The sequence below is a fragment of the Mesorhizobium sp. ES1-1 genome (assembly GCF_020164785.1).
In the GTDB taxonomy this organism is placed as follows: domain Bacteria; phylum Pseudomonadota; class Alphaproteobacteria; order Rhizobiales; family Rhizobiaceae; genus Mesorhizobium.
This window is the reverse complement of sequence record NZ_JAIUGX010000002.1, coordinates 396,976-453,129: the sequence shown is the minus strand read 5'-3', so window position 1 is coordinate 453,129 and position 56,154 is coordinate 396,976. Positions and strand designations below refer to the sequence as shown.

Genomic DNA, 56,154 nt, shown 5'->3' with positions numbered 1-56,154 from the left:
TGCAACCTGTTCGACGGCATGGTCGCCGTCGAAGGCGGCAAGGCATCCGCCGAAGGGCCCTTCTGGAACGAATTCCCCGACAGGATCGCCGATATCGCCATCATGGTCGGCATCGGCTATGGCATCGCCATGCCTGCCCTTGGCTGGGCGGCGGCCTGCTTTTCGGTTCTTACCGCCTATGTTCGCGAACTCGGGCGGGCGAACGGAGCGCCGAGCGATTTCTCCGGTCCGATGGCCAAACCACATCGCATGGCGGTTGCGACCGGCGCGGCGCTGCTGTCGTCGGTGGAGTTTCTCTGGAACGGTCGTAACGAGATCTTGATCCTCGGGCTGGCCCTTATCGCGATCGGCGCCGCCGCAACCACGCTTCGCCGCGGCTGGCAGCAGGTGCGATGGCTGAAAGCCAAGCGGTCCTGACCAAGCTCCGATGGCTTACCAATCCATCACCACCTTGCCGGAACTGCCGTTCCTCATCGCGTCGAAGCCCGTCTGGAAATCGTCGATGCCTATGCGGTGGGTGATCAGGCCGGAGACATCGAGCGGGCCTTGGACCAGCGCGATCATCTTGTACCAGGTCTCGAACATCTCGCGCCCGTAGATGCCCTTGAGATGCAGCATCTTGAAGATGACCTTGTTCCAGTCGATCTCGAAGCCGGTCGGCGCAATGCCCAGAATGGCGATCTTGCCGCCATTGTTCATGGTGTCGATCATGTCGCGGAAGGCAGGTGCGGCGCCCGACATTTCGAGGCCGACATCGAAGCCCTCGGTCATGCCGAGCGCCGGCATGACTTCGCGCAGCTTTTCCTTCGAGGCGTCGACGACATGCTGGACCCCAAGCTTGCGCGCCAGTTCCAGCCTGACCGGGTTGATGTCGGTAATGACGACTTTTCTTGCGCCCACGCATTGCGCCACCAATGCGCCCATGATGCCGATCGGACCAGCGCCGGTGACCAGCACATCCTCGCCGACCAGATCAAAGGACAATGCCGTGTGAACGGCATTGCCGAGAGGGTCGAAGATCGCGGCGATCTCGTCTGGAACATCGTCCGGGATCGGCACGACATTGTGCTGCGGGATCGCCAGATATTCACCGAATGCACCGGGCCGGTTGACGCCGACACCGAGCGTGTTGCGGCACAGGTGTCCCCTACCGGCGCGGCAGTTGCGGCAGTGGCCGCAAACGATGTGACCTTCGCCAGAGACGCGCTGGCCGACCTTGTATTCGGTGACCGCCGCGCCGAAATCGGCCACCGTGCCAACGAACTCATGACCGGTGACCATCGGCACCGGCACTGTCTTCTGCGCCCACTGATCCCAATTGTAGATGTGGACATCGGTGCCGCAGATGGCGGTCTTCTTCACCTTGATCAGCACGTCGTTGGGGCCGATCTCCGGCACCGGCACCTCTTCCATCCAAATGCCCGGTTCGGCCTTGGCCTTGACCAGCGCCTTCATCATGTTCGACATTCTCTTGTCCCTTGAATCTCTTGATCGGGAATCGCTTTTCGACGCCGGCCGCTCAGGAAATGACGCCCAGTTCCCTCCCGACAGTGGCGAACGCATCCACCGCGCGGTCGATGTCGGCCCTTGAATGGGCCGCCGACATCTGCGTGCGGATGCGGGCCTGGCCCTTCGGCACGACCGGGAAGGAAAAGCCGATGACGTAGATGCCGAGCTTCAGCATGCGCGCCGCCATTTCCTGCGCCAACGTCGCGTCGCCCAGCATCACCGGAATGATCGGGTGATCGGCGCCGGCCAGCGTAAAGCCGAGCTTGCCCATCTCGGACCTGAACCGCGCTGCGTTGTCATATAGGCGCTCGCGCAAGCCGTCGCCACGACGAACGAGGTCGAATACCTTGATCGAAGCACCGGCGATCGCGGGCATCAGCGTGTTGGAAAACAGGTACGGCCGCGAACGCTGGCGCAACCAGTCGACCACCTGGCTCTTGCCCGAAGTGTAGCCGCCGGATGCACCGCCCAGCGCCTTGCCAAGCGTGCCGGTGATGATATCCACCCTGCCCTCGACGCCGCAATGTTCGGCCGAGCCGCGGCCATTCTTGCCGACGAAGCCAACGGCATGGCTGTCGTCGACCATCACCATGGCATCGTATTTGTCGGCCAGGTCGCAGACGCCGCGGAGATTGGCGATGATGCCGTCCATCGAAAACACGCCATCGGTTGCGATAAGACGAAAGCGGCAGTCTCGTGCTTCCTTCAGCCGTGCTTCCAGGTCCGCCATGTCGTTGTTGGCGTAGCGGAAACGCTTGGCCTTCGACAGCCGCACGCCGTCGATGATCGACGCGTGGTTGAGCGCGTCGGAGATGATCGCATCCTCCTCGCCGAGCAGGGTTTCGAACAGGCCGCCATTGGCGTCGAAGCAGGAGCCGTAGAGGATTGTGTCCTCCAGCCCGAGGAAGGAGGAGATCGCGGCCTCAAGCTGCTTGTGTTCTTCCTGCGTGCCGCAGATGAAGCGTACCGAGGCCATGCCGTAACCATAGCGGTCGAGAGCCTGCTTTGCGGCACCGCGCAGCTCGGCGCTGTCTGCGAGGCCGAGATAGTTGTTGGCGCAGAAGTTGAGCACCTTGCGGCCGCCGACCTCGATCTCGGCCGACTGGGTCGAGGTGATCACCCGCTCCGACTTGTAGAGCCCCGCTGACTTGAGCCCCGCCAGTTCGTTGTCGATGTGAGAAAGGAATGCTGTGGTCATGTTCGGGCCCCGTTTGGTTGGGCCAACTGTCGACCCGCAGGCCCCAAAAATCCATCGTAAAAGCGACCGGATCGGTGGCTTGACGCCACCGGCGCCAACCCCATGCGGTCTGCAAGCGACGAGCGCTGGCGGTTACCGTCGACGAACGCTCAAATACAATGCCGGCGCGAAAGCTGGCGATAACCATTTGGCGGTCTTTCCCGGCATCCATCGAGAGGCCGGTTATCGGTTTCCAAACCTGTTAACAATTGCTGGCCAATGGTCGCAACAACAGGAATCCGTTGGCAAAAGGCCGCCCCCGAAAATGTCGCAACAGCCAGTGCATACCATTTCGGGCAGGCTCAAACTGGTTATCAAGGCGGGATACTGGATGGCACTGCTGATCATCGCCGTCATGGTGATGGCCTCGTTCCTCCTGCTTCAGGCCACGATGGCCGCCCAACAGAGCAACCACACTTTGCTCGATATCGTCAGCACGCAAAAGACGTTGTCACAGCGCATCGTCTTCCTCGCCAGCGCGACGGGCGCGGCCGCGCGAGACCAGCAGCCGGCGCTGGTCGGCGCATTGCGGCAAGCGACGAGCGAATTCGAGACAAATTACGATCTTCTCCTCAAGGAGACCGGGGCCGACCCCAACTCGCAAGCCAGGTTCGACACAAGGTCGGTGGAGAGCGTGCTCTTCGGCAAACCGTTCCATCTCGACTATTTCACCGTCGGGCTGATCGCCAATGGCGAACGCTTGGCGTCGGCATTTGAAGCGCAACTCACCAATGGCGGCTACAAGGGCGGCCAAGAACGTGTCTATCTCGACGCGTCCGTCGCCAACGCGACATTGTCGGGCTACGCCGCGCTTGGGAAGCGCATCAACGCCTTTGCCGATGAGCGGTCGGAAAGCCTGATGAAGCTTCACCGCAGGCTGTTTTTCGCCACCATCGGCGTCATCGTGCTGGTGGCGCTGTTCATCTTTCGGCCGATGTCCAACGCCATCCTGCGCAAGACGCATGAGCTGATCGACGCGCGCAATTCGATGGCCTTCATCGCGGTCCATGATGGATTGACCGGCCTGCACAATCGCACCTTCCTGACCGATCATTTCGATACGTTGCTGAAGGGTTCGCACCGGCGCCGCGAACGTCTGGCCGTTATCCAGCTCGACCTCGACCGGTTCAAGCAGATCAACGACACGCTCGGCCATGCCGCCGGCGACTATGTGCTGGTGATCACGGCGCAGCGCATGCGCGATTCCTGCCGCGCATCGGATCTGTGCGTGCGGCTTGGCGGCGACGAGTTCGTCATGATCCTAGGCGGCGCCGGCGGCACCGACGACATCAATACGCTGGCCCGGCGCATATTGGCGCAGATCAACGAGCCGATCACCTTCCAGGGCGCGACCATCCTCCCTGGGGCCAGCGCCGGCATCGCCGTCTATCCCATCGATGCCGACAACGCGCAGGACCTGCTCGTTCACGCCGATCTGGCGCTTTACTCCGCCAAGCGGGCGGGAGGCGGCAATTTCTCGTTCTTCTCGGAGGAGTTGCGCCGCGAGCTCGACTATCGCAAGCAGCTCGAACAAGACATCAGGATAGCCATCGCGGCGCAGACGTTCGACGTCTATTTCCAGCCGCAGGTATCGCTGACCGACGGGACAATCAGCGGCATCGAGGCGCTTGTGCGCTGGAACCACGCCGAGCGCGGCATGATCTCGCCGGGCGAATTTATTCCGGTCGCCGAGAAATGCGGCTTAATGCCTGAAGTTGGCCGCATCGTCATCCGCAAGGCGATCAAGGAGGCGGCGGAATGGCACCAAGCCGGCATCGCTTTCGGGCGGCTTGCGGTCAACGTTTCAGGCACAGAACTGCGCGAGCACGATTTCGATACGTTCCTGTTCGAGACGCTGGAGAGGGCCGGCTTGCCGACGCATAAATTGGCGCTCGAGATCGTCGAATCCGTCATCCTCGACGACGAGAAGACGGGGATCGCCGCAAAGCTGCGTCATATACGGGCGGCGGGCGTCCATCTGGAACTTGATGATTTCGGCACGGGCTATGCGTCTCTCAGCCACGTCAACCCGAACGAAATCGACCGGCTGAAGATCGATCGCCGTTTTGTCCAGAATATCAACGAGAACGGTGACAATTCCAAGATCGTGCGGGCCATCACCGAACTGGCTCGCGGTCTCGGCATATCGATCGTCGCCGAAGGGGCCGAGACGGTGGCCGAGCTCGACTCGCTGAAATTGATCGGCTGCGATCAGGTGCAGGGCTATTCAATAGCCTTTCCAATGCCACGCGAGCAGGCATTGGAATGGCTGACGCTGCGTATGCCGAGGAGACACAAGCTGACCGTGTTGCAAGGCAACGTGGCTTAGGCTGTGCAGCGTCGAGGTTGAACCGATCGAGGCGCGCTGGCTGCGCACCGAGCGTTCCCATCGAATGCGGGCTCAGATCCGCAAGCCGAACCTGATGCCGTCATAGATGGCCGCATGGATGTTGCGCGAAGCGACCGCGTCGCCGATGCGGAACAGCAAGAACCCACCTTGCGGGTTGCGTTCCGGGAAGATGTCGCCACCGCTGACCAAGCGTTCGTAGTCGACCGCGCCGCGATTGCGCGACAGCGGTTTCAGGCTGAGATATAGATCATCGAGCGGCGCCGTACCGTGTTCGACCACCACCTGGTCGACCCGCCGCTCGCCACGCCAGCCATCGGCGAAGTCCGACGCCAGTTCAGCCACCAATTGATTGCCCTCGCGCCGCACCGAGCGCAGCCGCGTGTTGATGGTGATGGTGACGCCTTTTTCCTGGAAGGCGCGCATGTAGGGCACGTGGTTCATGCCGCCCATTTCCGGGGCGAAGAAGCGTTCAGGCGAAACCAGTTCCAGCCTGGCGCCGCTATTGGCGATCAGTTCGGCCGCGCCCATGCCCTGGTGACCGCCATTGTCGTCGTAGAGCAGCACGCTCTCGGCCGGCTTGACGCTGCCGGCCATGATGTCCCAGCTCGAGGTGACGAGACTGTCGCCCGCCGTCAGCGGCGGATTTTGCGGCAGGCCGCCGGTGGCGACCACAACAACATCGGGAGACAGCGCCAACACCTCGTCCTGTTCCGCCCAGGTGTCATAGAGGATCTCGACGCCGAGCCGATCGAGCTCGGCCAGCCGCCAGTCGATGATGCCGATCAGTTCCTTGCGGCGCGGGTTCTGCGTGGCCAGACGGATCTGCCCGCCGGCCTGCCCCGATGCCTCGAGCACCGTCACCAGATGCCCGCGCTCGGCCGCGACACGCGCCGCCTCCAGTCCGCCAGCCCCGGCGCCGACGACGACGACTTTGCGCCTGGCACCTTCCGTCTTGACGATGACGTGCGGAATGGCGGCCTCGCGCCCCGTCGCGGCATTGTGGATGCACAAGGCTTCGCCGCCTTCATAGATGCGGTCGAGACAGTAGGTGGCGCCCACGCATGGACGTATCTCGTGCTCGCGGCCTTCCATAACCTTGCGGATGATGTGCGGATCGGCGATGTGGGCGCGTGTCATGCCGACCATGTCGAGCTTGCCGGTGGCGATGGCATGGCGCGCGGTGGCAACGTCGGAAATCCGCGCCGCGTGGAAGGTTGGGAACTTGGTCGCCGCCCTCACCTCCCCGGCGAAATCGAGATGTGGCGAAGAGCGCATGCCTGCCACCGGGATGACCTTGGTGAGCGCGGCGTCGCTCTCGATCGAGCCCCGAATGATGTTGAGGAAATCGACCTTGCCGGAACCAGCCAGCCGGCTGGCGATCTCGATGCCTTCCTGTTTGGACAGGCCCTTCTCGAAATCCTCGTCGGCGACCATGCGGATGCCGACGACAAACTTATCGCCAACGGCCGCGCGCACCGCATCGAGCACCATGTGTGTGAAGCGCAGGCGGTTATCGAGCGAGCCGCCATACTCATCGTCGCGGTGATTGGTTGCCGGCGACCAGAACCCGTCCATCAGATGGCCGTAGGATTCGAACTCGATGCCATCGAGGCCGGCAGCCTGGCAGCGCTGCGCCGCCGCGGCATAGTCGGCGACAATGCGCTCGATGTCCCAGTCCTCGATGATCTTGGGAAAGGCGCGATGCGCGGGCTCGCGCACCGGCGAGGCTGAAAGAACCGGCAGCCAGTCGGCCTTGTTCCATCCTGTGCGACGGCCAAGATGGGTGATCTGGATCATCACCTTGCAATCATGCTCGTGGCAGGACTCGGCGAGCTCCGCCAGCCACGGCACGATGCGATCGTCATAGAGGTGGAGATTGCCAAAGGCGGCCGGGCTGTCGCGCGACACGATCGCCGAGCCGGCGGTCATGGTCAGCGCCAGACCGCCCTTGGCTTTCTCCGCATGGTAGAGCCGGTAGCGCTGCTTCGGCATGCCGTCCTCGGAATAGGCCGGCTCGTGGCTGGTCGACATCACCCGGTTCTTCAGCGTCAGGTGTTTGAGCTGGTAGGGCTGGAGGAGCGGATCGTTGCTGGTCATCGTCTTCCTGCTGTTCAACTGTGTTGGAGCATGCGCGGCCCCATTTTTCTATGCGGCGCCGGATCTACCAAAAACCGCTGCGCAGTTTTCGGTCCGATGCTATTGAGCGGCAAATCGAAAGAGGCCCACGCCCATGACCATCACCAACGACCTTACGCAACTCGGCAGCCGGGTCGAGACGCCACAGAGCCCAGAACAGGCGGTCCTGGAAACCGTGCCGTTCCAACGTGGCGACGGGCCCCCGGCCATCGTGCGCTTCACCTGCCCGGAATTCACGTCGCTGTGCCCGGTCACCGGGCAGCCGGATTTCGCCCATATCGTCATCGACTACGCGCCCGATACGCTGCTGGTGGAATCGAAGTCGCTCAAGCTGTTCATGACCTCGTTTCGCAACCACGGCGCCTTCCACGAAGACTGTACCGTGATGATCGGTCGCCGCATCGTTGCAGAAACCAAGCCGCTCTGGTTGCGCATCGGCGGCTACTGGTACCCGCGCGGCGGCATTCCGATCGATGTCTTCTGGCAGACCGGCACGCCGCCCGAAGGCGCCTGGCTGCCGGATACTGGGGTTGCGCCCTATCGCGGACGCGGCTAGCTCACCCATCATTCGCATTGGTACTGGCTGAGCGCCCATTCGCCGGTTACCGACAGCAGATCGGATATTTTCCAGTCGCCGTCGACCTTCTTGAACTTCCATTCGAGGCGATGCGGATTGCCGGCAACCACGAAGGCAACGATGACCTTGGCCTGGTCGCCGTTGATTGACTCGAGCGTTTTCAGGCTCTTGTCGATCTCGTCCTTGTCATAGTCCGCATTGTCGAGCGCCATGTTCGGATCGAGACACTCACCCTGCCCGGTTTTGCGCAGCGCATCGCTCTTGTCGAGCACGGTTTTGGCCGGATCGACGAAGTGACCGCGCTGGGACGGATCGGTCTCCAGGCCGACTTGATTGTAGAATGGCCGGACAACTGCCGTCGGCGAACCCGGCTGGACAGGCGCGCCGGCGGGCGCGGCTTCCGCGGGCGACCAGCCGACGGGCGGCGACGTCGGTTCCGTGGCAGCCCCGGGCGTCTTGGCGGCCTGAGCGGCGCCGTGGGGCGCGTTATCAGCTGGGGCATTCGCGGGAGGCGCGCCGAACAGGCCCTGCGCGGTTGCGGTACTTAGAGTCGACGCCAGAACCCACATCGTCGCCAGTGCCACGAGCGGTCGCTTGGCCATCGCATCACTCCTGGCCGGCCACGCATCCCAGCGCGCTGAGCTTCCAGTCGCTCGTTTTGGAAGCAATGTCCGATATCTTCCACTTGCCGCCGATCTTCTTGAGCGACCAGACCATCTCGCGTTTGGAATCGTCGCCTTCGGAGAACAGGCTGAACGTCGCTGTAACCTCGGCCTTGTCACCATCGACCGTCTCGGACAGTTTCAGCGTCTTCGAAACGGACTTTTGGTCGAAGTCCTGGGCATCGAGACCGGGATCGAAATCGATGCAGGCAACCTCGTCCGGATGCTTCTTGATCGCCTGATCGTTGAGGTCGAACAGTTTCGTCACCGGATCGGTGAAACGGTCTCGATATTGCGCGTCGGCCTCGAACCTGACGGCCGGAACATAGAAGAACTTGACCGCGTCGGAAGCCGGCCCGGCAAAGGCGGCCGCGGGAAGCAGGATTGATAGAGCGGCAACCAACGCTGTCAGTCTCATGAGCAATCTCCGGGTCTCGATGGCTTGATGCTATCAATACCACACGTACTGCATATCGGCTTTTTTGCGGCTCTTGAAGTCCGGGCCCGCCAGCCACTGATGGCAAGCCGGACGGCCGGCAGGACCGCCATCGCCGCCGAGGCCGGCACAATTCAGTCGTCGTGAAGCCCATCGGTGTCTCAGCCTCCGAAAATCGCGACCGGCGCCGAGAGCCGGGAGCGCTCGGGTTTGACCCCGAGCCCTGGCATCCGGGGCACGCGTATATGCCCGTTTTCGATGATGACGGGATTCTCCGGGTCAATATGCCCTTCTATATATTCCTGCGCGATCCAAGCGCCCTCCAGGCGTCTCGGCTCGACAGTAGCGGCAAGGTGCACGCATGCCGCGGCGATGATATCCCCGCCCCAGGCATCGTCACAGCTGTGCGGAAGTGACCGTATCGCGCATAGGTCGCGGACGGTGACCATCTTGGTCAGGCCGCCGAGGCGCGTGACCTTCAAACCGAATCCGTCGGCGATACCCGTGGAGATGGCTCGCAGGACGGCGTTCAAATCCTCGGTGTTCTCGTCGAGATAGATCGGGTGGGTGACGCGCCCTTTGAGGGCCGCGACTTCCTCCATGGTGTTGCAAGGCTGTTCGAACACGAACGGAATGGCCTGACAAAGTCGATCGATGTGCAGCGCCGCCGCGGTGGTGAGCCCGCGATTGGCATCGACCGCCATCCTGGCCTTAAAGCCAACGGCCTCCCAGACCTTGTGCACGGTTGCGACGTCCCGTTCGAGATCCGTGCCGCCTAGCTTGATCTGGAGTCTCGGGTATCCGGCCTTGACCTTGTCGACGGCAATACGCGCCGTCTCGTCCGGCTCGCCGACAATGGTCGAGTAGTAGGAGGGCACACGATCGGTGAGCGCACCGCCAAGAAGTGTTGAAACCGGAACGCCCAACCGCTGGCCGGTGAGATCGAGCAACGCTATGTCCAAGGCAGCCTTGGCATAGTTGTGGCCGTTCAGCCTCTCATCCATTCTCCTCGCGAGGCGGCGCATGGACGTGGTGTCCTCACCGATCATCCCTGGCGCTATCTCCGCAATCGCCGCTCTCGCGCCCAGAGCATGTTGGGGCTGATAGACAGGACCGACCGGGCAAGTCTCACCCCAGCCCGACAGCCCGTCCTCGGTGATCACCTCGACCAGTGTGCTGTCGAGATCGCGCACGGTATCGCTGGCCATCCGATAGGCCCCGCCTTTGACAGGCAGAAGCATCCGATAGACCTTTATCGATTCGATGCGCATTCCTCAGCCCCTCGAGCCCAGGCGTTTCGGGTGCGTCTCGCGATGCCGTGCATGACGGCGCTCGCGATCACAAGCCGGATCGAACTTCTGCTCACGTCCGCATATTGTGCTTGCGCTTCATGAAGTCCTTGGCGGTTTCGACGGCCACGGCCGCATCGCGGCAATAGGCGTCGGCGCCGACGGCCTTGCCGAATTCCTCGTTGAGCGGCGCGCCGCCGACCAGCACGACATAGTCGTCGCGAATGCCCTTTTCCTTCATCGTGTCGATGACGACCTTCATGTAGGGCATCGTCGTGGTCAAAAGCGCCGACATGCCGATGATGTCGGGCTTGTGCTGCTCGATGGCGTCGAGATATTTCTCGACCGCATTGTTGATGCCGAGGTCGATGACGTCGAAGCCCGCACCTTCCATCATCATGCCGACCAGGTTCTTGCCGATGTCGTGGATGTCGCCCTTGACGGTGCCGATCACCATCTTGCCCTGCTTGGGCGCGCCGGTGGCGGCCAGCAGCGGCCGCAGGATGAACATGCCGGCCTTCATGGCATTGGCCGACAGCAGAACCTCGGGAACGAACAAGATGCCGTCGCGGAAATCCTCGCCGACGATCCGCATGCCTTCGACCAGCGCTTCGGTCAGCACCTTGTAAGGCGCCCAGCCGCGCTCGAGCAGGATGTTGGTGCCTTCCTCGATCTCTTCCTTCAGCCCGTCATAAAGATCGTCGTGCATCTGCTGCACCAACTCGTCGTCGGACAGTTCGGAAAGGATGATCTCGTCGTCGGCCATTTTGCCCGCCAATTGCTCTTCACTGATTCACGATCCGCCGGCATCCTTCGGAACGGGTGCCGGCGGCGGTTGCTTGAAAACTCGGAGTTGGATCAGGCGTCGACCCAGACGTTCTGGAAATCCATCTGGTAGGTCTGGTGCATTCCGTAGTTCTTCACCTTCTTGCTCATGTGGCAGTAGAGCTTCTGCCAGAACGGCTGGATGATGACGCCGGAATCCTGGAGGATCTGCTCGACGTCTTTCATGACCTCCTTGCGCTTGGCAGGGTCCGCCAGCGAAAGCGCCTGCTTCAGCTTGGCGTCGAACTCCGGATTGGCATAGGCCGTCTCATTCCAGGCCTCGCCGGTGCGATAGCCGAGCGCCAGCACCTGAACGCCGAGCGGCCGCATGTACCAGATCGTCATCGAGTAGGGATATTTCGTCCAGTCATTCCAGAAAGTGGATCCTGGCAGCACCGTCCGCTTCACCTTGATGCCGGCGTCGCGCAACTGGCCGGCGATCGCATCGCCGGTGTTCTTCTGCCACTCGTCCTCGACGGTGATAAGCTCGTGCTCGAAATCTGCCTGACCGGCATCCGCCATCAGCTTCTTGGCGCCGGCAGCGTCGCGTGTCTTCTTCGGCAGCGGATAGTATTCGGGATGGATCGGCGCGACGTGGTGGTTCTCACCAACCGTGCCGAGCCCGGCATAGCCGAGCTGCATCACCGCATTATTGTCCACGGCCATCTGCAGCGCATTTCGCACCCGCTTATCGTCATAGGGCTTGTGGGTGATGTTGGTGCGGGCAACCAGCGTCGTCGCCGTCGCGACCTCCGATTTAACCAGGTCCATCTTATCAAGGGCGTCGATGAAGTCGGCCGGCGTTTCGAAATCGAGGTCGATCTCACCGGATTCGAAGGCGTTCAGCGTGGCATTGAAATCGGTGCCGTAGTCGATGAACTCGACGCTATCGAGCGGCGCCTCGCCGCCCCACCATTTGCCGTTCTCGCGGCGCTTGACGACCGCCTTCTGGCCGACATCGTAAGAGACAAGCTCGAACGCTCCGGTGCCGATCGGCTTCTTGATAGGATCGGCGCCATCCTTGTCGAAGTCGCGATGCACGACCAGCGCCGGATAGTCCGTAAAGCCCGGAATGATGGCGATGTCGGGTTCCGACAGCTGCAGCTTGACCGTGAAGTCGTCGACCCTGGTTATGGCGCCATCCCTCGCCTTGCCGGTCTTTGCGTCGATCAGCCCGCCGACGCGTGCGGCCATTGAGTTGCCGGAGGCAGCCTTGTCGCACCAGCGGTTCAGATTGGCAACCACGTCATCGGCGTTGAACGGATCGCCATTGTTCCAGCTTACGTCTTTGCGCAGATGAAGGGTGTATTCGGTGGCGTCGTCGTTGACGTCCCAGCTTTCGAGCAGGACCGGCTCGAAGGTGAACTGGTGAGTGTAGCGGACAAGCGGCTCCAGCCAGCAACGGGTGACGTTTGCCATTTCCGTCCAGTCATAGGTGCGCGGATCCTTCTGCGCCTTCACCGACATTGCGACACGCAACGTACCGCCCTTTTTTGGTTCTTCGGCCAGGGCTTTTGTTGGCGCGACAAGTCCGATCATGCTGTAGGCGAAAGCCGTCGAGGCCCCGAAAGCGCTTGCCAGCGCCAGGAATTCGCGCCGGTCCATGCCGCCTGCACGCGTCTCCTTCGCCATTGCCTCGATAGCTCCAGGCACACGGTCGCCATTGCTTCTGAAGAATGCCATTTTTGTCTCCCTTTTTTGTTCCCGTTGGTAGTTCGCTTTGCGTCAACTCACGCTGTTTGGCAGCGCCTCCTCGCGCCGCGCAATGAAATCCGTCAGTCCCTCCGCGATAGCCTCATCGAGCTTCGGCTCCTCGTAATCGGCGAGCATGTTGCGGGCCTTCTCGCGGCCGCGCGTGTCATGGTCCTTCGCGCCTTCGGCCTTCCACTGTTCGTACGAATTGAAATCCATGATCGAGGGCATGAAGAAGGCCGACTCGAAATGTTCGAGCGTGTGCTGGGTGCCGAGGAAATGGCCCTGCGGCCCCACTTCGCGAATCGCCGCCATTGCTTCCTTGAAATCGTCGAACGGCAGCCCGCCGGCGTATTTGTACCAGCCGACAAGCTGCTCGCAGTCGGTGGCGAATTTCGAGTAGCCGCAGGTCAGACCGGCTTCCAGCCATCCGGCGGAGTGCCAGATATAGTTGGCTCCGGAGAGGATGGCGGCATGCATCAGCATGTTCGATTCGTAGCCAGCCTGGGCGTCGTTGAGCTTCGACCCGACATGGAAGCCGGAGGTGCGCCATGGCAGCCGGTATTTTCGCGCCAGGGCGCCCATCAGATACATCATCTGGGCCGCCTCCGGGGTGCCGCCCATCGGCGCGCCGGTCTTCATGTCGACCGTGACCATGAATTGTCCGTAGAGCTGCGGCGAACCGGGACGCAGCAGCTGCGTGAACGCGACGCCCGCCAGGGCCTCGGCATTGACCTGCGCCACCGCGCCGACGGCCGACGCCGATGTCGAGGCGCCGCACAGGGCGAAGGGCGCCAGGATCAGCGGCTGGTTGCTGCGCGCATAAACCTTCATCGCGTCGAGCATGGTCGCGTCCCAGACCAGCGGCGAGTTGCAGTTGGTGATCGACACCAGCACCGGATTGTCGCGAACATAGTCCTCGCCAAACACGATGCCCGCCATGGCCATCGTGTCTTCCGCCCTTTCCTTGGACGTCACGATGCCCATGAACGGCTTGTCGGAGTGCTTCAGGGCCGAGTGGATGATGTGAAGATGGCGCTTCGGCACCGCGATCTCCATCGGCTCGCAGATCACCGAGCTCGAGGAGTGAAGCGCCGGCGCCATATAGGCGAGCTTATGGAAATTCTCCAGGTCGGCCAGCGTGCCGTAGCGCCTGTTGTTGTCGAGGTCGCGCACATAGGGCGCGCCGTACATCGGCACGAAGATGGAGTTTTTGCCCCCTACCCGCACCGTACGCTGTGGATTCCTCGCATTGAGCGTGAACTCGGACGGGACCTTGGAGACAAGCTCCATCAGCAGCGCCCGGTCGATGCGGACACGGGTTTGCGACACATCGGCTCCCGCGGCCTTCCAGAGCGCGATAGCCTCATCGTCGCGGAACTCGCAGCCCACCTCTTCCAGGATCGACAGCGATTCCTGGTGGATCAGCTCGACCGCTTCGTCCGGAATCATGTCATAGACCGGGATGTTGCGGACCAGGGTCGGGAACGAAGCCATGGGAGCTCCGCGCAGGACCTTGCGCCCCAGACGGCCGCCGGATCGACGGTTGGCAGGCTCGGTGACTTCAGCGGCCGGTGCGTTCATGAAAACTCCATCCTCCCAAAGTCATTCAGCCTACCCAGACAAAATCCTGCTGTGACGCTGGAAAATCCTGATCTCTTGTATAAGTTGAGCTTATGCGTAACCTGCGCCAGCTCTTGCCTTCGGCCGGCAGCCTGATCGTCTTCGAGGCGGCCGGCCGCCTCTCGAGTTTCACGGCCGCGGGACGCGAGCTCGGCATGACGCAGGCAGCTGTCTCCTACGCCGTGCGCGGGCTGGAGGATCAACTCGGCGCCAAGCTGTTCCAGCGCCGCCACCGCCAGGTCGTTCTCACGGAGGCCGGCGAGCGTTTCCACGCCGACGTCTCGCTGGGGCTATCGCATATCCGCAAATCGGCGGAGGATCTGCGCCTGCAGGCGACCGGCGGCCATGTCACGCTCGCTGCCTCGACGGCCTTCGGCTCGTTCTGGATGATGCCGCGCCTGCAGCAATTCCGCGATGAACTGCCTGGCGTCGATCTGCGCATCCAGACCGCAGACCGGGACCTCGACATCATCGCCGAGGGCATTCCGCTCGGCGTGCGCGGCGGCGTGCCGCGCGACTGGCCGGATTATCATTCGCTGTCGCTCTCCGACGAGGAGATCTTCCCCGTCGCCGGTCCCAGCTATCTGGCGAAGTTCGGGCTGCCTGCAACCGTGGCTGAACTGGCAACGCACCGCCTCATCCATCTCGAGGAGCCCTACCGCGAGGCGCCGAACTGGGACGAATGGCTTGCGTCCGCGGGAACCAGCCTCCGCAATGCGGAGCGCGGCTTGCGCATCAACGACTATGCGCTGGTAATCCAGGCGGTCATGGAGGGCCAAGGCATTTCGCTCGGCTGGCGGCATCTGGTCGAGCGCCTCGTGGCGTCAGGACTGTTGGTGCCGGTGACGGATCATGTGATGCGGACCGGGATCGGATTCCACGTCATCTGGCCGAAGAACCGCGAACTCAGCGACAATGCGCGCAAGGTCAGGGATTGGCTGGTGGCGCAGGCGTAAGGAAGAGGCTGTATTCCCCAACCTTTCGGCAAATGAGATAGTATTAACCGCCTTCCTCTGCTGCTACCAAGTATTCGTGGTTTCTAGAATGCCTATATTTCGACCGCTGGAGCTGGGACCTTTTTCTTTGCGAATTTCTCGGCGAATGCTGCCGTCGGGCCAGTTCCCTTTGGATGACAGGCCGCATGCACTAATGCACCATTCTCGACAGTTGTCGGGCCTCCAGCGGAATGTTCATGGACGTGGTGAACTTCAGCGTCGCCCCAGGCCACCGAACCTTCGCAAACTGCGCACCGCTTTCCCTGTGAATAGAAAAGTATAGTGCGCTCGACCTCTCCAAAGAGCCGTGTAGGATCTTTGGGCATGAGCGGCTGGAGATATTCGAACATCTTTTCTACATAGAATCGGTGTCGCCTGGAAATGTGTTCGCCACGATCGGAACTTACGCGAGTCCACTGTCCATACTGTGTCCAGAACTCATCAGAAATGCCGGCATCGTTGGCTGCTTTGCCTCTTGCCAAACCCTCCAGGAATTTATCGAGCGCGTCAGGAAAACGATCTTCCCAAATCGGAGGGTAGTCATCAAGCAATGCGTCGACGAGCAGAACCGCGTGAATAGCATCGTGACCACGTAACTTTGGATGCTTGCCAGGAACCAGCATTCTGTCCAACCGTGTTAGAATGCTGTGAAGACGTTGTGCGTTTGGCGAAGCGCTGTCGAAATCAAGGTGATCATAGTAGAACGCGTTTGTTGCCTCAGCGTTTATGTCGCAAAAGCTATCAGCGCCGTTCTCTCGCCTTGTCAAAAAGAGCATCGTCAATTGTGCGGCCAACTGGCGAGTTTTTCCTCGGTCAGATATTGGTTTCATACCTAGAACGTTTGTAAAAAAAGGATGGCCTGGGTATCGAGGGAGTTCCGGCTTGCCGCCAAGCTTCAGAACAAATTCTGTGAAATTTCCCGGCCAAGCATCCCGTGTTTCCTGATGATTCAACGGCAATCCGCTCTGAAGTCGCACAAACAAATCCCGCACTTCATTATGCTGGTTAGTCTCGATCATTGCGATCGGGATTTCGGTTCTTAGAAAGAGCTGTTTGAGGTCATTTGAAAGGGCATCGAATGTTTGGCCACCCCAAGGACACGGCTGCGTTTTGACGAAGGCAGGAAATCGAGCCACACTCTCGTCAGCTACGGGATGAAATAAAGAAAACGCACCCTCACAAAATTCGTAGATCGCATTTATTCGTTGCTGTCCATCAATGATTTCGAAGTCATCGCGAGCATAATTTCCGACTCCCTTCTTAATGTGGTGAAGGTAGATCACCGGCAATGGATAGCCCCGCATTATTGAATCGATCAATTTCTTCTGATGAATTCGATTCCAAACCGCACCTCTTTGGTATTCTGGATTTGCCGCAAGCATGCTGTTTTTACGAAGATCGATTAGCTCTTCAATGGTGTGTTTTACCTGTGTCGCCTGCATTCTCACCCCCTGTTTTTCCCCAAAGCGTCTTATCTCGACAATGAACCCTTGGCAATTGCGACACCTAACCCTGCCTCCAGTAAGCGCTCAGTCCGTGATTAAGTCATCCTTTGAGCAGTTTCTGCACGAGATCGCTGTCCGATCTTACGCGAATCCGCCTATAGTGCAGCCATGCCCATCCGCCAGCTTTCCGAAACGATGATCAACCAGATCGCCGCCGGCGAAGTCATCGAGCGTCCGGCGAGCGTGGTCAAGGAACTGGTTGAGAACGCGCTCGACGCGGGCGCCACAAGGGTGGAGGTCGTTACATCAGGCGGAGGGCTGAACCTGATCCGCGTCACGGATGACGGCTCGGGCATTCCCGAGAAGGAGTTGCCGCTCGCAATCGGCCGCCACTGCACGTCAAAGCTGGCCGACAACATCGATGACATCCGCTCGCTCGGCTTTCGCGGTGAAGCGCTGCCATCGATCGGCTCGGTGTCGCGACTGTCGATCCGCTCGCGAACGGCGTCAGGCGACAGCGCCGCCGAAATCGGTATCGAAGGCGGCCGCGTCCTGCCCGTCAGGCCCGCGGCAGCCAATCGCGGCACGACGGTCGAGGTGCGCGACTTGTTCTTTGCGACCCCGGCGCGGCTCAAATTCATGAAGGGCGAACGCGCCGAAAGCGCGGCGACGAGCGACGTCGTCAAGCGCATCGCCATCGCCTTTCCGGCTGTCCGTTTCACCCTGGCCGGCTCGGATCGCTCGACGCTGGAACTGCCGGCGACCGAAGACAGTGCGCAAGGCAGCCTGCGTCGCATCGCGCAGGTGATGGGCTCCGATTTTCCCGACAATTCGATTGCCATCGATGCGACGCGCGAGGGCGTGCGCCTGACCGGCCACGTTTCGATCCCCTCCTTCACCCGCGCCAACGCGCTGCAGCAATATGCCTATGTCAACGGCCGGCCGGTGCGCGACAAGCTCATCGCCGGGGCCATTCGCGGCGCCTATGCCGACGTTCTGCCACGCGACCGACACGCCGTGACTGTGCTGTTCCTGAAGCTTGACCCGGCTATTGTCGATGTCAATGTCCATCCGGCCAAGGCAGATGTGCGCTTCCGCGACCCCGGGCTGGTGCGCGGGTTGATCGTCGGATCGATCCGCCAGGCGCTCGCCGATGCCGGCATCCGCGCCGCGACGACCGGAGCGGCCGGCATGATGGCGGCCTTCCGGCCAGGCGCCACGGCGTACCAACATGGCGGCCCGGCCAACGGCCATCGCAGTTACGAAGCCGCGCACAGGGCCTCGGGTTTTGCGGTTTACGAACAGTACCGTTCGCCGCAATGGCCTCTTGATATGGGCTTCGGAGGGTCGGGCTTCGGCGACAATGAGCAGGCGGCATTCGACGCCGGCGCGCTTGCCAGCGCGGACGCCCGAGCCGGGCAGGACGAGGCAACCGAGACTCTGCTTGGCGCGGTTCTAGGCGCGGCGCGCGCGCAGGTGCACGAGAATTACATCGTGGCCCAGACTAGGGATTCACTCATCATTGTCGACCAGCACGCGGCGCATGAGCGGCTGGTCTACGAGGCTCTGAAGAACGCGCTGCATTCACGCGCGGTGCCCTCACAGATACTGCTTCTGCCGGAGATCGTCGACCTGCCGGAAGAAGATGCCGAACGGCTGGCGATGCATTCCGAGACGCTCGCCCGCTTCGGACTTGGCATCGAGCGTTTCGGCCCGGGCGCCGTGGCCGTGCGCGAAACACCATCGATTCTGGGCGAAACCAATGTCGGACAATTGGTGCGCGACCTGGCCGACGAGATCGCCGACAATGACACGGTCGAGACGCTCAAAGAGCGGCTGGACAAGATCGCCGCCACTATGGCCTGCCACGGCTCTGTGCGCTCCGGGCGGCGGCTCAAGGCCGAGGAGATGAACGCGCTGCTGCGACAGATGGAGGCCACGCCGGGTTCCGGCACATGTAACCATGGGCGACCGACCTATATCGAGCTCAAGCTGGCGGATATCGAGAGGCTGTTCGGGCGGCGGTGACAGGGTGCCATCTCGACGATCTTGTTCCGATTCAGGGACGCGCTGTAACTCTCTGATTCATCTCTTCAAGTTCACCACGATGACGCCGCCGAGCGCCAGCGCGCCGCCAAGGATGCCGAGCAGGGTCGGCACTTCGCCCAGCCAGAAGAAGCCGATCAGGGCGGACATGGGCGAGACCAGATAGAGGAAGTTCGAGGCGCGCGCGGCCGGCAGGCGCGACAGTGCGGTTGCCCAGGCGGCATAGGCGATCAGGCTGGGAACAATGCCCAGAAAGACGACGGCGCCGAGACCGGCTGTGCTGGCGACCGCCATCTGCGCAAAACCGCTTGGCAGAAACGGTGACAGGCAAAGCGCACCAAGGACCATGTTCGAAGCCGAGATGGTCAGCGGATGGTGGCGGGCAAAGAGCGGCTTCTGCACAATGGTGTTGACCGCGGAGCAGAGTGCCGAGCCAAGCACCAGCAGCGCGCCGGTATCAAAATGCAGGCCATTGCCGTCGGCCACGGCGATGATGCCGATGCCGGCGAAGGATATCGCCGTGCCTGCCCAGGCCCAGCCCGAGAAGCGTTCGCCAAGCAATGCCATCGCCATGATGGCGGTGAATATCGGGCTGACATTGATGATGAAGCCGGCCGCGCCGGCAGAGACGGTCAGTTCGCCGAAATTGAGCATGATCGTGTAGAGCGCGACGAAGACCACCCCGCCGAAGACGATGCGCCACATTTCGCCCAGCCTGGGCAGTGCTGGGCGCTTGAGGGCGAGGAAGATCGCGGCCGGCACGGCGGCGATGGCAAAGCGCAACGCGCCGAGTTCAAGCGGCCCGAAGGAGGCGAGGCCGGCGCGGATCGCCGGAAAGGCGGAGGCCCAACCGACCACTGTCAGCGCCACCGCAATGGCTGCCGTGGTGTCCATCCGTTGTGCCGGGTTCAACGTGCCGGTCATTGCGCTCATCCTACTGTCTCCGCCTTCAAGCTTCTGACTTGAGAAAACGTCTTTTGCCGCTGATTGACAAACGACCAAATCGAGGTTCACCTGTGATTATGGATCACAGATCGGATACGATGTTGCCGCTCGAAACGCTTCGCGCCTTCGACGCGGCCGCTCGGACGGGCAGCTTTTCGGCGGCTGCCGAAAAGCTCAACATCACGCATGGCGCGATCAGCCGCCAGATCGCCAAGCTTGAGGACTGGCTGGGCCTGAAAGTGTTCGATCGCGGCGCGCGCGGCGTGACGCTGACGATCGAGGGCAACAGGCTGCATCTGCGCACGTCGGAAGCCTTCGCCCTGATTTCTAGCCATTCCGATCGTTGGGTCGAGCCGCGCGGCACGGCAGTGGTGCGACTGACTTCGATCCCCTCGGTCAGTGGTCTCTGGCTGATGCCGCGCATGGCGGCGCTGGAGACCAATCCCACCAAGCTGCGCATCGTGCTCGATGTCGACATCCGCCAGGCCGACCTCGCCGACGAAGGCATCGACCTCTCGATCCGCTGTGGCCGTGGCGGCATTCCGGGTCGCGTCTCGGTGCAGCTTTTCGAGGAACATGTGTTTCCCGTCGCATCGCCCGAACTGGCTCGGGAGATCGGCCACGGCGGCCCTGCCCGGCTGCTCAAATTTCCGCTGATCAACGATTCCGACGCCTCGGCGTGGCGTGCATGGTTCGCCGCGCAAGGCATGGACTATCGCCCGCGTCCGCAGGATCGTCGCTTCGAAGATTACAATCTGGTGCTGGATGCCGCGGCTTATGGGCTGGGCATCGCGCTGGCGCGGCCGCCGCTGACCAGACACCAGTTAGAGTCGGGACGCATCGTATCGGTGGACGAACGCAGCGCGCTCAGTCCGGTGTCATATTGGCTCGATCGGCCGACCGGACGGCCGCGCGCCGCAGCTGCGGAACTGGCGCGCCGAATCGCCGTCCAGGCCGGTCTCGAACCGGAACGGATCGAGGCATTCATCGAAGCCGATCGATAGCGACGCTGCGGGAGAAGCCTCAATCACGGCAGGCTCCAGACGAAGTTTTTCGGCCGTGGATAGCGCCAAGCTTGACCTCCCCGGTAATTTATGGCGATGAAATCCCAATGAACCCTGGCGTCCCTGCATGATGAACCGTTTCGAAGGCCCCGGCGGCAAGGAAGCCCGCATCCGCTATCTCGATGGCGACTTCCAGGTCACCAGTCCCGGCGCATTCGTACGCTGCGCGGTGACCGGCGAAAGCATTCCGCTCGACGAGCTGAAATACTGGAGCGTCGCCAGGCAGGAACCCTATGTGAACGCCACCGTTTCGCTGCGCCGCGAGATCGAGGTCCATCCGCAACTGCGCAAGCGGAGCTAACCGCGCAGCTTGCGCTGCCGCCAGCCATCGAGCGTTTCGCCGATGATGCGTTCGGGCACATGCTCGAGTGCGAAAACCGTATCGATTTCAAGAACCTCGAGCCTGTCGAGAAAATCCTGTGAGGCGCCGTGGCGCAGCCGGGCGGCGTCCTTGGCCGTGGTGATGAGCCCGAGACCTTCGGCCCGTGCCGTGACCGCCAGTTCCGCGAGTTCGTCCTCGGCGTAGAAATGATGGTCCGGAAAAGGCCGGGACAGCACCACTTCGCCTCCGGCCTCGCGCACGGTGTCGAAAAATTTGTCGGGATGGCCGATGCCCGCAAAGGCCAGGAACCGCTTGCCGGAAAGCCCAGCCTTGCTGCTTGGCTCGGTATGAGCCTCGAAGATCGGGCGCCCGGCGCGCGCCGCCTGGCGCACCACAGCGTCCGCGGCGCTCCCCTCGCCCATCTTCAACAGCCCGCTGGTGAAGACGAGCTGGTCGACAATCCGCGCCCGGAGCGGCCCGCCCGGAATGACGCGGCCATTGCCGATGCCATAGCGCGCGTCGACGACGACCAGCGCGTAGTCGATGTGGATGCGCGCGCTCTGGAACCCATCGTCCATGATCAGGAAGTCGCAGCCTTGCCTTTCGAGCAGGAGCCGGGCGCCGGCGGCGCGGTTCGGCGTCACCGCCACCGGCGCGTGTTCGGCCAGAAGCAGCGGCTCGTCGCCGACATGTCTGGCGCTGTCATGGTGGGGATCGACAATATGCGGCTCGGCGAAGGAGCCGCCATGGCCGCGCGAAAGGAAACCGGGCTTCAGCTGCATGCGCCTGGCCTGTTGCGCGAGCGCGATGGCGACCGGCGTCTTGCCGGTGCCGCCAACGGTGAAATTGCCGACGCACAGAACCGGCGCCTCGATCTTCTCGCGCCGCGCCCGCCGCATGCCACGGCCAGCAATGTTCGCATACACGGCCGACAGCGGGGACAAGGCCAGGACTTTCCAGTCCGGCTCCTCCCACCAGAATGGTGGTGCTTCGGAGGCCACTCTAACGCCCGTTGGCGCCCTTCAGGCGCGACTTGACGACAAGCGGCTGGATGAACGGTTCCAGCGATTTCAATGTGCGAGCCAGCGCACCGCGCATCTCGTCGACGGTCGCGATCCCCGCCGCCATCATCTCGTGACGCGCCACTTCATTGGTCAGAAGGAAATTGACGGCGCCGGCCAGCATGTCACGGTCGCGCACCAGCTTGGCGCCGCCGCTGTCGATCAGCCGCTGATAGGCCTCGCGAAAATTCTGCACGTTGCGTCCGGCGAGAACGGCGGTATCGAGCATGGCGGGCTCCAACGGATTCTGGCCCCCCTCGGAGGTCAGCGAGCGGCCGACGAAGGCGATCTCGGTCAGCCTGAGGTAGAGCCCCATCTCGCCGATCGTGTCGCCAAGCAGGATGTCGGTGTCGGCGGCGATCCGGTCGCCCTTGCTGCGCCTCGCGACCTTCAGACCCATGCCGGAGATCCGGGCGGCAAGCGCCTCGGCACGGTCGGGATGGCGCGGCACGACGATCGTCAGGAGACCGTGGTGGCGCTTGTGCAGCATCGCGTGGACTTCCGCCGCGACCACCTCCTCGCCATCATGGGTCGAGATCGCCGCCCAGGTCGGCCGGACGCCGATCTGCCGCCGCAACGTCGCCAGGGCCCGTTCGTCGACGGGCGGCGGCGCGGTGTCGACCTTGAGGTTGCCCGACACTGTGACCGGCCGCGCGCCGAGCGCACGGAAGCGTTCGCCGTCGACATCGGACTGTGCGACGACGTGCGCCAGGTTTTCGAACAGCGCCTCGGCGATGTTGGCCCGCTTCTTCCACGAGGTGAAGGAACGCTCGGACAACCGGCCATTGACCAGCACTTGCGGCACGTGGCGCGCGCCAAGCTCAAGGATGGTCATCGGCCAGATTTCCGATTCCGCGATGATCGCCAGATCGGGCTTCCAGTGATCGAGGAACCGGCTGATCGCCGGCTTGAGGTCGAGCGGCACATATTGGTGGATGATGCGGTCGCCGAGCCGCTCGTCGGCGACCTGGGCCGATGTCACCGTGCCGGTGGTCAGCACGATGTTTACGCCGTAATCGAGAATGCTCTCGACCAGCGGCACCACGGCGATGGTTTCACCCACGCTCGCGGCATGGATCCAGATCAACGGCCCTTCGGGACGCGGACGGCCCGCGACGCCATAGCGCTCGCGGCGGCGGAGACGATCCTCCTTGCCGCGCGAGGTGCGCCAGGCGACGTAGGGCCCGACCATCGGATAAGCGGCGGCGCCGGCGAGACTGTATACCGACAGCATGGCCCGCGCCCAACGACCGCTCATCGCGGACCATCCACGAGACGGTAGGCATCTGTTGTCGCGGCGTTCAGCGCGGCCGTGATTTCCTGGCGCTTGCGCTCCATTTCTGCATCATCGGCGTCGGCAGCAACGAAGATCGGCTCGCCGATGACAAGCGAGGAGCGGCCGAACGGCAGGTTAATCGTGGTCTTGTCCCAACTTTTCTCCAGAACCTTGCGGCGGCTGGTGGTGATGGCGACCGGCAGCAGTGGCCGGCCGGACAAACGCGCCAGGAGAACGATGCCAAGCCCGGCGTCACGCGGCGTGCCATGGGGAATGTCTGCGATCATGGCGACGTTCTTGCCGGCGGCGAGCGACTTTTTCAGGGCAATGAGGGCTTTTGCCCCGCCCTTGTCGAGATGCCTCGCATTTTCGCGCCCGCCGGAGCCACGCACCGCCTCGATGCCGAACTTCTCAAGCATCAACGCGTTGAGTTCGGCGTCGGCGCTGCGCGATACCATGGCGACCAACGGTTTGCGCTTTGGATAAAAAGCCGGCGTCAAAAGATGCTGTCCATGCCACAAAGCGATGATGCCCGGCTCAAATTCGGCATAGGCGCCGCCCGAAAAGCGAGCCGATCCGGCGACCAGGGGGCTGGTCAGCCGAACCAGCCGCACGAACTGCGCGAGCAGGCTGGCGATCGTGTTTTTGACGAAGCGCGATTGCGCCAACGGTTCGCGAATCTTGCGCCACAACGTCCTGGTCGGAGGCGAGCCGCCCCTCACTGGGGGCACGCCCTCGGGGGGCGGCCCTTTCGCCAGATCCTGGTCCATCGAGGTCAACCGGCGGCCTTGTTGTCGGGATCCAGCAACCGGTGCAGGTGAACGACGAAGTACCGCATGTGGGCATTGTCCACGCTGGCCTGTGCCTTGGCCTTCCACGCGGTGTGCGCCGATTCATAGTCCGGATAGATGCCGACGATATCCAGGGCGTCCAGATCGCGGAATTCGTTGCCGCCGAGCTTCTTCAGTTCACCGCCGAAAACCAGATGCAAAAGCTGTTTCTTTCCGTCATCCGCGGCCATGTCGATCCTTCACATATCGTGAGTTCGCGACAGGTCTAGACCAAAGCCATCGACTTTGGAACCTTTAGGACGAGATGAATTCATCTCGCCCGGCGAAGCGCTTTCAAGCATCCATCCCGGCAACGACGCCGGCGAGCACGGCCAGCAACTCACCGCTGCCGGCGACAAGAACACCATGGCGAATCACTTCGCCGGCATAGAGCGGCGCGCTGCCATGCTGGTCGAGCAATTGGCCGCCTGCCTCGCGCAGGATGAGATCGGCGGCGGCGATATCCCAGTCATGCGCATTCGGCTTGACGAAAGTTCCGTCGAGCGTGCCGTTGGCGATCATGGCCAGCCGGTAAGCGAGCGAAGGACTGTAAGGCGCCCGCTTCAACCGGGCCCGCCACTCGGCGGGCATCAGGTCGATCAGCTGCTTGACCCCGGAAACCTCCACCGTCTCAACGGGCTTGCGCACGGCAATGCGCTGGCCGTTGCGGAAGGCACCTTCGCCGAGCCGCGCCCAATAGCTCTCCTCGGTCGCGGGACATTCTAGCACGCCGGCCAACGTGCGACCCTTTTCGACCACGGCGACGCTGACGCACCAGCTGCGCTGTCCTTCCAGGAAACCGCGCGTGCCGTCGATCGGGTCGATGACAAAGGTGCGGCGGGCCGACAACCGCGCCGGCGTGTCCGCCGTCTCCTCCGACAGCCAGCCATAGTCGGGCCGCGCCGCCAGTAGCGTCTCGCGCAGATAGGCGTCGGCGGCATGATCTGCTTCGCTGACAGGCGAGTTACCGCTCTTCAGCCAGACCTGCGGGCTGTTGCCGAAGTAGCGCATGGCGATGTTCCCTGCCTCACGGGCGGCATCGCGCAGCAGCGCCAAGTCATCGGCTGTGGTGATAAGGTCAAGATCCGGCAAGGGTCATGCCTTCGATCAGGAGCGTCGGCGCGGCGGTGCCGAAATTGCGGTCGAGGTCATCAGCCGGAACCATATTGAGGAACATGGTCTTGAGGTTCGAGGCGATGGTCACTTCGGCCACGGGATAGGCCAGCGCGCCATTCTCGATCCAGAAGCCGGAGGCGCCACGGCTGTATTCGCCGGTGACCATGTCGACGCCTTGGCCGAACACCTCGGTGACATAGAAGCCGCTCTTCAGCGACTTGATGAAGTCCTCCGGCGAGCTTTCGCCCGGTTCGATCGCGAGATTGGTCGATGAGGGGGAGACGGATGAGCCGCTGCGCGAGCCGCGCCCATTGGTGACGAGACCAAGCTCGCGCGCGGCCGATGTCGACAGGAACCAATGATTTAGCACGCCGTTTTCGACCATCAGCAGCTTCTGGCCCTCGACGCCCTCGCCGTCGAATGGGCGTGACGCCTGGCCACGCCGTCTGAGCGGCTCGTCGGTGACGGTGATCGCGGCGGCGGCCACCTGCTTGCCCATCATGTCACGCAGGAACGATGTCTTGCGCGCGACCGAAGCGCCATTGATGGCTCCGGCCAGATGGCCCGCAATGCCGCGCGCGACGCGCGGATCGAACACGACGTCCACCGGCCCGGTCTCTGCCTTACGCGCGCCGATGCGGCGCACAGCGCGCTCGCCGGCCTTGCGGCCGATATCCTGCGGCGCATCGAGATCGGCGAAATGCTGACGCGAGGAGAATTCATAGTCGCGTTCCATGCCGGTGCCCTCGCCGGCGATGACACTGGCGGAGCGCGAGAAACGCGAGCCGACATAGTGGCCAAGGAAGCCGTGAGAGGTGGCAAGCACCAGCCCGCCAAAGCCAGCTCCGGCGCTGGCGCCGGCGGAATTGGTCACGCCCTTGACCGCCAGTGCGGCTGCTTCCGCCTCTAGTGCGTCTTCCTTCAACCGGTCGGCTGACACTTCGGTGGCGTCGAACAGGTCGAGATCCCTGGTCTGCTTTGCCAGCAGTGCCGGATCCGGCAGTCCCTGATAGGGATTCTCGGGCGACACTTTCGCCATGGCAACGGCGCGCTCGGCCAGCGTTTTCGGGTCGGACGCGGCAGTCGCCGACACGCTCGCGACGCGGGCGCCGACGAAGACGCGGAGCGCGACATCCTCGCTCTCCGAGGATTCGGTGCCCTCGACCTTGCCAAGCCGCACGGACACGCCGGTCGAGCGGCCGCGCACCGCGACCGCGTCGGCGGCATCGGCGCCTGCCTTCCTGGCGGCCTCGACCAGGGCCGCGACGCGGTCGGTCAATTTTGCCGCATCTGATGTATCGGTCATGCGCATTATTCCTGCTGGGAGCGGCTAGTGCCGCTGCCACCCATCTATTGTCCCGGTCGCGCTTGTGCAATGGCGCGGCGGTTCAATCAAAGTTCATCCGTTCATGGCCACCACCGAGCCCAATCCAGGTAGGTTCGAAGCTTCCGGCCGGTCATGCTTAGGAAATCCGGACTTTCCAAGGCAATGCGCCGTCCAAACAGCTCAAGATGCGGCGACAGGCGTCCAGATCACGTCCTCGATGGTGCGCGCGCCGGTCGCCAGCATCACCAGGCGGTCGAAGCCGAGCGCAATGCCGCTGGCTTGCGGCATGATGGCGAGCGCGGCCAGGAAATCCTCGTCGAGCGGATAGCGTTCGCCATAGACGCGCTCCTTCTCGTCCATATCGAGGATGAAGCGCCGGCGCTGCTCATTTGCATCGGTCAATTCGCCGAAGCCGTTGGCGAGTTCGACGCCGCAGCAATAGAGTTCGAAGCGCTCGGCGACGCGGGGATCGCGCGGGCTCGGCTGGGCCAACGCCGCTTCGGCAAGCGGGTATTCGCACAGGATGGTCGCCCGCCCCTGCCCGAGGAAAGGTTCGATCTTCTCGACCATGACCCGGCTGAACAGATCGGCCCAACTGTCGTCCGGCGCCGTGCGCAGCCCCGCGCTGACCAGGGCGGCATGCAGCGCATCGCGGTCTGTGGCGCCATCCGCTGAAACCGTGGCCAGCAGATCGATTCCGGCATGGCGGGCGAAGGCCTCTGCCACCGTCAGCCGTTCCGGCTCCGCGAACGGGTCGCAGTCGCGGCCGCGAAAGGAAAAGCGAGAGGCGCTTGCCCGCGTCGCGGCCAGCGCCAGCAGATCGGCGCAATCGCCCATCAGGCTCTCATAGGTCTCGCCGACCCGGTACCATTCGAGCATGGTGAATTCGGGATGGTGCAAGGCGCCGCGCTCGCGGTTGCGGTAGACCGGCCCGAAACTGAAAATCCTGACCTCGCCGGCAGCGAGCAGCTTCTTACAGGCGAATTCCGGCGAGGTGTGGAGATAGAGCGGCGCGCGCGTGCCGTCGGGCCCGACGCTTTCGGTGGCGAAAGCCGCCAGATGCGCCTCATTGCCCGGGGAGACCTGAAGGGCAGCGGTCTCCACTTCGATGAAATCGCGGCTGGCGAACCAATCGCGCAAGCTTGCTGCGATGGCATTGCGCTGCATCAGCCGCGGCCGGCGGTCGGCATGGACATGCGGCGTCCACCAGGGCGAAGCAGACGTCATGGCCGCATTGAAGCCAGGTGAGTTCGCCCGGGGGGCTGGCGGTTCGCCTCGAGATGCGCTAGGCCCGACCGCACAGCCGCACGAGCCGGCAAACGCCAGTCAACTCTCGCAGGATTTAAAACCGTGGTGAAAGTCATCGCCAGTTCGCTCCGCAAAGGCAATGTCGTCGACAAGGACGGCAAGCTTTATGTGATCCTCTTTGCCGAAAACATCCACCCGGGCAAGGGCACGCCGGTGACGCAGCTCGACATGCGCCGCATCGGCGACGGGGTGAAGGTCTCGGAGCGCTACCGCACCACCGAGCAGGTGGAGCGCGCCTATGTCGAGGAGCGCGAGCACACCTTCCTCTATCGGGACGGCGAAGGCTTCCATTTCATGAACCCCGAGACCTACGACCAGGTGGCGGTGTCGGAAGCGGTGGTCGGCGACATGGCGCCTTACCTGCTGGAAGGCATGGCCGTGCAGGTCTCCCAGTTCAACGGCATCGCCATCTCCCTGGTGCTGCCGCAGCGCGCCACGTTCGAAGTGGTAGAAACCGAGCCGACGACCAAGGGCCAGACGGCCTCATCGTCCTACAAGCCGGCCGTGCTCTCCAACGGCGTACGCACCCTTGTGCCGCCGCACATCGCCCCCGGCACCCGCGTGGTGGTTATGACCGCTGACGGGGCGTATGTGGAGCGGGCGAAGGACTGAGGGCTGAGGGCTCGGGAGCGAGTGGCGAGGCCGTCTACTCCTCCGCGATCGCATCGCGACAGGAGCGACCTTTTTAGACAGGCGTGGAATGGCTGTCGTCGGGTAGGAAGCGGGCCATCCGGCTTCAGCCAGCCTCGTCGCCAAGCGTTTCTAAACCGCCACAACAGGTCGCCGCTTGTGGCGGCGACGCGTCCCGGCGAGAGCGCCGACCTTATCGTTGTCTTGGCCCGGCGTCAGATCTTGAAGAATCGAAAGGCGAAGCGATCGGTCTCGCCCTTGATCGAGGGATCGAAGACCTTGACCGAGTGCCAATCGTTCTTGTTCGCGAGGATGGTGCTTTGCGCGTCCAGAACGAAGCCGGCCGCCTCCACTTCCGCGCGAACGGATGCAGGCTCAATCCGATGCAGCAACTGGGTGTCGCTCGTGCCCGCTCCTGCGGCTGCGGCGTGATCGACGATAACATAGGACCCGCCGGGCTTCAGCCGCTCGTAGACAGCTCGATTGAACTGGGCCGCCGTCGCGCCCTTCTTCTGCATCAGCGCGGTATGGAGATCGTGGTAGAACAGGTGCACCCACACGACATCAGCTGGTAGCGTGACTTCCGGCATCGCCACGAGGTCCGCCGATACACCTTCGACGTTCGTTCGGTCCGGATCCTTCGCAAGCGTCTGTATGCGACCGACCGGATCATTCTTGAAGTCGGCAACTTCGGCCGGGACGAAGCTGTAGACCCGCCCTTCGGCTCCCACAATCTCGGAGAAGAGACGGGTCCAGTCGCCGTCGCCCGGGTAAACATCGATCACGGTGGACCCAGCAGCAATGCGCGCGAACCGGATCAACTCGGATAGCTTGGGTTGGTCGTAAATCGGAATCTCCTTTTACGGCTGGCCTTCGAAGAGCGCACGGCATACACCCCGTGCCAACGGCCACAGAGAGCCGGCGCTAGGCAGCGTCCATCTGCGCGGCGCGGGCCAATGCTTGCGTGTCGACATATTCACGGATGTTGGTCAGCCTGCCATCCCGGACGGTGATGGCGAATATCCAGTTGTCTTCGAACGTCCTGTTCGTGGCCTTGATCTTCCCCTGGGCAAATCCGATGACCAGGACACGGTCTCCTTGCGCTACGAATTCCCGCGGTTCGGTGGACGTTTCCATTGACTTGGATGCCGTCTCAAGCAAGTCCGCCAGCCCGGCGTGTCCGTGACGTGTCCCAGCTAGCGGCCAGTCCTTGCCAGCAATGATCCACTCGATGTCTTCGGCTACCAGCGCCAACAGAGCCTCCCTGTCGCCGCGGCCGATCGCGGCGAAGAAGTTCTTCACGGTCTGGATGTTCTTCTCGACACTCATGGGAATTCTCCATTTCACCTGGATCGGATCGCCAGCGTTCTGCCGGCAAGGACGCCGTGTCAGTCGAATCTCACCAGGTCCTGAAAGATCAGTCGGCCCCAGCTGTTTCCGCGCGCCTGGACCAGCAGCCCACCTGCCGACAGTCCGCCAAGTTTGACCGGCGAGAATCCGAGACTTTCCGCGAGCGTACCGATCTCCGCGGCGGCAGCGTCATCGTCGCTCGCCAAAAACACCACTCTCCTGCCCCCGGGAACGGCCGGATCCTGGGCAAGGGTGGCGGCGAGCAGATGGTTGAAGCCCTTGACCAGCCTTGCCCCGGTGAAAGCCTTCGCCATGGCCTTGGAAGAAGGTTGTCCTTGCAACTCTTCAGGGGGCACGCCATAGGCATTGGTCACATCGACGATGATCTTGCCCTGCCAGCTGGGCAGTGCCTTCGCGACATCCCGGTGCGATCCAAAATGGACAGCCAGAAAGATGACGTCCGCCTTGACCGCTTCCGTCAAAGTCTTGGGAATGATTTGGCGTCCGATCGCGGCCGCATCGGCCGCAAAGCTTTCCGGGTTGCGCGTGGTTACAACCGATACTTCGATGCCCTTGCGGGCAAACGCCTTGGCGAGAGCGTGACCGATCTTGCCAAAGCCGATAATTGCGTAGCTCATGATACTTGTCCTGAATTTGCAGTGATTACGACGTGTGCGCCTTCCTCCACAAAGCGCTTGGCGGTTGCCAACCCGATCGCGCTGCTTCCGCTCGTGATGCCCGCGACTTTGCCTTCAAGTTTTTTCATGATGTTCTATCCTACGTGTTGCTGCCCAGGCGCTGGATCGCGACGCGGTCAGAGTTGCGCCAGGCCACCGTCGACGGCAACTTCGCTGGCGGTCATGAAGCTGCTGTCCGACGATGCGAGAAAGGCGGCAACGGCCGCGATCTCCGCAGGATCCGCCATGCGCTGGAGCGGGGTCATCGCGCCGTAGGCTTTCTGACCCTCCTCGCCCAACGCTTCCTTCGCCAGTTCGGTCGCGGTCGCCCCGGGCGACAGCACGTTGACCCGTATGCCGGTGCCCTTCAGGTCTTCCGCCCAGGTCCGCGCGAGATTGCGCACCGCTGCCTTGCTTGCGCTGTAGGCGGTGAATGCTGGAGCACCCGTGGTGCCGGCGCTTGACCCGGTCAGGATGATCGAACCGCCCAGGCCCATGAGCGGTAACGCCTTCTGGACCGTGAAGATCGTACCCTTCACATTGGTATCGAAGGTTTCGTCGATGTGCTTGGCAGTGATCTCGCCGAGCGGAAGCGGGCCTCCCGTCCCGGCATTGGCGAAGACGATGTCGAGGCTTCCGCGTTCAACCTTTATCGCTGAATAGAGGCGGTCAAGGTCCGCCTCTTCGGAGACCGAGCCCTTCACCGCGCGTGCGCTGGGCCCGAGGTCGGCCAAAGCGGCGTGGAGCGCATCCTGACGGCGGCTGAAGATGAAGACGAACGCTCCTTCCTCGATGAAGCGCTTTGCCGCTGCGCGGCCGATGCCGGTTGCACCACCCGTGATCACGGCGGTCTTTCCATTTAATCTGGTCATGACGTGTTGTCTCCTTAGTGCGTGTCAGTCCGGCGCTGCTCGAACGCTTGCCGAGGCACCAGAGATGGGTCTGCCGGACCGAGGCTTTCAGTACACAAGCGCGCACTTCGGTGGTGCGAAAACGATCCGCCTTTACGATTGACGCCAGCTTGGCGATGGCCACAACTCTGGGCGATGTGTTAGATACGCGCTTGGGAAGACGCACCACGCGGTGCCGGATTGCACCATGATCGATTGGGATGACGTTCGTTACTTTCTTGCCGTGGCCCGAGCCGGCTCGGTGCGAGCCGCTGCCAAGCGCCTTGAGGTCAATCATTCAACCGTTTTGCGACGCATTGCGCAGCTTGAGGCACGCCTCGGAACGCGGATGTACGATAAGATGCCCTCCGGCTACCGCCTGACGTTAGCCGGCGAGGAGGTCCTCGAACTTGCGGAGAGGATGGAGGCGTCATCGCACCAATTGGAGAGCCGTGTCTTCGGGCGCGACCAGAACGTGCGCGGACTTCTGCGGGTGACGCTGGCACCACCCGTCGCGACACACCTGCTGATGCCGGACTTTGCCGATTTCGCGCGGCTTCATCCGGATATCGAGATCGAAATCCTGTCGTCCGGAGAGCTCGCAAATCTGACAAACCGGGAGGCCGACGTGGCAGTCCGCGTCGTCTACGACCGCAAAACCCTGCCGCTCAATCTTCACGGCCTGAAAGGACCGGAGGTGTTCGGCGGCGTCTACATATCCTCCGATCGGCTGGCCGCATGGCGTGCAGGCGCGTCAGATCCCATCCGGTGGGTCGTCATCAGCATGCATGGCATTCCAGAGTGGGCCAGTGAGGGTGAGGTTCGCGTCACGGGAGTGCCTTTCAGGACCACGGACGGCGAAGCGCAGATCGCTGCCCTACGCCAAGGGCTCGGGATGACGACGCTGCCTTGCTTCATCGGCGATGCCGACCCATTGCTGGCTAGAGTGCCGGGGACTGACCTGCACATGTACGGAACGCTCTGGCTTCTTACGCAGGGGGAGACACGCAAGACGAAGCGCGTGCAACTCTTTACCGAGTTCTTGTCCCGCAGGCTTGCCGCGCACGCCCCGCTTCTCACGGGACAGTCCGGAACCCCCGCCAGATAATCGATGGAGGAACAAAGGAATGTGGCCTTGATCTCCCCAAGCCCAGCCGGGGTCGAATGGGATCTCTCTAATAGGTTCGCAGTTTAACAAGCGGCATAGGCGGCGGCAGGCCTTTGCTGAAGGTCGGCTCCGCTCACCTAGCCTTCCGCTTGCCGCACTTGCCGTCGCGCCTCCAGCACCTGCTCCACCTGCCGCTTCAGCTCGTCCTTGATATCCGCCGTCTCGTTCATCAGCGCGTCGATCTTCAGGAAATCGAGCACGCGGAACCTTGATACGGCCGGGCGGACGAGGATGTCGGGGCGGCTCTGGTTCAGCTTGTTGGCGATGATCGATTGCATCATCAACTGCGTGGCGCCGAACATCAGGTCGACGGAGGTCGGCTGCTTGCGGTCGACCTCTTCCGGCGCGCCGACGACGTCGACGGCGATGATGATGTCGGCCTCCCTCTCGATCAGGTCGAAGGGCACCGGGTTGTAGATGCCGCCGTCGATGAGCAGCCTGCCGTCACGCTCCACCGGGCGAAACACAGCGGGAATGGCGGCCGAAGCGGCAAGGGCGGAATGCAGGTCGCCCTCGTTGAAGACAGCGAGCTTGTGGCCGAAATAGTCGGTTGCGGTCACCTTCAGCGGGATTTTCAGCTCGGCAAAGGTTCCGGGGATCGCCTCGGGCAGGAAGGCCTTGAGGATGCGCTCGACGTTGAACTGGCTGACGCGGATCCCACCCTGCATGGCCTCCGCAATCGTGCCCGGGCGCGCCCGCCACATGCGGCTCGCCACTTCGGCGCGGCGGCCCAGGATCGAGCGGGCGTAATCGTGGATCTCCCTGCCGGTCATGCCCGAGGCCATGCCGGCCCCCATGATCGCGCCGATCGACGAGCCGGCGATCGTCACCGGCCTGATGCCCAGTTCGTCCAACGCCTCGATGACATGGATATGCGCCAGCCCGCGCGCACCGCCGCCGCCGAAGGCGATGCCGAAGGTCGGGCTCATCCTTTGCCAGACTCGGCCAGCTTCGGCCCGATGACCATTATAGTCGGTTCGGCCGACAGCAGCTTCTTCGCCGCCGCCTTGACCTGGTCGAGAGTCACCCCGTTGATATAGGCGGCGCGGCGCTGCATGTAATCGATGCCGAGATCGTCGAGCTGCAGTTCCACCAGCGTCGCGGCAATGGAACTCGACGAATCGAGATTGTTGATGGGGTAAGCGCCGATCATATATTTCTTGGTCGCCGCCAGTTCGGCCTCGGTCGGGCCCTCCTCCGCCAGTTTCTTGACCACGTCGCGGACGATGCCCAGCGTCTCGGCCGCGCGGTCGGAGCGCGTGCCAGTGCTGACGATCAGCGCGGTGGCATGGTCCTGGTTGATCAGCGAGGAGTTGACGCTGTAGGCCAGCCCGCGCTTTTCGCGGACCTCCTGGAACAGGCGCGACGTGAAGGTGCCGCCGCCGAGGATCTCGTTCATCAGCACGGCGGCGAAGAAGTCCGGATCCTTACGCTTGACGCCGGGATAGGCGAGTTGCAGCGAGGTCTGCGGCAGGTCGTAGTCGACCTCGACATGCTGCGCCAGTTTCGGATCGATGTCGGCAACCGGGGCGAGCGCCTGGTTCTGCGGCAGATCGCCGAACACCATGTCCAGCTTTTTCTTCAACGTCTCGGCATCGATTGCGCCGACGACCGCGACATGCAGGCCGCCGCGCGCGAAGATCGCCCGGTGCAAGGCTTTCAGGTCATCCCGTGTGATGGCGGCGATGCTCTGCCTGGTGCCCTGATCGGAGCGCGAGTAGGGGTGGTCGCCATACAGCGCGCGCGCCCATTTGTTCTGGGCAATCGTGTCCGGGTCATTCTCACCGGCGATGATGCCCGAAAGGATCTGGCCGCGGATGCGATCGATCGGCAGCTGATCGAAGCGCGGCTCGTTGACTGCCAGCCGCAACAGGTCGAAAGCCGCGTCGCGCTGTTCGGAGAGCATGCGCATCGAGCCGTAGAGGCCGTCGCGGCTTTCCTCGAAGCCCATCTCGGCACCGGCATCATCGAGCTTGATCTGGAAGGCTTCGCTGTCGAGAGGACCGGCGCCTTCGTCGAACACGCCGGTCATCAGATTCGCCAGACCCTCCTTGCCCGGGGGATCCTGCGTCGAGCCGCCGTCGAAGACGAAGCGGATGGCGACGACGGGAACGGAATAATCCTCCACCAACCAGGCGGTGATGCCCTTCGGCGAGGTAACGGACTGGATGTCCATGGCCCGCGCGGTGAGAGCCGGCAGGACCAGGAAGAGGACGGAGAGGAAGAAGGTTGCGACCGCTGCGCGCGCCTTTCCTTCCCCCCTTGTGGGAGAAGGTGGATCGGCGCGCAGCGCCGACACGGTGGGGTGCGCGACGGAATGCTGTCGGCTCCAAGCCGAAATACCCCTCGTCCGACCTCGCTTGGCGAGGCCACCTTCTCCCACAAGGGGAGAAGGGAAAGAGCCACTGCGCTCGTTGATCATGATCAATTCCCCGCCTGTTGCTGCGGCAAGAGATAGCCGGTCGTCGACCGGCCAAGCACCAGATAGCGCGCCGCCACGGCCTTGACCTGGTCGGCGGTGACGGCGCGGATGCGGTCCGGCCATTGCTGGACATCCTGGACGTTGCCGCCGGTGGCCAGCGTCGCGCCGTAGATGTTGGCCATGGAATCCTGCTTGTCGCGGGCGAAGATCATCGACCGGACATAGCGGTCCTTGGCCTTTTCCAGCTCCGACGGGGTGACGCCATCCCTGACGATCCGCGCCACTTCCGCGTCGACGGCGGCTTCCACGTCGGCCAGTTTCGCGTCACCGCGAGGCGCGCCGTAGACGGTGAAACTCGTGTCGTCGAGCATGGTGCCCTGGAAAAAGGCGCCTGCATTGGACGCGATGCCTTGCTGAACGACGAGCGCCTGGTAGAGCCGGCTGCGACTGCCGCCGCCAAGGATTTCCGCCAGGAGGTCAAGCGCCTCCGCCTCTCCCGGCTTGCCCGAATGATAGGACGGCACCATCCATTGCGTCGAAAAACTCGGTACGCTGACGCGGGCATCGGACAGCGTGACGGTGCGCTTGGTGTTCTGCTCCGGCTCTACCGGCCGGATACGCGGCGGCAGATCGGGGCCGCGCGCCACTTTGCCATAGGTCTTCTCGGCCAGTGCCCGCACCGTTTCGGGCTCGATGTCACCAGCCACGATCAGCACTGCATTGTTGGGCCGGTAATATTTGTCATAGAAGGCCGTGGCGTCGGTGCGGTTGAGCTGCTGCATCTCCTGCATCCAGCCGATGACGGGAATGCGGTAAGGCTGGTTCTGCCACAGCGTCGCATCGACCTCCTCGTCCAGCACCGCCTGCGGATTGTTGTCGATGCGCGAGCGGCGCTCCTCGAGGATGACGTCCCGCTCGGTCTTGATGACATTGTCGTTGAGAATGAGGTTGCGCATGCGGTCGGCCTCGAAGCTCATCATCTGTTCGAGCGCCGACGGCGCCACCGTCTCGTGGTAGGCGGTGTAGTCATAGGAGGTGAAGGCATTGTTGGAGCCGCCAATATCGGCAATGGCACGGTCGAATTCGCCGGCGGCGTGATTGGTCGTGGCCTTGAACATCAGATGCTCGAAGAAATGGGCGATGCCGGATTTGCCTGGCGGTTCGTCGGCGCTGCCGATCTTGTACCAAACCATGTGGGTGACGATCGGCGAGCGATGATCGGGGATGACCACGACCTCCATGCCGTTGTCGAGCAGGAAATCGGTTACCTTGAACGCGTCAGGCGCCCTGTCGGCCAGAACCGGTCCTGCCATGGTGAAAGCCAGCGTTGTCGAAAGCAGCGCCGCGCGCAGCCATCCAGCCTGAAATGTCATCAATGGCTCCGGTTTCCTCGACAGAACGATAGGCAGGGTCTGCATGACAAGCAAAGTGAATTGTTGGTCATGTTGCCGGTAAAGGCGGCGGCAAAGAGGCCGACCGTGATCTCACGCAGCTTCGATGAAGCGGATGACGGTCTCGCCGTAGTTGCGCTCGTCCAGCACGGAAAAGCCCGGCCCTGGCTCGAACGGCGCGGCAGCAGCCTCCTCGACGACACACAGCGCGCCCGGACGCAGCCAGCCGCCGGCCCGCGCCGATTGCAGGGCGCGCTCGCCTAGACCCTTGCCATAGGGCGGATCGGCGAAGACGAGGCCGAACGGAGCTAGCGTGCCCGCCTCACCAAGCCCCGTCGCGTCGCGCCGGAAGATCTTGGTTCGTCCCGTCAGTCCGAACGCCTCGACATTGTCGCGTATCAGGCCACGGCCCTCGGCCGAGTCCTCGATGAAGACGCCATAGGAGGCGCCGCGAGACAGCGCTTCGAGGCCTAGCGCACCGGTGCCGGCGAACAGATCGAGGACGCGGGCGGCTTCAAGGTAGCCGGCGAAGCGATGCGCCAGCACGTTGAAGACGGCCTCGCGCGTTCGATCGGTCGTCGGGCGAATGGCGCTGCTGCGAGGCGTCGCCAGTGGGCGCCCGCGAAACTCCCCGCCGACAATTCTCATCTGGCTTTTGGACCCTTGGGACCATTGCGGGGCCGTTCACCACCCCCTGCATCGCCGGGGCGCTCGCCACGCGGCTTGCCGAACGGTTTGGCTCCGGCCGGCTTGCCATAGGATGGCTTGAAAGATGCCTTGCGGGCCTTGGCGTCGGCGGCCTTCGCGGCATCGGCTTCCGCCCTGCCCTTGCCGATCGGGCGCGCCCCGGGCGCCATCCAGACATTGGCCTTGCGCTGGCCGGGAGGCTCGATCGGCTTCTGCTCGCGCTCCGGCTTCTTGCCACCAAAGCCGCGAGGCTTGTCACCGAAGCCGCCGCGCGGTTTGTCGCCAAAATTGCCGCGCGGCTTGTCGCCGAAACCGCCGCGCTCTGGCCGCGCAGTGCGTTCGCCGAAGCTCTTTTCCGCGCCCCTGTCGGGACTGGTCGATAGCTTGCCCAACGCCTCGTCGCGGCTGCCTTCGCGGCGCTTGCGGTTCTTGATCAGCCCGCCCTCGCCGATCGGCCGGCGCTCGCCGTCACGGGTGAATTTCGGCCTCTCCGGTTCCGGCTCCCGGGTCTCGGTGCGGCGCACCGGCCTATTCGAAAACGGCTTGGTGATGTCGGCATCGAAATTGGCGCCGGATTCCTCGACCAGCCGCTCGCCGAGCTGGTCGCGCAGCACGCGGCCGTTGACCTCCTGGACATGGCCCTCGGCGAGGTCGTCGAGTTGGAAGGGGCCGTAGGAGATGCGGATCAGTCGTGTGACGTCCAGGCCAAGCGAGCCAAGGATGTTCCTGACCTCGCGGTTCTTGCCTTCGCGAAGGCCGATGGTCAGCCAGGCGTTGGTGCCCTGCTCGCGGTCGAGCGTCGCCTCGATGGCGCCATAGAAGACGCCGTCGACGGCGATGCCTTCACGCAGGCCGGCAAGCGCGCTTTCCTCGACCTTCCCGTGGACCCGCACGCGGTAACGGCGCAGCCAGCCGGTGGCCGGCAATTCCAGCACGCGCGACAGACCGCCATCATTGGTCAGAAGCAGCAGACCCTCGGTGTTGATGTCGAGACGGCCGATGGTCATCAGCCGCGGCAGTTCTGCCGGCAACACGTCGAATACGGTTTTGCGGCCCTCCGGATCACGGTTGGTCGTGACAACACCCGCCGGCTTGTGGAACAGGAACAGGCGCGTGCGCTCGATTGGTGGGATTTCCATTCCATCGAGATGGATGATGTCGCTCGGCATGACGTTGAAAGCCGGCGAGGTCAGCGCGCGACCATTGACCTTGACGCGGCCGGCGGCGATCAGTTCCTCGGCATCACGGCGCGAAGCAAGGCCGGCACGTGCCAGCCGCTTGGCGATACGCTCGCCCGCTTCTTCCGTAGCGTCCGCTGAGCGCGGACGAGGCTTGAAGCCGCCTGGCGAAGCGCCCTGCGGCCGATCGGCGTAATCGCGTTTAGGACGATCACCGCCAAAATCGCGCTTTGGGCGATCGGCGAAGTCACGTTTCGGACGGTCACTGAAATCGCGCTTGGGACGGTCAAAGCGTTTCTCGCCGCCCTCTGCCGCAGCGGCAACTGGACGGTCACCTCGAGGTGCGTAGGGCTTGCGGGGTCCTTCGCGCTTTTCATAGGGCTTGCGCTCGCCCTCTACCGCCGGACGGTCACCGCGAGGCGCGTAGGGTTTGCGCGGGCCTTCGCGCTTTTCATAGGGCTTGCGCTCGCCCTCTGCCGCCGGACGGTCACCGCGAGGCGCGTAGGGTTTGCGCGGGCCTTCGCGCTTTTCATAGGGCTTGCGCTCGCCTTCGGCCGCCGACGCACGGTCTCCGCGCGGTGCGTAAGGTTTGCGGGGACCTTCGCGCTTTTCATAAGGCTTGCGCTCGCCTTCGGCCGCCACCGGACGGTCGCCGCGCGGTGCGTAAGGTTTGCGGGGGCCTTTGCTGAACGGCTTGTCGCCGCTCTTGAAATCCCGCTTCGGCCGCTCCCCTTCGGCTGCCATCGGCCTGTCGCTACGCGGCGTATAAGGTTTCTTTGCGCCAAAGGACGGCTTGCCGCCCCTCTCGCCCCGCGGCGCCGCTGGTTTCTTGCCCGGGCCTCTCTGGCGCGGAGATTTCTTGTCGCTGTCGTCCATGTGGCCTTTGTCCATTTGCGCTGCTACAGCGTGGCGCATCCTTTCGGGCGCGCAACGAACACCGGTGCATCTCTGATTTGGCGCATGATCATTTCCGAAAATCGAGTCCGATTTTCGGGTTGATGCGCTCAATAACAGGATCGTCGGAGTTTGTCAGGGAAAAGTGGGGCCGGCTTTTCGGGAAGACAAACGAAAACCAGAAAGCTGGATGGCGAGGAGAAAAATCGGCATGGAAATGAGGGGGAGACGACCGGATTTCATGGCGCTGGCGCTGCAGGAGGCCGAGGCTGCCGCCCAGCGCGGCGAGGTGCCCGTCGGGGCCGTCATCGTCAGCGAAGGCAATGTCGTCGCCAGTGCTGGCAACCGCACCCGCGAACTCGCCGATCCTACAGCGCACGCCGAGATGCTGGTGATCCGCCAGGCCTGCCGCGAGCTCTCGTCCGAGCGGCTGCCCGGCCACGATCTCTATGTCACCTTGGAGCCCTGCCCCATGTGCGCCGCGGCCATTTCGTTTTCCCGGCTGCGCCGGCTCTATTTTGGCGCGGCGGATGAGAAGGGCGGCGGGACGGTCAATGGCGTTCGTTTTTTCGCCTCGCCGACCTGCCACCATAGGCCCGACATCTATCCGGGCCTCGGCGAAGCGGAGGCCGCCCGGCTACTGAAGGATTTCTTTCGCGAACGGCGCGACCCTTAGAGTAAATCAGGAAAAGCGTGAAACGGTTTTCCTCCGAACTAGCTCTAAGGCGCGGCCAGGCGCAAAGACTACAGGGAGGGCAGCCAGTCGAACCAGCCGCCGCTCTTCTTGCCTTCCGCTTCCTTCCTGAGACGACGTTCCTTCTTGTACTCGTCCTCGCCAAGCTCGTTCGTTGGCGCCGTTCCGGCGGCGACGCGATACTGCACCGGCGGTTCGCTCAGATATTTGCGGGTGGTCGGGTCGCCCTGCTTGCTGTCGGCAAGACGACGCTGGATTTCAGCGGCACGGCCCTTGTCGGAATCGGCGGGCGACCATGCCGGGGGGTGGCTCGAACCTGAGTCCGCCATTGCCTTCTTCACGGACGCCGGATCGGTCTGCACGTCGTCGACGATCTCGGACTGATAGGCCGGATCGTTCTGATGCGCGGTGGCGTCGGCGCGCAGGCGGGCGCGGCGCTGCTCGGGCGATTCGGGCCATTCGGCGCTTGCCGTCTCGATGCTGTCCTGCGGCGTCGGCAATGCGCCCTTCTGGCCGGGGGCCGGCTTCACCAAGGTCGGGCGCGGCTTGTAATCGATCCGCTCCTTGCTCTTAGGAGCAAAGGAGAAGGCGCCAGAAAGATCGCCGGCCAACTGTTCGCCGGCGGTCTTGTCGGTGCCGTAGGTCGGCGAGCCCATGCAGCCGGACAGTGCGAGGCCCGATGCGACAAGCGGCGCCAGCAGCGCCAGGCGCGCGTTGAATCTCTCGGTCATGCCAAACAGTCCCACTCTAGACAGCCTCTCGATTGCCACCGGTCCAAGGTCCGGTCCCCATCGTGCAAGCACTTGCGACGGAAATCCGGCGACAATTTGTCGTCCGGAGTTTCGCGTGTTTACCTCAACCACTCGTTAAGGGCAACGCGCGGCCGGTTTTCCGCCGCCCGGCGTGGCATTTGTGCACCGACCAACCAGCCCACCGGCCCGTCAAAGCCGGCCAAGCGCCTTCAACTCATGCAGCACCGCCGCGTCGCGCGCCGAAACATCGGGGAATGCGGCATCCTGCCCGACATCGGCGGTGTAGCGCCAGGAACGGGCGCATTTGACCAGACCGCGATCCTCGGCCTTCTCGACCACGACCGCGACATCCCGAACATCCTCGAGGGTGAAGGCGCCGGGCGCCGCCTCTCCATGAGCAACAACGAGATCGCTGGTGATCGCCATCTCTGCCATGTCGACATCGGCAATCGCGGCTTCGAGCGCCGCGTCGTTGATGGTAACGACCGGCACCGCTTCCAGCGACGAGCCTATCACCTTCTGAGCGCGAGCGATCTCCAGGGCTCCGGTGACGACTCGGCGAACCTGCCGCACCTTGCGCCACTTTTCCGCCAGCGCCTCGTTCTTCCAATCGACGGGGATTTGCGGAAACTGGTCGAGATGCACGGAAACGGCGTCGGGATGGCGGTCGAGCCAGGCCTCCTCCGTCGTGAAGGGAAGCATCGGCGCCAGCCATTTGACCAGGCAGTCGAAGAGATGGCGCACCACCTGGACCGAAGCCTTGCGCTTCAGGCTCGACGGCCCGTCGCAATAGAGCGCGTCCTTGCGGATGTCGAAATAGAAGGCCGAAAGCTCGACAACCATGAAATCGAGCAATGTGCGGGTGACGCGCTTGAACTCGAAGGCCTCATAGCCCGAGCGCACCACTTCATCCAGTTCGGCCAGTCGGTGCAGCATCAGCCGCTCGAGTTCCGGCATGTTTCCAAGGGCTACCACTTCGCCATCGTCATGCGCGAGCGTGCCCAGCATCCATCGTATGGTGTTGCGCAGCTTCCTATAGGCGTCGATGTTGGTCTGCAGCACGTTCTTGCCGAGCCGCTGATCCTCCCAATAGTCTGTCGTCACCACCCACAGACGCAGAATGTCGGCTCCGGACTGCTTGATGACGTCCTGCGGCACGACCGTGTTGCCGAGCGACTTCGACATTTTGCGGCCATCCTCGTCCATGGTGAAGCCATGGGTGACGACCGCGTTGTAGGGCGCCCTGCCCCTGGTGCCGCAGCTTTCGAGCAGCGAGGAATGGAACCAGCCGCGATGCTGGTCGGAGCCTTCGAGATAGACGTCGGCCGGCCATTTCAGGTCGGGACGATCCTCCAGGGTGAAGGCATGCGTCGAGCCCGAATCGAACCAGACGTCGAGGATGTCCATCACCTGCTTCCACTTGGACGCATCGTGATTGCCGAGGAAGCGCTCCTTGGCGCCGGCCGCGAACCAGGCGTCGGCGCCTTCCTGCTCGAAGGCATCCATGATGCGCTGGTTGACGGCCTCGTCCTTCAGGACATTGCCGTCTTCGTCGGCAAAGACGGCGATGGGCACGCCCCAGGCGCGCTGGCGCGAGAGCACCCAGTCGGGGCGTTCCTCGATCATGGCGCGAATGCGGTTCTGGCCGGCCGCAGGCACGAAACGCGTGTCGTCGATAGCCTTGAGTGCACGGCTGCGCAGCGTCGTGCCGTCGCCAAGGTCCTTGTCCATGTAGACGAACCATTGCGGCGTGTTGCGGAAGATGATCGGCTTCTTCGAACGCCAGGAATGCGGATAGGAATGCTTCAGGCGGCCCCGGGCGAACAGCGCGTTGCGCTTGATCAGTTCGTCGATGACAGCCTGGTTGGCGTTGCCCTTCTTGCCATTGTCGTCGATGACGCGTGCCGCGCCACCCTCGCGATCCGGGCCGAAGCCCGGCGCGTCCTTGGTCAAGAAGCCGGCATCGTCGACGGTGAAGGGGATGGCGGGATCGATGCCGCGCGCGCGCAGGTCGGAGGCCGCGTCCATCCAGGCGTCGAAATCCTCGCGACCATGGCCGGGCGCCGTGTGGACGAAGCCGGTGCCGGCGTCGTCGGTAACATGATCGCCGGCAAGCATCGGAACATCGAATTCATAACCGCCGCCAAGACCCTTGAACGGATGCGAAAGCGTAAGGCTTCCAAGCTCTTCGGCACTCACGTTGCGAAGCCGATTCAAAGTGAATTTCGCCTTGGCCGCCGAATCCTCGGCAAGTGCGTCGGCGAAGATCAGATTCTCGCCTGGCTGCGGTCCGAAGGCGTTCTCAGCCGCAGTTACCTCATAGAGACCATAGTTGATGCGCGGCGAATAGCTGACGGCACGGTTCCCGGGGATGGTCCATGGGGTCGTTGTCCAGATTACGACATAGGCCAGGGTCAAGCTGCCTGGCGGTGCAAGAACGATCTGCGCGCCTGTTTCTTCGCCGGTCTCGTCGTCCACGACCTTATAGACCGTGTCCTTGCCAGAACTCTTGACCGGAAACTTCACCCAGATCGTGTCGCTCTCATAGTCCTGGTACTCGACCTCGGCCTCGGCCAAAGCGGTGCGCTCGACGACGCTCCACATGACAGGCTTGGAGCCGCGATAGAGCTGGCCCGACATGGCAAACTTCAGCAGTTCACCGGCGATGCGCGACTCCGCGTGGAAGGCCATGGTCGTGTAGGGGTTCTTGAAATCGCCGATGACGCCGAGGCGCTGGAACTCGCCGCCCTGCACGGAGATCCAGTGTGCGGCGAAGTCACGGCATTCCTTGCGAAATTCGTTGACCGGCACTTCGTCCTTGTTTTTGCCCTTGGCGCGGTACTGTTCCTCAATCTTCCACTCGATCGGCAGGCCGTGGCAGTCCCAGCCCGGCACATAGTTCGAGTCATAGCCGCGCATCTGGAACGAGCGCGTGATGACGTCCTTGAGGATCTTGTTCAGCGCATGGCCGATATGGATGTTGCCGTTGGCGTAGGGCGGACCATCATGCAGCACGTATTTTGTGCGGCCGGCGGCGCTTTCGCGCAGCATCCTGTAAAGGTCCATGTCCTGCCAGCGTTTGACCAGTAGCGGCTCCTTTTCAGGCAGGCCAGCGCGCATTGGGAAATCCGTCAGCGGCAGGTACAGCGTCTTTGAATAATCGATCGGTGATTGATTGTCTTCGGTCATCGGTCTGCCATGGATGTGCCGGGCCATACGGCCTGCGGCATTGAACTATCATGATCTGGAAAAAGCGCGAGAGGGCGCGCGCAACATTCCCGGCAGCTCCGGCGACCCTCAGGCCGCCCGGAACACCGGGCCGGTAATTCGTATCGTCGGCGCGTAGAGGCGCAGAAAGCTCGTCATCGGTGGGCTTTTAGCGGAGAAGGGCGCAGGAATAAAGCGTCTCGCGCCGGATTCACTCACATGGTGAAGTTGAAGCGATAAGTGGTCGAGACGCCGACGGTGAACTGGTTGCGGTCGCCGCGTTCCCGGACCAGGCTGGAATCGGCGGCTGGGCCCATCAGCCGGGAATATTCGCCGAACAGGCTGGCGGTCATCGGCTCGGACACTTTCCAGGTTACGGCGCCGCCCAGGCCCGTCGATTTCAGTCCGCCGCCGGGGTGATATTGGCTCAGGCCGGAGGCCACGGCCTCCTGGGCGTCGACGCCGTAATAGGCATCGAAATATTTCGACGAAGCGAAGGAAACGCGCGGGCCACCTGAAATCCTGATGGTCGGAGTGACATCGTAGAAGGCGTCGGCCGCGATATCGGCCACGAAACCATTATGGGCGCGTACGCCGTGGCGCAGTTCGGCGCGCGCCCGAATCCAGTTGGTCGGATAGAATTCGAAGAAGCCGCCGACTTCGCCGCCCCAACGCACCGGATCGAGGCCTCGCAATTCGTCGGCGTCGCCTTCGTCCCGGGAAAACAGAAATTTTCCCGTCAGGCCGGCGCGAATGCTGCCGTCGTCCAACAAGGCCAGTGAGATGTTGTCGTTGCGAGACGTAAAGCGGGCCTCCGGACCGGCCTTGCCTAGGGAAATGATCGGCGAGGCGCTAAGCAGGTACTTCTTGCCGCCCTCGAAATTCGGCGCGACCATGCCGGTAGCGCCGACCGTCAGATACCAGTCGCCGGAGAGCCAGCCAAACGCCCCCTCACCGGCTGCGGCGACGCCAGGCGTCGCCAGCATCACAATGGCCAGAACCGCAGAGATTTTCCGAACCGGACTCATGGCCACTCCACTAACACAGTACACACGGCTACCCGACACAGCTTTGAGGGGCGTGTGGTAAAATTTGATTTAACCCAGAGACATCCGTGCGCGTTCGCGGCAATCCTCCCCTGTGCCGACTGGACGTGCGCGGCCACCAGGACTAACGTTCTGTCGGCAGCATTCCTCGTTCCCGGATGGAACTCGCGACATGACCCTGCATGGCGACGCCTTGAAAACCGCAATCATTCAGACCCGGGCAAAATGGGGATGGTTTGTCGCGCTCGGCGTGCTTCTCCTCATCCTCGGCGGCATAGCCTTCGGCAATCTGTTCGTCGCCACGGTCGCCTCGGTCTATGTTGTGGGATGGCTTATGCTGATGGCCGGCGCCATCGAGATCGTGCATGCTTTCGGCGTCAAGACTTGGAGCCGCTTCTTCTACTGGCTGCTGAGCGGCCTGCTCTATGCGGTCGCCGGCTTCTTCGCCTTCGACAATCCGCTGCTGGCCTCGGCGGTGCTGACGTTCCTGCTGGCGATCGCACTCGTCGCTTCAGGGGCGCTTCGCGCCTGGGTAGGCTATAGTCACAGGCCCGAACCCGGCTGGGGCTGGGTCGTCGCGGCCGGTCTAATCAGTGTGCTGGCTGGCCTGATCATCGCCATGGGTTGGCCGGTCAACAGCATCTGGGTACTCGGGCTCTTCCTGGCGATCGACCTGATGTTCCAGGGCTGGACCTTCATTGCCCTCGGCCTCGCCCTGAAAAAATAGTCAGAAAGCCATCGACGCGTCGAGCTCGGAGAGCGGCCTGACGCCGGAGAGCAGACTGCGCGCCTCAGCCTCGTCGCGCTTCATCTGGCTGACCAGCGCATCCAATCCGTCGAATTTCGCCTCGGGGCGCAGGAAACCGAAGAAGGATACCTGGCAGGTCTCGCCATACAGGCTGCCGGAAAAATCGAAAAGGTAGGTCTCCAGAAGCGGCGCGCCATTGTCGTCCACCGTCGGGCGCCGGCCGAAGCTGGCGACGCCATCGTGTAACGTGCCGTCGGCGCGGCGAAAACGGACGGCATAGATGCCCTCCTTCAAGGCGGCCTCGGCCGAAAGTCTCATATTGGCGGTTGGAAAGCCGAGGGTGCGGCCGAGTTGCTGCCCGCCCACGACCTCACTCTCGACGGTGAAGCGATAGCCAAGCAATCCGGCGGCTTCCTCCACACCGCCTTCGGTGAGCAATCCGCGAATGCGGCTCGAAGACACCACCTCCGCCCCCTCGTCGCGAAAGGCATCGACCAGAGTGACGCCGAAGCCGTGACGCTCGCCAGCCGCCATCAGATAGGCCGGTCCCCCCTGACGGTCCTTGCCGAAATGGAAATCGAAGCCGGTCACGGCATGGGTGACGCCAAGGCTTGTCTCCAGCACGTCGGTCACGAAGGCTTCCGCGGACAGCGAAGCGAAGCCGGGCGTGAAGGGCTGCTCGACCAGCGCTGCGAAACCAAGCAACGACAGGAGCCGCGCCTTCATCGCCGGAGGCGTCAGCACGAAGAGCGGCAGGTCAGGCCTGAAGACCTTTCGCGGATGCGGCTCGAAGGTCAGAACCATGGCCGGCACGCCACGCCGCCCGGCTTCGGCCAGGGCCCGCTCGAGCACCGCCTGATGGCCGCGGTGGACACCATCGAAATTGCCGATCGCTACAACTCCGCCACGCAATTCGGCAGGCACCGGCGTGGTTGCCCGAAGGTGCTGGAAGGCTGCCATCGTCATCTACCGCAGCTTTGGAATCACGGCGACCGGACGATAGCCATGCTTCTCAAGAAAGGCCGACAGTCTTGCAGGATCCGGTCGCGACGCATCGCCATAGTCGCGCGCATGGATGCCGCCGGAGACATAGAGTACATCGAACCCATTGTCGGCGGCGCCTTTCACATCGGTGAACATGCCGTCCCCAATGGCCAAAACCTCTCTGCGCTCCACCGGGCGGCCGAGGATGTCCGCCACCTCCGTCATCGCGACCTTGTAGATCGGCGCGTGGGGTTTTCCCGCGATCAGGGTGCGACCGCCGAACTGGGTATAGTCGCGAGCCAGTGCGCCCGCGCACCAGATGATGCGTTCGCCGCGTTCGACCACGATATCGGGGTTGGCACAGATGAAGGGCAGGTCCCTGGTGCGCAACCGCTGTAGCAGCTCGTTGTAGTCATCGGGCGTCTGGACCTCGTCATCGAACAGCCCGGTGCAGACGACACCGGACGCCTCGAACTCCTCGACAAGCTCGACGTCGAGATCATCGTAAAGGTTGAGATCGCGGTCTGCGCCAATATGGAAAATCTTGCGCGGGCCTGCGGCGATCAGATCGCGGGTGACGTCGCCTGAGGTGACGACCCGGTCATAGGCCGAGGTTGAAACACCGATGGTATTCATCTGCGCCACGACATCGGAATGTCGGCGCGGCGAGTTTGTGATCAGGACGACAGGAATTCCCGCCTCCCGGGCTCTTGCCAGCGCCGAGGCCGCCACGGGAAAAGGGCTCTCGCCATTGTGCACGACACCCCAGACGTCACACACAATTGCCGAATAGGATTTCGACAGTTCTTCGAGCGAGGCGATGATTTCAGGCGAATTCGCCATGCCGTTTCCTTCAGTCCGGATCGTTGCGAGCACCGCGACCGACGGTTCGCCGCAGCCGGCCCGGATTAGCCGAACCACTCCGGCCTGTCACCCGCTTTCAACGCGTGAACGGATGCCCCGATCGCCACTGCGCGGTTCGAGCTGCCATTGGGATCCCGAGCGCTGTCGCCGGTATCGGCAATGGTCGTAGGTGCCGGAAATTCGGTGCGAGACGGTCGCACGGACCTATTGTGGCGCATTGAAGACGGCTTCGATGTGATGACCGTCTGGATCGACGACAAAGGCGGCATAATAACTCGGTCCGTAATCCGGGCGCAGGCCGGGCGCGCCGTTTTCTTGGCCGCCATGGGCAAGTGCGGCTGCATGAAATTGTTCAACGCTCCGTCTGTTGGTCGCAGTGAAGGCCAGGTGAAAGCCTGGACCCGGCGGGCGTCCGTTCGGGCGGAGTTTCAGCGCCAGCTTGTCGCCGCCACCACCAGGTCCGTAGCCCACCGCCTGATCCGGTTCGCCGGGTCTGAGATCGTCCCAGACCCTGATATAGCCGAGCGGCGCCAACACGGCATCGTAGAAGGCAGCAGCGCGCTCGATGTCGGAAACGCCCAAGGAAATGTGGTGCAGCATTTCGCGATCTCCTTTTCTGGAATCGGCTTCGGTCTGTTGTCACGATTTTCGGCGACCTGCCCGGCAAAAGCCATGATCGCGACTATGTCAAGCAACATGACAGCTGGAAAAATCCCAACCCGTCAAGAAAGCCCGAGCCTGCGCAGCTGGCTCAAACCGGCAGGTCTGGCGTTTCTGGTGGGGCTCGCCGCCTGCACGACCGTTTCGCGGCCGACCGGTGCCGGCGCCGGCGTGTCATCGTCGGCCACTGGCACGCTGGCCGCCATCCGCGCCTCGTCCGGGCTCGCGCCGCTTGTTCCCGATGCTCAGCTCGAACAGGCCGCGCTGCAGCAGGCCGGCTACATGGCGCAGCGCAAACGGATGAGTCACACGACCGGCCGGGGCAAGGATTTCGCCTCCCGCGTCAAGGACAATGGCATTACCGGGGCCGCGGCCGAGAACATCGCCGAGGGCCGCTTCGACCAGCAGAAACTGTTCGACATTTGGGTGCATTCGCCCCGCCACCGCGCCAACATGCTCGACCCACGCTTCACCCGCTTTGGGCTTGCCTATGTGCGCGACGGTCGCGACGGCGCCGTCCGCTACTGGAGCCTTGTGCTGGGCAAATAGCCAAGCACATCGGCGGCTTCACCTAGTCCATATGGGCCGCCGGCGCGCCAGCAGCCGGCGCTTGCTTGGGTTTGCGCAAAAGGAAGACGAAGGGGATGGCGAGCAGCGTCATCACCATCAGCAATTTGAAATCATTGACGTAGGAGATCATCATCGCCTGCAGATTGACCAGCCGGTCCATCTGCGACAGCGCCGTGGGATCGCCGCCTGCCGCGGCTGGCGATACCGCCCACAGATTTGGGTTGAACGGGTTGATAAAGGAGGACAGTTCCGAATGATTGACCTGCGTGTTGCGCACCATCAGCACCGTCACCACCGACACACCGATCGATGAGCCGAGATTGCGCACGAGGCTGAACAAGGCCGTGGCGTCGGTGCGGAAGCGAACGTCGAGCGTGGCGAAGGCCACGGTCGACAGGGGCACGAACACCATTCCCATGCCGAGCCCCTGGACGACGCCGGAGGTCAGGATCAGCCAATTGTCCATCTGGGGCGTGAAACCGGCCATCGTGTATAGCGACTGTGCGGTCAGGAGGAAGCCGATGACGACGAGAATCCTCGCGTCGACAAGGCTCATCAGCCGCCCGACGACAAGCATCGAAACCATGGTGCCGATACCGCGTGGGCCTATGACGATACCAATGGTGATGGTCGGATAGCCGAAAATCGTGGACAGCATCGGCGGCAACAGCGACATCGAGGCCAGGATCAGCACGCCCATGACAAAGATGAACGCCAGGCCGGTCACGAAGTTTCGGTCGAGAAATATCTTGGGATCGATGAAGGGATGTTCAGCTGTCACCGTGTGAATGATGAACAGCCAGAAGCCGGTCAAGGAAAGACCCAGTTCGATCCATATCTCGACCGACGAAAACCAGTCGACCTCGCCACCGCGATCGAGCATCAGTTGCAGCGCGCCGACCCCAAGCGAAATCATGGCGAAGCCGAAGAAATCGAAGCTCCGCACCCGCTTGGCGACTGCCGGCAAATAGGCTGCCATGCCGAGGAAGGCGACGATGCCGACCGGCAGGTTGATGAAGAACACCCAGCGCCAGTTGAAATTCTCGGTCAGCCAGCCGCCCAGCGTCGGACCCAGGATCGGCCCCAGCATGATGCCGGCCCCCCAGATCGCCATGGCCTGACCATGACGCTCCTTCGGGTTGATATCGAGCAGGAAGGTCTGCGACAGGGGCACGATTGCGGCGCCGAAAACACCTTGCATCAGCCGGAAGAAGACGATGCTCTCCAGGCTCCAGGCAATGCCGCACAGCATTGAGAATACGGTGAAGCCGACGACGGCGGTAAGGAACAGTTCCTTGCGGCCGAAGCGGTCGGCCAGCCAGCCGGTCACCGGCGTCATGATGGCGGCGGCCACGATGTAGGAGGTCAGCACCCAATTGATGTTGTCCGGGGACGCGCCAAGATCGCCGGTCATGGTCGGCAGCGCGACGTTCGCGATCGTGGTGTCGAGCGCCTGCATAATCGTCGCCAGCATGAGCGCCACGGTGATCAGGCCGCGATGCGGCACTTCGCGAAAGGGTTCTGGGGTGCTCATGGTGCAAAACTTCCAACCGGTAACGAAACCGTGTACGCTGGGTTTCCGGGCGGCAGAGCCTTCCGCAAGGAAAGACCCTCATCGCGGTGGGACGCGAATGTCGATGTGGGGGTTACATCGACCGAGCGTCTCGACATGACGGACGCCTGCCGCCCGGAAACGTAAGGACCAAGGGGGTCCGGTATCGAATGGTTCAGGGCTGGAGCGAACCGCATGTTCGATGCGGTCCGGTCATCTGGCCCTTGTCCCCTCGCAACCTCCGCTCGGACCAATCCTGTCATTTGTGTCGCCTCGCGGCCGAAGGCCTATCTGGCCTCGCCCGCATTGGCGTGTCCGAATATCGCGGGAAACCCGCGCGCAACCCCGGTGTCGACTGTGACAGCGGCGCTCATTCCCGTGCGTAAAGCCATCTTCGCGTCATTGTCGGTCAGTTCTAGGCGCACCGGAATGCGCTGCGTGACCTTGACCCAATTGCCGGTGGCGTTTTGCGCTGGCAGCAAGGAAAACTCGGCTCCGGTACCGGCGCCGATCGCCTTGACCATGGCCTCGAATGTGCGCCCTGGATAGGTGTCGACCACGATCTCGGCCTTCTGGCCGGACTTCATATGGGTCAGCTGCGTTTCCTTGAAGTTGGCTTCAATCCAGGTGTCGCCGGTCTCGACCAGCGAGAACAGCGGCGTGCCGGACCCGACATATTGGCCGACCTTGAAGGAAGAGGCCTGGCTAATGACGCCGTCGGCCGGCGCCTTGACCGTGGTCCGCGCCAGATCGTAGGCAGCCTTGTCGCGTGCTGCGAGCGCCGCCATCACCGTCGGATGCTTGTCGGTTTCGATATCCGGGTTGCCGGCAAGGGCCGCCCGAGCGCTGACGATGCCCTGCTCCGCGACGGCTAATTGCTGCTTGGCCTTGTCGAGATCATTCTTGGCCTGGTCGAGCGACGACTTCGCATTGATGCCCTTCTGGGCTAGGTCGGCGGCACGGTCGAACTGCGACTGCGCATAGGCGACTTCGCTGGCGTCGGACTTCTCCTGCGCCATCGCCTGGCCGTAGGCGGCGCGCAACTGCTCGATGCCGACGCGCGCCACCGCTACCGCGGCGTCCGCCTGAGCCAATGCGATCCGGTAAGGCTCAGGGTCGATGGCGAACAGCACGTCTCCCTCCTTGACCGTCTGGTTGTCGGCAATGTCGACCTCGACGATGCGGCCGGCCGTATCCGAGGCGACCGACACCTTGGCCTGCTGCAGATTGGCGTTTTCCGTCTCCTGGTAACGCCCGCCTGTGACCCAGACGTAGCCGCCGCCGATAGCCAGCGCCGCCGGCAGAGCGATCATGAGCAGCAGGCGACCCGGCCGGCGCTTCTTGACGGGAGCCATCGGGGCAGGCTGCACCGGGGGAGCGACCGCCACCGGGGCGGCAGGCTGCGCCGGCTCGGCGGCAGGCTGCGTTGGAGCGACAGCAGGCTGCGCCGGGGCGACGGCAGGCTGGGCCGGCGATTCCATGTCCACCTTCGTTACGTTCTCGTCTATCTTGGCTGCCGCGTTCATGCCGCTGCCCCTTCCGTGCTCTTCAATTTATCAAGGGATGACGTCTCGTCGTCCGTCAGGTTCCGAACCATGGCCTCGAGGCCTTCGATGAGAACCCGACGGTCTTCCGGTTTCACGCCCACAAGAGATTCCTCATAGACTTCGCCGGCAATGCTCTTGATTACCGCGTAGGCCTCGCTCGCCTTCGGCGTCAGGAAGATCATGCGGACACGGCGATCGGCAGCGTCAGGACGGCGCTCGATCCAGCCCCCCTCCTCCATGCGGTCGACCAGGCGCGAAACGCTGATTGGTTCGATTTCGAGCAGTTCCGCCAGCCGCGCCTGAGCGACGCCGTCTTCCTTGGCTACGCGAACCAGAAGCCGCCATTGCGCCGAAGAAAGCCCTAGCCCACTGGCTCTCGCCTCGAAGCGCTTGCGCATGAGGCGCTGCACGTCGTGGATCAGGAAGCCCAATCTCTCTGTACCGTCGGAAACCATGAGCGGCATATATAATAAGCGTGCTTACTATTCAAGGCGCCCCTTTGAGCCAGAAGGCCGAAATGTGAATGGCAGCGGCGCACGGACCAGCCCAACCCGGAACCTTGACGTCGTAGGCACGGCAGTCTCTTGTTCGGCAAGCGGGCCGACGGAGGAAGATTCATCATGGAAAAGCTCCTGCTGGACTGCGGCGCCGGGTCTAATGACCAGCGCCACCCTGCTGGCGGCAGGCGCTCCGACCATCGATCCCCTCGACACCGGTTTGGGCAATCACAATTTCGAGAACACAATGCCGAATGCCGCATCGGCCGCACGAGGAACGCCGGCGGGAGCAGGCAGTGAAGCGCGCACTTCAGCTGCTTGTAGCGATGATGATCGCAGCCGGGGCGGCCGGCTGCGCAAGCGTTTCCTACTATGCGCAGTCCCTGGAGGGGCACGCCCGGATCATGGCTGCGCGCAAAAATGTCGGCAAACTCATCCGTGACCCTTCGACCCCCGAGCCATTGCGCGCCAAACTATCGGCGGCGGACAGCATACGTCGCTTCGCCACCGACGAACTGGCCCTGCCTGACAACAGCAGCTACCGCAGCTATGTCGATATCGGGCGGGACGCCGTGACCTTTGCGGTGTTTGCCGCGCCGCAATTCTCACTCGTGCCACGCACATGGTGCTTTCCGGTCTTTGGCTGCGTTCCATACCGAGGTTATTTCTCCCGGAAGGCCGCGACCGACAGCGCTGTCGAGCTTCACAGGCAGGGGCTGGACGTCTACGTCACCGGCATCACCGCCTATTCGACGCTCGGCTGGTCAAGCGATCCGCTGCTCAGCACCATGCTGCGCCAGGACGACACCTATCTCGCAAGCCTTGTCTTCCATGAGCTTGCGCATCAGCGCCTCTATGTAGATGGCGACTCCGCGTTCAACGAGGCATTCGCGGTGACTGTCGAAACCACCGGCGTGAGGAAGTGGCTGCGGGCGGCCGGTAATAGGGCCGGTTTGCTCAGTTACGAGACCGATCGCCGGCGCAAGGCCGATTTTCTCGGCCTGATAGCCAAGACGCGGGACGAGTTGAGCCAGATCTATGGAAGTCCTCGTGCTCCCCAGCAAATGGCCGCCGCCAAGGCAGCCGCGATCGACCGGCTGCGCGTGCGCTACCGGCAATTGCGCGACAGGCGCTGGGCTGGCTACCGAGGATATGACGCCTGGTTCGATGCACCGATCAACAACGCTAAGCTTGCTGCCACCGCCGTATACGGTGAACAGGTCCCGGCCTTTCTTCGCCTGTTCGACTTGTGCTCCGGCGACTATCCAAGGTTTTACGCTTCCGTTCGACGGATCGCCGATCTGCACGGAGCTTCACGCGCGGAAGCGCTGAAGGCCGCGACCAGCTGCAATTAATTTGTACCGCAAAGCGGCCGCCTCTGCAGGAACGCGGAGACGTTGCCAAATTCCGCTTCGATCGCTCATCCGCACGCACCCAACAACTTGACGATCGGCCAGCCATGGGGCAATTGTCGACTAGCATACCAGCTGGAGCATCCATGTTTGAGGTTCTTGTCCGCGCGCCGCGTGCGCTGGAAATCCGGCCGGTTGCCATGCCGGAACCCGGCGCCGGCGAAATCGTCGTCCAGGTCAGCCGTGCCGGCATCTGCGGCTCCGACATTCACATCCTGCACGGCTCCAATCCATTCGCTGTCTATCCGCGCGTCATCGGCCATGAATTCGCAGGCACCGTGACGGCCCTCGGACGCAATGCGACCGGCGTCGCGGTGGGAGACCGCGTGGTGGTCGATCCCGTCGTGTCATGCGGCCACTGCTATCCATGCCGGATCGGGCGCACCAATGTGTGCGCCAACCTCGAAGTGATGGGCGTTCACCGCGACGGTGGTTTTCGCTCTTTCGTGGCCGTGCCCGCGGCGAACGCCATACCAGTGCCGAAGGACATGCCGTTTGAGCTCGCCGCTTTGGCCGAGCCGTTTTCCATCGCCGCCAATGTGCTTGACCGCACCGGCTGCGGGCCGGAGGACACGGTGCTGATCTATGGCGCCGGCACGGTTGGCGTCACCGTGCTTCAGGTGGCCAAGCTCAAGGGCGCCCGCTGCATCGTGGCCGATATCGATGAAGCCCGTCTCCAGCGCGCTCTTGGCTTCGGGGCCGACAGGGTGATCCACTCCGTACGCGACCCGGTGCCCGCCGCGGTGCGCGCTGAAAATGACGGTCTTGGCCCGACGCTGGTGATCGATGGCGCGGGCATTCCCGCCCTGCTGGACGAGGCTTGCCGCCTGGCCAGTCTGGCCGGCCGCATCGGCTTGCTCGGCTTTTCGGATGCCCCTTCCAATCTCAGTCAGCAGGAAGTAGTGCGCAAGGAACTGACCATCGTTGGTTCCCGCCTGAACCGCCGGCTGTTGCCGCACGTCGTTGAATGGCTGGCCGACAAGCGGCTCGATCCGCAGGGCATGATCACGCAGGTCTTCGCCGCGTCGGAAGCGCGGGCCGCCTTCGACCTGATCGAGCAGGAGCCGCAGCGTACGCTCAAGGTTCAGCTGGACTTTTCCTAGACCATCGCCACGGCGCGTAGCGGAGATCCGGTGCCGCCCTCGATCGGCAGCGGCAGCGTGATCAGGAGGCACAAAGGCGGCAATTCGCCGAGCCGGGCAAAATTCTCGCCGACCAGGACATTGGCCGAAAGAAGGGTATTGTGCGCAGGAAAGTCCTCGGCGCCGAAACAATCGATCGACAGGCAGTCCGAACCTACGATGCGCGCACCGCGCTCGACCAGCAATTCGCTGGTGCGCCGGGACAGGCCTGGCCAGTCCGCGAGAAAAGCGCCGTGTTGCGCCGGGTCGTCCCAGAACCGGTCCCAGCCGAAGTGGAAGAACACGGCATCGCCCTGCCGTATGCGGCCATGCTCGGCCTCGAAGGCGAACACATGCTCCGGCTCGACCGCTTGGCGGGGCCGGCAGGCTCGCGCATCGATCGTGACCATGCGTCCGAAGAAGCGTTCGACCGGAATGTCGGAGATGGCAGCGCCGCCACGGATGAAATGGACCGGAGCGTCGAAATGCGTGCCAGTGTGTTCGCTCATGGCTAGCGCATGGTTGCAGGCAACGTCGCCGCGATCGTAGGATTCCACCAACTCCTGGCAGTAATGCGGGTGCGTCGGCCACACCGGCATGCCTTGCTTCATCGGATGGGTCAGGTCGACAAAGGAAACCGCCTTTGTCTCGAACAGGTCGGCAAGCTTATCGGTGGCGGATGTCATCTGACGCGCGGCCTCGGCACGAGAGCGACGATCAGGATGATTAGCGCGCCGGTCAGAAGGAAGCGCACGCCTGCCTGGATGCCGAAAGTGTTGAGCATGGTGGCCATCAGATTGAAGAACAATGCGGCACCCCATATGCCGACTGCGTTGGCCTGTCCACCGGCGACGCTGGTACCGCCAAGCACAACAACGGCGATCGATTCCATCAGATAGGCATCGCCCATGTTGAGAGCGGCACCCCCGCTGAAGCCGGCAAGCAGGAAACCAGCGAGCGCGGCGGTCGTTCCGCACAGCATATAGGCCGCCAGGCGAACCCGGCCGACGCCGATGCCGGCCAGCCTTGCCGCCGGCTCGCTCTGGCCGGTGGCGAGCAATTGCCGGCCCCACACCGTGCGTTTGAGAGCGACCATGGCGACAAGCGTCAGCACCATCACAGCCACCGGCATCAACTGAACG

General features: G+C 63.0%; 52 protein-coding genes and 1 pseudogene (2 of these 53 cut by a window edge). 14 read left to right on the top strand and 39 right to left on the bottom strand.

Annotation, left to right across the window (positions count from 1 at the left end):
- Positions 1-417 carry the 3' portion of a CDP-alcohol phosphatidyltransferase family protein gene (locus tag LB513_RS04950; protein WP_411962683.1) on the top strand. 231 nt of this gene lie to the left of the window's left edge, so the window shows 417 of its 648 coding nt (coding positions 232-648); its start codon lies beyond the left edge, outside the window; the stop codon is at positions 415-417.
- 15 nt (positions 418-432) lie between these two features.
- On the opposite strand, the gene tdh is transcribed toward LB513_RS04950, so the two are convergent.
- Positions 433-1,467, bottom strand: a complete 1,035-nt coding sequence (gene tdh, locus LB513_RS04945; protein ID WP_224662346.1) for an L-threonine 3-dehydrogenase — start codon at positions 1,465-1,467, stop codon at positions 433-435.
- Between the two features lie 52 nt (positions 1,468-1,519).
- Positions 1,520-2,707 carry a glycine C-acetyltransferase gene (locus LB513_RS04940; protein WP_224662345.1) on the bottom strand — a complete coding sequence of 396 codons (1,188 nt, stop codon included), beginning with the start codon at positions 2,705-2,707 and terminating at the stop codon, positions 1,520-1,522.
- A 304-nt stretch (positions 2,708-3,011) separates the two neighbouring features.
- Between LB513_RS04940 and LB513_RS04935 the strand changes: the two genes are divergently transcribed.
- Complete coding sequence (locus tag LB513_RS04935) at positions 3,012-5,075, top strand: putative bifunctional diguanylate cyclase/phosphodiesterase (protein ID WP_318011170.1); 2,064 nt, start codon at positions 3,012-3,014, stop codon at positions 5,073-5,075.
- Positions 5,076-5,147: 72 nt separating this feature from the next.
- Here LB513_RS04935 and LB513_RS04930 read toward each other — a convergent pair whose 3' ends face one another.
- On the bottom strand, positions 5,148-7,193 hold the full coding sequence (locus LB513_RS04930; RefSeq protein ID WP_224662343.1) for an FAD-dependent oxidoreductase: 2,046 nt from the start codon (positions 7,191-7,193) through the stop codon (positions 5,148-5,150).
- A gap of 133 nt (positions 7,194-7,326) precedes the next feature.
- On the opposite strand from LB513_RS04930, the gene queF reads away from it, so the two are divergent.
- Positions 7,327-7,788: a preQ(1) synthase gene (gene queF / locus LB513_RS04925; RefSeq protein ID WP_224662342.1), complete on the top strand. Its 462-nt coding sequence runs from the start codon at positions 7,327-7,329 to the stop codon at positions 7,786-7,788.
- 8 nt (positions 7,789-7,796) lie between these two features.
- On the opposite strand, the gene LB513_RS04920 is transcribed toward queF, so the two are convergent.
- From LB513_RS04920 to LB513_RS04895, 6 genes are all read right to left on the bottom strand, one after another.
- Positions 7,797-8,411, bottom strand: a complete 615-nt coding sequence (locus LB513_RS04920; RefSeq protein WP_224662341.1) for a hypothetical protein — start codon at positions 8,409-8,411, stop codon at positions 7,797-7,799.
- 4 nt (positions 8,412-8,415) lie between these two features.
- A complete protein-coding gene (locus tag LB513_RS04915) occupies positions 8,416-8,889 on the bottom strand; it encodes a DUF3828 domain-containing protein (RefSeq protein WP_224662340.1) in 474 nt (157 codons plus the stop codon).
- A 179-nt stretch (positions 8,890-9,068) separates the two neighbouring features.
- Positions 9,069-10,178 carry a mandelate racemase/muconate lactonizing enzyme family protein gene (locus tag LB513_RS04910; protein ID WP_224662339.1) on the bottom strand — a complete coding sequence of 370 codons (1,110 nt, stop codon included), beginning with the start codon at positions 10,176-10,178 and terminating at the stop codon, positions 9,069-9,071.
- A gap of 91 nt (positions 10,179-10,269) precedes the next feature.
- The gene (locus LB513_RS04905; RefSeq protein WP_224662338.1) at positions 10,270-10,962 is read right to left on the bottom strand and encodes a corrinoid protein; all 693 of its coding nucleotides are present in this window, start codon (positions 10,960-10,962) and stop codon (positions 10,270-10,272) included.
- A gap of 92 nt (positions 10,963-11,054) precedes the next feature.
- Complete coding sequence (locus tag LB513_RS04900; protein ID WP_224662337.1) at positions 11,055-12,704, bottom strand: ABC transporter substrate-binding protein; 1,650 nt, start codon at positions 12,702-12,704, stop codon at positions 11,055-11,057.
- 42 nt (positions 12,705-12,746) lie between these two features.
- Positions 12,747-14,297, bottom strand: coding sequence for a trimethylamine methyltransferase family protein (locus LB513_RS04895; RefSeq protein ID WP_224662336.1), 1,551 nt, complete (start codon positions 14,295-14,297; stop codon positions 12,747-12,749).
- Positions 14,298-14,389: 92 nt separating this feature from the next.
- Between LB513_RS04895 and LB513_RS04890 the strand changes: the two genes are divergently transcribed.
- Positions 14,390-15,292, top strand: a complete 903-nt coding sequence (locus tag LB513_RS04890; RefSeq protein WP_224662335.1) for a LysR substrate-binding domain-containing protein — start codon at positions 14,390-14,392, stop codon at positions 15,290-15,292.
- Between the two features lie 92 nt (positions 15,293-15,384).
- Here LB513_RS04890 and LB513_RS04885 read toward each other — a convergent pair whose 3' ends face one another.
- Positions 15,385-16,773: a DUF262 domain-containing protein gene (locus LB513_RS04885; RefSeq protein ID WP_224662334.1), complete on the bottom strand. Its 1,389-nt coding sequence runs from the start codon at positions 16,771-16,773 to the stop codon at positions 15,385-15,387.
- A gap of 171 nt (positions 16,774-16,944) precedes the next feature.
- On the opposite strand from LB513_RS04885, the gene mutL reads away from it, so the two are divergent.
- Entirely contained in the window at positions 16,945-18,804 is a 1,860-nt protein-coding gene (gene mutL / locus LB513_RS04880) for a DNA mismatch repair endonuclease MutL (RefSeq protein ID WP_224662333.1), read from the top strand.
- Between the two features lie 57 nt (positions 18,805-18,861).
- Here mutL and LB513_RS04875 read toward each other — a convergent pair whose 3' ends face one another.
- Positions 18,862-19,755 carry a DMT family transporter gene (locus LB513_RS04875; protein ID WP_224662332.1) on the bottom strand — a complete coding sequence of 298 codons (894 nt, stop codon included), beginning with the start codon at positions 19,753-19,755 and terminating at the stop codon, positions 18,862-18,864.
- 89 nt (positions 19,756-19,844) lie between these two features.
- Here LB513_RS04875 and LB513_RS04870 point away from each other — a divergent pair, with 89 nt between their 5' ends.
- Positions 19,845-20,771: a LysR substrate-binding domain-containing protein gene (locus tag LB513_RS04870; RefSeq protein ID WP_224662331.1), complete on the top strand. Its 927-nt coding sequence runs from the start codon at positions 19,845-19,847 to the stop codon at positions 20,769-20,771.
- Positions 20,772-20,898: 127 nt separating this feature from the next.
- Entirely contained in the window at positions 20,899-21,132 is a 234-nt protein-coding gene (locus tag LB513_RS04865; RefSeq protein WP_224662330.1) for a DUF2093 domain-containing protein, read from the top strand.
- On the opposite strand, the gene lpxK is transcribed toward LB513_RS04865, so the two are convergent.
- From lpxK to epmA, 7 genes are all read right to left on the bottom strand, one after another.
- Positions 21,129-22,154, bottom strand: a complete 1,026-nt coding sequence (gene lpxK / locus LB513_RS04860) for a tetraacyldisaccharide 4'-kinase (RefSeq protein WP_224662329.1) — start codon at positions 22,152-22,154, stop codon at positions 21,129-21,131. The genes LB513_RS04865 and lpxK overlap by 4 nt on opposite strands.
- A gap of 1 nt (position 22,155) precedes the next feature.
- On the bottom strand, positions 22,156-23,472 hold the full coding sequence (gene waaA / locus LB513_RS04855) for a lipid IV(A) 3-deoxy-D-manno-octulosonic acid transferase (RefSeq protein WP_224662328.1): 1,317 nt from the start codon (positions 23,470-23,472) through the stop codon (positions 22,156-22,158).
- Complete coding sequence (locus LB513_RS04850; RefSeq protein ID WP_224662327.1) at positions 23,469-24,260, bottom strand: lysophospholipid acyltransferase family protein; 792 nt, start codon at positions 24,258-24,260, stop codon at positions 23,469-23,471. Before LB513_RS04850 ends, waaA begins: the two co-directional genes overlap by 4 nt.
- A 5-nt stretch (positions 24,261-24,265) precedes the next feature.
- Entirely contained in the window at positions 24,266-24,511 is a 246-nt protein-coding gene (locus LB513_RS04845) for a DUF4170 domain-containing protein (RefSeq protein ID WP_224662326.1), read from the bottom strand.
- A gap of 103 nt (positions 24,512-24,614) precedes the next feature.
- Positions 24,615-25,412: a 3'(2'),5'-bisphosphate nucleotidase CysQ gene (locus LB513_RS04840; protein WP_224662325.1), complete on the bottom strand. Its 798-nt coding sequence runs from the start codon at positions 25,410-25,412 to the stop codon at positions 24,615-24,617.
- Positions 25,399-26,742 carry a TldD/PmbA family protein gene (locus LB513_RS04835; RefSeq protein WP_224662324.1) on the bottom strand — a complete coding sequence of 448 codons (1,344 nt, stop codon included), beginning with the start codon at positions 26,740-26,742 and terminating at the stop codon, positions 25,399-25,401. Before LB513_RS04835 ends, LB513_RS04840 begins: the two co-directional genes overlap by 14 nt.
- 201 nt (positions 26,743-26,943) lie before the next feature.
- Positions 26,944-27,990, bottom strand: coding sequence for an EF-P lysine aminoacylase EpmA (gene epmA, locus LB513_RS04830; protein ID WP_224662323.1), 1,047 nt, complete (start codon positions 27,988-27,990; stop codon positions 26,944-26,946).
- Between the two features lie 123 nt (positions 27,991-28,113).
- On the opposite strand from epmA, the gene efp reads away from it, so the two are divergent.
- Complete coding sequence (gene efp, locus LB513_RS04825; RefSeq protein WP_013532351.1) at positions 28,114-28,683, top strand: elongation factor P; 570 nt, start codon at positions 28,114-28,116, stop codon at positions 28,681-28,683.
- Positions 28,684-28,916: 233 nt separating this feature from the next.
- Here the strand turns inward: efp and LB513_RS04820 are convergent, their stop codons facing one another.
- The 5 genes and pseudogenes from LB513_RS04820 to LB513_RS04800 all read right to left on the bottom strand — a co-directional run bounded on the left by LB513_RS04820 (position 28,917) and on the right by LB513_RS04800 (position 31,600).
- A complete protein-coding gene (locus tag LB513_RS04820) occupies positions 28,917-29,549 on the bottom strand; it encodes a class I SAM-dependent methyltransferase (RefSeq protein WP_224662415.1) in 633 nt (210 codons plus the stop codon).
- Positions 29,550-29,625: 76 nt separating this feature from the next.
- Positions 29,626-30,030 (bottom strand): nuclear transport factor 2 family protein, encoded by a 405-nt coding sequence (locus LB513_RS04815; protein WP_224662322.1) that lies wholly within the window; start codon positions 30,028-30,030, stop codon positions 29,626-29,628.
- 59 nt (positions 30,031-30,089) lie between these two features.
- A complete protein-coding gene (locus LB513_RS04810; protein WP_224662321.1) occupies positions 30,090-30,689 on the bottom strand; it encodes an NADPH-dependent F420 reductase in 600 nt (199 codons plus the stop codon).
- A 20-nt stretch (positions 30,690-30,709) separates the two neighbouring features.
- Positions 30,710-30,817, bottom strand: a pseudogene (locus tag LB513_RS04805) (oxidoreductase); the annotation flags it as partial.
- Between the two features lie 48 nt (positions 30,818-30,865).
- On the bottom strand, positions 30,866-31,600 hold the full coding sequence (locus LB513_RS04800; protein WP_224662320.1) for an SDR family NAD(P)-dependent oxidoreductase: 735 nt from the start codon (positions 31,598-31,600) through the stop codon (positions 30,866-30,868).
- Positions 31,601-31,826: 226 nt separating this feature from the next.
- Between LB513_RS04800 and LB513_RS04795 the strand changes: the two genes are divergently transcribed.
- Entirely contained in the window at positions 31,827-32,726 is a 900-nt protein-coding gene (locus tag LB513_RS04795; RefSeq protein WP_224662319.1) for a LysR family transcriptional regulator, read from the top strand.
- 137 nt (positions 32,727-32,863) lie between these two features.
- Here the strand turns inward: LB513_RS04795 and LB513_RS04790 are convergent, their stop codons facing one another.
- From LB513_RS04790 to LB513_RS04770, 5 genes are all read right to left on the bottom strand, one after another.
- Positions 32,864-33,715 carry a patatin-like phospholipase family protein gene (locus LB513_RS04790; RefSeq protein WP_224662318.1) on the bottom strand — a complete coding sequence of 284 codons (852 nt, stop codon included), beginning with the start codon at positions 33,713-33,715 and terminating at the stop codon, positions 32,864-32,866.
- On the bottom strand, positions 33,712-34,962 hold the full coding sequence (locus LB513_RS04785; protein ID WP_224662317.1) for a M16 family metallopeptidase: 1,251 nt from the start codon (positions 34,960-34,962) through the stop codon (positions 33,712-33,714). The genes LB513_RS04790 and LB513_RS04785 overlap by 4 nt, the downstream gene beginning before the upstream one ends.
- Before the next feature lie 248 nt (positions 34,963-35,210).
- Positions 35,211-36,581, bottom strand: coding sequence for a M16 family metallopeptidase (locus LB513_RS04780; RefSeq protein WP_224662316.1), 1,371 nt, complete (start codon positions 36,579-36,581; stop codon positions 35,211-35,213).
- Between the two features lie 111 nt (positions 36,582-36,692).
- Entirely contained in the window at positions 36,693-37,247 is a 555-nt protein-coding gene (gene rsmD, locus LB513_RS04775) for a 16S rRNA (guanine(966)-N(2))-methyltransferase RsmD (protein ID WP_224662315.1), read from the bottom strand.
- Entirely contained in the window at positions 37,244-39,340 is a 2,097-nt protein-coding gene (locus LB513_RS04770) for a pseudouridine synthase (RefSeq protein ID WP_224662314.1), read from the bottom strand. The genes rsmD and LB513_RS04770 overlap by 4 nt, the downstream gene beginning before the upstream one ends.
- Positions 39,341-39,599: 259 nt before the next feature.
- On the opposite strand from LB513_RS04770, the gene LB513_RS04765 reads away from it, so the two are divergent.
- The gene (locus tag LB513_RS04765; protein WP_224662313.1) at positions 39,600-40,034 is read left to right on the top strand and encodes a nucleoside deaminase; all 435 of its coding nucleotides are present in this window, start codon (positions 39,600-39,602) and stop codon (positions 40,032-40,034) included.
- A gap of 68 nt (positions 40,035-40,102) precedes the next feature.
- Here the strand turns inward: LB513_RS04765 and LB513_RS04760 are convergent, their stop codons facing one another.
- The 3 genes from LB513_RS04760 to LB513_RS04750 all read right to left on the bottom strand — a co-directional run bounded on the left by LB513_RS04760 (position 40,103) and on the right by LB513_RS04750 (position 45,039).
- Entirely contained in the window at positions 40,103-40,783 is a 681-nt protein-coding gene (locus LB513_RS04760) for a hypothetical protein (protein WP_224662312.1), read from the bottom strand.
- Positions 40,784-40,993: 210 nt separating this feature from the next.
- On the bottom strand, positions 40,994-43,993 hold the full coding sequence (gene ileS / locus LB513_RS04755; protein ID WP_224662311.1) for an isoleucine--tRNA ligase: 3,000 nt from the start codon (positions 43,991-43,993) through the stop codon (positions 40,994-40,996).
- Between the two features lie 233 nt (positions 43,994-44,226).
- Complete coding sequence (locus LB513_RS04750; RefSeq protein WP_224662310.1) at positions 44,227-45,039, bottom strand: MipA/OmpV family protein; 813 nt, start codon at positions 45,037-45,039, stop codon at positions 44,227-44,229.
- A gap of 190 nt (positions 45,040-45,229) precedes the next feature.
- On the opposite strand from LB513_RS04750, the gene LB513_RS04745 reads away from it, so the two are divergent.
- Positions 45,230-45,784 carry an HdeD family acid-resistance protein gene (locus tag LB513_RS04745; RefSeq protein WP_224662309.1) on the top strand — a complete coding sequence of 185 codons (555 nt, stop codon included), beginning with the start codon at positions 45,230-45,232 and terminating at the stop codon, positions 45,782-45,784.
- Here the strand turns inward: LB513_RS04745 and LB513_RS04740 are convergent, their stop codons facing one another.
- The 3 genes from LB513_RS04740 to LB513_RS04730 all read right to left on the bottom strand — a co-directional run bounded on the left by LB513_RS04740 (position 45,785) and on the right by LB513_RS04730 (position 48,253).
- The gene (locus LB513_RS04740; protein WP_224662414.1) at positions 45,785-46,765 is read right to left on the bottom strand and encodes a bifunctional riboflavin kinase/FAD synthetase; all 981 of its coding nucleotides are present in this window, start codon (positions 46,763-46,765) and stop codon (positions 45,785-45,787) included.
- Between the two features lie 6 nt (positions 46,766-46,771).
- Positions 46,772-47,632 carry a TIGR01459 family HAD-type hydrolase gene (locus tag LB513_RS04735; RefSeq protein WP_224662308.1) on the bottom strand — a complete coding sequence of 287 codons (861 nt, stop codon included), beginning with the start codon at positions 47,630-47,632 and terminating at the stop codon, positions 46,772-46,774.
- Between the two features lie 225 nt (positions 47,633-47,857).
- Positions 47,858-48,253: a VOC family protein gene (locus LB513_RS04730; protein ID WP_224662307.1), complete on the bottom strand. Its 396-nt coding sequence runs from the start codon at positions 48,251-48,253 to the stop codon at positions 47,858-47,860.
- Between the two features lie 96 nt (positions 48,254-48,349).
- Here LB513_RS04730 and LB513_RS04725 point away from each other — a divergent pair, with 96 nt between their 5' ends.
- A complete protein-coding gene (locus LB513_RS04725; RefSeq protein ID WP_224662306.1) occupies positions 48,350-48,862 on the top strand; it encodes a CAP domain-containing protein in 513 nt (170 codons plus the stop codon).
- A 22-nt stretch (positions 48,863-48,884) separates the two neighbouring features.
- On the opposite strand, the gene LB513_RS04720 is transcribed toward LB513_RS04725, so the two are convergent.
- The 3 genes from LB513_RS04720 to LB513_RS04710 all read right to left on the bottom strand — a co-directional run bounded on the left by LB513_RS04720 (position 48,885) and on the right by LB513_RS04710 (position 52,437).
- On the bottom strand, positions 48,885-50,417 hold the full coding sequence (locus LB513_RS04720) for a DHA2 family efflux MFS transporter permease subunit (protein ID WP_224662305.1): 1,533 nt from the start codon (positions 50,415-50,417) through the stop codon (positions 48,885-48,887).
- A gap of 305 nt (positions 50,418-50,722) precedes the next feature.
- Positions 50,723-51,961 (bottom strand): HlyD family secretion protein, encoded by a 1,239-nt coding sequence (locus tag LB513_RS04715; RefSeq protein ID WP_224662304.1) that lies wholly within the window; start codon positions 51,959-51,961, stop codon positions 50,723-50,725.
- Entirely contained in the window at positions 51,958-52,437 is a 480-nt protein-coding gene (locus LB513_RS04710) for a MarR family winged helix-turn-helix transcriptional regulator (protein WP_224662413.1), read from the bottom strand. Before LB513_RS04710 ends, LB513_RS04715 begins: the two co-directional genes overlap by 4 nt.
- A 368-nt stretch (positions 52,438-52,805) precedes the next feature.
- Between LB513_RS04710 and LB513_RS04705 the strand changes: the two genes are divergently transcribed.
- Positions 52,806-53,834, top strand: coding sequence for an aminopeptidase (locus LB513_RS04705; protein WP_263481971.1), 1,029 nt, complete (start codon positions 52,806-52,808; stop codon positions 53,832-53,834).
- Between the two features lie 143 nt (positions 53,835-53,977).
- On the top strand, positions 53,978-54,994 hold the full coding sequence (locus tag LB513_RS04700; RefSeq protein WP_224662302.1) for a Zn-dependent oxidoreductase: 1,017 nt from the start codon (positions 53,978-53,980) through the stop codon (positions 54,992-54,994).
- On the opposite strand, the gene LB513_RS04695 is transcribed toward LB513_RS04700, so the two are convergent.
- Positions 54,991-55,698, bottom strand: a complete 708-nt coding sequence (locus tag LB513_RS04695; RefSeq protein WP_224662301.1) for a cyclase family protein — start codon at positions 55,696-55,698, stop codon at positions 54,991-54,993. The two genes, LB513_RS04700 and LB513_RS04695, sit on opposite strands and share 4 nt — an antisense overlap.
- Positions 55,695-56,154 carry the 3' portion of an ABC transporter permease gene (locus LB513_RS04690; RefSeq protein ID WP_224662300.1) on the bottom strand. Its footprint extends 479 nt past the window's final position, so 460 of the gene's 939 nt are visible here — the last part of the coding sequence; the start codon falls outside the window, past its right edge — the gene reads right to left on this strand; the stop codon is at positions 55,695-55,697. Before LB513_RS04690 ends, LB513_RS04695 begins: the two co-directional genes overlap by 4 nt.

What these genes read in the sequence shown, in the direction of transcription:
- LB513_RS04735 (WP_224662308.1), bottom strand. Translation starts at nt 47,632, where the DNA reads ATGGCGAATTCGCCTGAAATCATCGCCTCGCTCGAAGAACTGTCGAAA.
- ileS (WP_224662311.1), bottom strand. Translation starts at nt 43,993, where the DNA reads ATGACCGAAGACAATCAATCACCGATCGATTATTCAAAGACGCTGTAC.
- epmA (WP_224662323.1), bottom strand. Translation starts at nt 27,990, where the DNA reads ATGACGTCTGCTTCGCCCTGGTGGACGCCGCATGTCCATGCCGACCGC.
- LB513_RS04700 (WP_224662302.1), top strand. Translation starts at nt 53,978, where the DNA reads ATGTTTGAGGTTCTTGTCCGCGCGCCGCGTGCGCTGGAAATCCGGCCG.
- LB513_RS04910 (WP_224662339.1), bottom strand. Translation starts at nt 10,178, where the DNA reads ATGCGCATCGAATCGATAAAGGTCTATCGGATGCTTCTGCCTGTCAAA.
- LB513_RS04715 (WP_224662304.1), bottom strand. Translation starts at nt 51,961, where the DNA reads ATGAACGCGGCAGCCAAGATAGACGAGAACGTAACGAAGGTGGACATG.
- LB513_RS04870 (WP_224662331.1), top strand. Translation starts at nt 19,845, where the DNA reads ATGGATCACAGATCGGATACGATGTTGCCGCTCGAAACGCTTCGCGCC.
- LB513_RS04730 (WP_224662307.1), bottom strand. Translation starts at nt 48,253, where the DNA reads ATGCTGCACCACATTTCCTTGGGCGTTTCCGACATCGAGCGCGCTGCT.
- LB513_RS04895 (WP_224662336.1), bottom strand. Translation starts at nt 14,297, where the DNA reads ATGAACGCACCGGCCGCTGAAGTCACCGAGCCTGCCAACCGTCGATCC.
- rsmD (WP_224662315.1), bottom strand. Translation starts at nt 37,247, where the DNA reads ATGAGAATTGTCGGCGGGGAGTTTCGCGGGCGCCCACTGGCGACGCCT.
- LB513_RS04875 (WP_224662332.1), bottom strand. Translation starts at nt 19,755, where the DNA reads ATGAGCGCAATGACCGGCACGTTGAACCCGGCACAACGGATGGACACC.
- LB513_RS04795 (WP_224662319.1), top strand. Translation starts at nt 31,827, where the DNA reads ATGATCGATTGGGATGACGTTCGTTACTTTCTTGCCGTGGCCCGAGCC.
- LB513_RS04780 (WP_224662316.1), bottom strand. Translation starts at nt 36,581, where the DNA reads ATGACATTTCAGGCTGGATGGCTGCGCGCGGCGCTGCTTTCGACAACG.
- mutL (WP_224662333.1), top strand. Translation starts at nt 16,945, where the DNA reads ATGCCCATCCGCCAGCTTTCCGAAACGATGATCAACCAGATCGCCGCC.
- LB513_RS04900 (WP_224662337.1), bottom strand. Translation starts at nt 12,704, where the DNA reads ATGGCATTCTTCAGAAGCAATGGCGACCGTGTGCCTGGAGCTATCGAG.
- LB513_RS04720 (WP_224662305.1), bottom strand. Translation starts at nt 50,417, where the DNA reads ATGAGCACCCCAGAACCCTTTCGCGAAGTGCCGCATCGCGGCCTGATC.
- LB513_RS04940 (WP_224662345.1), bottom strand. Translation starts at nt 2,707, where the DNA reads ATGACCACAGCATTCCTTTCTCACATCGACAACGAACTGGCGGGGCTC.
- LB513_RS04930 (WP_224662343.1), bottom strand. Translation starts at nt 7,193, where the DNA reads ATGACCAGCAACGATCCGCTCCTCCAGCCCTACCAGCTCAAACACCTG.
- LB513_RS04705 (WP_263481971.1), top strand. Translation starts at nt 52,806, where the DNA reads ATGATGATCGCAGCCGGGGCGGCCGGCTGCGCAAGCGTTTCCTACTAT.
- LB513_RS04915 (WP_224662340.1), bottom strand. Translation starts at nt 8,889, where the DNA reads ATGAGACTGACAGCGTTGGTTGCCGCTCTATCAATCCTGCTTCCCGCG.
- LB513_RS04850 (WP_224662327.1), bottom strand. Translation starts at nt 24,260, where the DNA reads ATGGACCAGGATCTGGCGAAAGGGCCGCCCCCCGAGGGCGTGCCCCCA.
- LB513_RS04835 (WP_224662324.1), bottom strand. Translation starts at nt 26,742, where the DNA reads ATGACCGATACATCAGATGCGGCAAAATTGACCGACCGCGTCGCGGCC.
- LB513_RS04800 (WP_224662320.1), bottom strand. Translation starts at nt 31,600, where the DNA reads ATGACCAGATTAAATGGAAAGACCGCCGTGATCACGGGTGGTGCAACC.
- LB513_RS04885 (WP_224662334.1), bottom strand. Translation starts at nt 16,773, where the DNA reads ATGCAGGCGACACAGGTAAAACACACCATTGAAGAGCTAATCGATCTT.
- LB513_RS04905 (WP_224662338.1), bottom strand. Translation starts at nt 10,962, where the DNA reads ATGGCCGACGACGAGATCATCCTTTCCGAACTGTCCGACGACGAGTTG.
- LB513_RS04920 (WP_224662341.1), bottom strand. Translation starts at nt 8,411, where the DNA reads ATGGCCAAGCGACCGCTCGTGGCACTGGCGACGATGTGGGTTCTGGCG.
- queF (WP_224662342.1), top strand. Translation starts at nt 7,327, where the DNA reads ATGACCATCACCAACGACCTTACGCAACTCGGCAGCCGGGTCGAGACG.
- LB513_RS04785 (WP_224662317.1), bottom strand. Translation starts at nt 34,962, where the DNA reads ATGGACATCCAGTCCGTTACCTCGCCGAAGGGCATCACCGCCTGGTTG.
- LB513_RS04710 (WP_224662413.1), bottom strand. Translation starts at nt 52,437, where the DNA reads ATGGTTTCCGACGGTACAGAGAGATTGGGCTTCCTGATCCACGACGTG.
- LB513_RS04695 (WP_224662301.1), bottom strand. Translation starts at nt 55,698, where the DNA reads ATGACATCCGCCACCGATAAGCTTGCCGACCTGTTCGAGACAAAGGCG.
- LB513_RS04725 (WP_224662306.1), top strand. Translation starts at nt 48,350, where the DNA reads ATGACAGCTGGAAAAATCCCAACCCGTCAAGAAAGCCCGAGCCTGCGC.
- LB513_RS04770 (WP_224662314.1), bottom strand. Translation starts at nt 39,340, where the DNA reads ATGGACGACAGCGACAAGAAATCTCCGCGCCAGAGAGGCCCGGGCAAG.
- LB513_RS04750 (WP_224662310.1), bottom strand. Translation starts at nt 45,039, where the DNA reads ATGAGTCCGGTTCGGAAAATCTCTGCGGTTCTGGCCATTGTGATGCTG.
- LB513_RS04760 (WP_224662312.1), bottom strand. Translation starts at nt 40,783, where the DNA reads ATGACCGAGAGATTCAACGCGCGCCTGGCGCTGCTGGCGCCGCTTGTC.
- LB513_RS04745 (WP_224662309.1), top strand. Translation starts at nt 45,230, where the DNA reads ATGACCCTGCATGGCGACGCCTTGAAAACCGCAATCATTCAGACCCGG.
- LB513_RS04890 (WP_224662335.1), top strand. Translation starts at nt 14,390, where the DNA reads ATGCGTAACCTGCGCCAGCTCTTGCCTTCGGCCGGCAGCCTGATCGTC.
- LB513_RS04815 (WP_224662322.1), bottom strand. Translation starts at nt 30,030, where the DNA reads ATGAGTGTCGAGAAGAACATCCAGACCGTGAAGAACTTCTTCGCCGCG.
- LB513_RS04845 (WP_224662326.1), bottom strand. Translation starts at nt 24,511, where the DNA reads ATGGCCGCGGATGACGGAAAGAAACAGCTTTTGCATCTGGTTTTCGGC.
- LB513_RS04810 (WP_224662321.1), bottom strand. Translation starts at nt 30,689, where the DNA reads ATGAGCTACGCAATTATCGGCTTTGGCAAGATCGGTCACGCTCTCGCC.
- LB513_RS04740 (WP_224662414.1), bottom strand. Translation starts at nt 46,765, where the DNA reads ATGGCAGCCTTCCAGCACCTTCGGGCAACCACGCCGGTGCCTGCCGAA.
- waaA (WP_224662328.1), bottom strand. Translation starts at nt 23,472, where the DNA reads ATGAGCGGTCGTTGGGCGCGGGCCATGCTGTCGGTATACAGTCTCGCC.
- LB513_RS04935 (WP_318011170.1), top strand. Translation starts at nt 3,012, where the DNA reads ATGTCGCAACAGCCAGTGCATACCATTTCGGGCAGGCTCAAACTGGTT.
- LB513_RS04765 (WP_224662313.1), top strand. Translation starts at nt 39,600, where the DNA reads ATGGCGCTGGCGCTGCAGGAGGCCGAGGCTGCCGCCCAGCGCGGCGAG.
- tdh (WP_224662346.1), bottom strand. Translation starts at nt 1,467, where the DNA reads ATGTCGAACATGATGAAGGCGCTGGTCAAGGCCAAGGCCGAACCGGGC.
- LB513_RS04865 (WP_224662330.1), top strand. Translation starts at nt 20,899, where the DNA reads ATGATGAACCGTTTCGAAGGCCCCGGCGGCAAGGAAGCCCGCATCCGC.
- LB513_RS04790 (WP_224662318.1), bottom strand. Translation starts at nt 33,715, where the DNA reads ATGAGCCCGACCTTCGGCATCGCCTTCGGCGGCGGCGGTGCGCGCGGG.